Source organism: Desulfatibacillum aliphaticivorans DSM 15576 (assembly GCF_000429905.1).
Lineage (GTDB): Bacteria > Desulfobacterota > Desulfobacteria > Desulfobacterales > Desulfatibacillaceae > Desulfatibacillum > Desulfatibacillum aliphaticivorans.
Genome location: NZ_AUCT01000037.1, coordinates 1 through 57,671 on the forward strand (window position 1 = coordinate 1; position 57,671 = coordinate 57,671).

The 57,671-nt window shown below is 54.4% G+C and carries 49 protein-coding genes (1 of these 49 running past the window's edge); 30 read left to right on the forward strand and 19 right to left on the reverse strand.

All coding sequences use genetic code 11. The annotated features are described in order from the left end of the window. Nucleotides 1–422 (reverse strand): DUF6444 domain-containing protein (locus tag G491_RS36425; RefSeq protein WP_248635502.1); only part of this gene is annotated, 422 nt, incomplete at its 3' end. 448 nt (nt 423–870) lie between these two features. Here G491_RS36425 and G491_RS36780 point away from each other — a divergent pair. The 6 genes from G491_RS36780 (at nt 871) to G491_RS0123915 (ending at nt 4,855) form a co-directional block, all read left to right on the forward strand. Then, nucleotides 871–1,425 carry an AAA family ATPase gene (locus G491_RS36780; RefSeq protein ID WP_248635504.1) on the forward strand — a complete coding sequence of 185 codons (555 nt, stop codon included), beginning with the start codon at nt 871–873 and terminating at the stop codon, nt 1,423–1,425. Further along, the gene (locus tag G491_RS0123890) at nt 1,422–1,952 is read left to right on the forward strand and encodes a hypothetical protein (RefSeq protein WP_028316340.1); all 531 of its coding nucleotides are present in this window, start codon (nt 1,422–1,424) and stop codon (nt 1,950–1,952) included. Before G491_RS36780 ends, G491_RS0123890 begins: the two co-directional genes overlap by 4 nt. Before the next feature lie 96 nt (nt 1,953–2,048). Next, the gene (locus G491_RS0123895; protein ID WP_028316341.1) at nt 2,049–2,537 is read left to right on the forward strand and encodes a GNAT family N-acetyltransferase; all 489 of its coding nucleotides are present in this window, start codon (nt 2,049–2,051) and stop codon (nt 2,535–2,537) included. 93 nt (nt 2,538–2,630) lie between these two features. Continuing rightward, on the forward strand, nt 2,631–3,605 hold the full coding sequence (gene sppA, locus G491_RS0123900) for a signal peptide peptidase SppA (RefSeq protein WP_028316342.1): 975 nt from the start codon (nt 2,631–2,633) through the stop codon (nt 3,603–3,605). Between the two features lie 8 nt (nt 3,606–3,613). After that, on the forward strand, nt 3,614–4,270 hold the full coding sequence (locus tag G491_RS0123905; protein WP_028316343.1) for an HAD family hydrolase: 657 nt from the start codon (nt 3,614–3,616) through the stop codon (nt 4,268–4,270). Between the two features lie 291 nt (nt 4,271–4,561). Continuing rightward, entirely contained in the window at nt 4,562–4,855 is a 294-nt protein-coding gene (locus tag G491_RS0123915; RefSeq protein ID WP_028316344.1) for a hypothetical protein, read from the forward strand. Between the two features lie 236 nt (nt 4,856–5,091). Here the strand turns inward: G491_RS0123915 and G491_RS0123920 are convergent, their stop codons facing one another. From G491_RS0123920 to lon, 10 genes are all read right to left on the reverse strand, one after another. Continuing rightward, nucleotides 5,092–5,991: an MBL fold metallo-hydrolase gene (locus tag G491_RS0123920; RefSeq protein WP_028316345.1), complete on the reverse strand. Its 900-nt coding sequence runs from the start codon at nt 5,989–5,991 to the stop codon at nt 5,092–5,094. A gap of 46 nt (nt 5,992–6,037) precedes the next feature. After that, nucleotides 6,038–6,811 (reverse strand): GTP cyclohydrolase FolE2, encoded by a 774-nt coding sequence (folE2, locus tag G491_RS0123925; RefSeq protein WP_028316346.1) that lies wholly within the window; start codon nt 6,809–6,811, stop codon nt 6,038–6,040. Nucleotides 6,812–6,864: 53 nt separating this feature from the next. Continuing rightward, nucleotides 6,865–7,623: a PP-loop family protein gene (locus G491_RS0123930; RefSeq protein WP_051327498.1), complete on the reverse strand. Its 759-nt coding sequence runs from the start codon at nt 7,621–7,623 to the stop codon at nt 6,865–6,867. After that, a complete protein-coding gene (gene rpoZ, locus G491_RS0123935) occupies nt 7,623–7,829 on the reverse strand; it encodes a DNA-directed RNA polymerase subunit omega (protein ID WP_028316348.1) in 207 nt (68 codons plus the stop codon). The genes G491_RS0123930 and rpoZ overlap by 1 nt, the downstream gene beginning before the upstream one ends. A 156-nt stretch (nt 7,830–7,985) precedes the next feature. Next, a complete protein-coding gene (gene greA / locus G491_RS0123940; protein WP_012610378.1) occupies nt 7,986–8,453 on the reverse strand; it encodes a transcription elongation factor GreA in 468 nt (155 codons plus the stop codon). A 63-nt stretch (nt 8,454–8,516) separates the two neighbouring features. After that, nucleotides 8,517–9,596: a 3-isopropylmalate dehydrogenase gene (locus tag G491_RS0123945; protein ID WP_012610379.1), complete on the reverse strand. Its 1,080-nt coding sequence runs from the start codon at nt 9,594–9,596 to the stop codon at nt 8,517–8,519. A gap of 146 nt (nt 9,597–9,742) precedes the next feature. Further along, nucleotides 9,743–10,543 (reverse strand): CDP-diacylglycerol--serine O-phosphatidyltransferase, encoded by an 801-nt coding sequence (gene pssA, locus G491_RS0123950; RefSeq protein WP_012610380.1) that lies wholly within the window; start codon nt 10,541–10,543, stop codon nt 9,743–9,745. Next, complete coding sequence (locus G491_RS0123955; RefSeq protein ID WP_050783022.1) at nt 10,540–11,208, reverse strand: phosphatidylserine decarboxylase family protein; 669 nt, start codon at nt 11,206–11,208, stop codon at nt 10,540–10,542. Before G491_RS0123955 ends, pssA begins: the two co-directional genes overlap by 4 nt. Before the next feature lie 150 nt (nt 11,209–11,358). Next, a complete protein-coding gene (gene tsaB, locus G491_RS0123960) occupies nt 11,359–12,051 on the reverse strand; it encodes a tRNA (adenosine(37)-N6)-threonylcarbamoyltransferase complex dimerization subunit type 1 TsaB (protein ID WP_028316350.1) in 693 nt (230 codons plus the stop codon). Further along, nucleotides 12,048–14,528: an endopeptidase La gene (gene lon, locus G491_RS0123965; protein WP_028316351.1), complete on the reverse strand. Its 2,481-nt coding sequence runs from the start codon at nt 14,526–14,528 to the stop codon at nt 12,048–12,050. The genes tsaB and lon overlap by 4 nt, the downstream gene beginning before the upstream one ends. A 244-nt stretch (nt 14,529–14,772) precedes the next feature. On the opposite strand from lon, the gene G491_RS0123970 reads away from it, so the two are divergent. The 3 genes from G491_RS0123970 to G491_RS0123980 are packed head-to-tail and all read left to right on the forward strand — an operon-like array spanning nt 14,773 to nt 16,555. Next, nucleotides 14,773–15,573 (forward strand): prepilin peptidase, encoded by an 801-nt coding sequence (locus tag G491_RS0123970; protein ID WP_012610384.1) that lies wholly within the window; start codon nt 14,773–14,775, stop codon nt 15,571–15,573. Next, nucleotides 15,560–16,336, forward strand: a complete 777-nt coding sequence (locus G491_RS0123975; protein WP_028316352.1) for an inositol monophosphatase family protein — start codon at nt 15,560–15,562, stop codon at nt 16,334–16,336. Before G491_RS0123970 ends, G491_RS0123975 begins: the two co-directional genes overlap by 14 nt. 9 nt (nt 16,337–16,345) lie before the next feature. After that, a complete protein-coding gene (locus G491_RS0123980) occupies nt 16,346–16,555 on the forward strand; it encodes a hypothetical protein (RefSeq protein WP_012610386.1) in 210 nt (69 codons plus the stop codon). Nucleotides 16,556–17,739: 1,184 nt separating this feature from the next. On the opposite strand, the gene G491_RS36785 is transcribed toward G491_RS0123980, so the two are convergent. Continuing rightward, entirely contained in the window at nt 17,740–20,073 is a 2,334-nt protein-coding gene (locus G491_RS36785) for an RCC1 domain-containing protein (RefSeq protein WP_051327499.1), read from the reverse strand. Nucleotides 20,074–20,086: 13 nt separating this feature from the next. Then, entirely contained in the window at nt 20,087–22,144 is a 2,058-nt protein-coding gene (locus tag G491_RS32300; RefSeq protein WP_051327500.1) for an RCC1 domain-containing protein, read from the reverse strand. Between the two features lie 456 nt (nt 22,145–22,600). Between G491_RS32300 and G491_RS0124005 the strand changes: the two genes are divergently transcribed. The 9 genes from G491_RS0124005 to G491_RS0124045 all read left to right on the forward strand — a co-directional run bounded on the left by G491_RS0124005 (nt 22,601) and on the right by G491_RS0124045 (nt 35,504). After that, on the forward strand, nt 22,601–23,995 hold the full coding sequence (locus tag G491_RS0124005; RefSeq protein WP_028316353.1) for a sigma-54-dependent transcriptional regulator: 1,395 nt from the start codon (nt 22,601–22,603) through the stop codon (nt 23,993–23,995). Nucleotides 23,996–24,243: 248 nt separating this feature from the next. Continuing rightward, nucleotides 24,244–25,428 carry a hypothetical protein gene (locus G491_RS0124010; protein WP_157468535.1) on the forward strand — a complete coding sequence of 395 codons (1,185 nt, stop codon included), beginning with the start codon at nt 24,244–24,246 and terminating at the stop codon, nt 25,426–25,428. 54 nt (nt 25,429–25,482) lie between these two features. Beyond that, entirely contained in the window at nt 25,483–27,771 is a 2,289-nt protein-coding gene (locus G491_RS0124015; protein ID WP_028316355.1) for a S16 family serine protease, read from the forward strand. Between the two features lie 232 nt (nt 27,772–28,003). Further along, on the forward strand, nt 28,004–29,833 hold the full coding sequence (locus G491_RS0124020) for an ArnT family glycosyltransferase (protein WP_028316356.1): 1,830 nt from the start codon (nt 28,004–28,006) through the stop codon (nt 29,831–29,833). A 176-nt stretch (nt 29,834–30,009) separates the two neighbouring features. Then, on the forward strand, nt 30,010–30,924 hold the full coding sequence (locus G491_RS0124025; RefSeq protein WP_028316357.1) for a DMT family transporter: 915 nt from the start codon (nt 30,010–30,012) through the stop codon (nt 30,922–30,924). Nucleotides 30,925–31,034: 110 nt separating this feature from the next. Then, nucleotides 31,035–31,778: a basic amino acid ABC transporter substrate-binding protein gene (locus G491_RS0124030; RefSeq protein WP_012610394.1), complete on the forward strand. Its 744-nt coding sequence runs from the start codon at nt 31,035–31,037 to the stop codon at nt 31,776–31,778. 94 nt (nt 31,779–31,872) lie between these two features. Beyond that, a complete protein-coding gene (locus G491_RS0124035; RefSeq protein ID WP_012610395.1) occupies nt 31,873–32,676 on the forward strand; it encodes an amino acid ABC transporter permease in 804 nt (267 codons plus the stop codon). Beyond that, entirely contained in the window at nt 32,663–33,403 is a 741-nt protein-coding gene (locus G491_RS0124040; protein ID WP_028316358.1) for an amino acid ABC transporter ATP-binding protein, read from the forward strand. Before G491_RS0124035 ends, G491_RS0124040 begins: the two co-directional genes overlap by 14 nt. Nucleotides 33,404–34,160: 757 nt before the next feature. Beyond that, entirely contained in the window at nt 34,161–35,504 is a 1,344-nt protein-coding gene (locus G491_RS0124045; RefSeq protein ID WP_028316359.1) for a bacteriohemerythrin, read from the forward strand. A gap of 4 nt (nt 35,505–35,508) precedes the next feature. Here the strand turns inward: G491_RS0124045 and G491_RS0124050 are convergent, their stop codons facing one another. The 6 genes from G491_RS0124050 to G491_RS0124075 form a co-directional block, all read right to left on the reverse strand. Then, complete coding sequence (locus G491_RS0124050) at nt 35,509–37,278, reverse strand: phospholipase D-like domain-containing protein (RefSeq protein WP_157468537.1); 1,770 nt, start codon at nt 37,276–37,278, stop codon at nt 35,509–35,511. Nucleotides 37,279–37,392: 114 nt separating this feature from the next. Next, on the reverse strand, nt 37,393–37,608 hold the full coding sequence (locus G491_RS32305; RefSeq protein WP_035220017.1) for a hypothetical protein: 216 nt from the start codon (nt 37,606–37,608) through the stop codon (nt 37,393–37,395). 274 nt (nt 37,609–37,882) lie between these two features. Then, nucleotides 37,883–38,959 (reverse strand): DUF4340 domain-containing protein, encoded by a 1,077-nt coding sequence (locus tag G491_RS0124060; RefSeq protein WP_028316361.1) that lies wholly within the window; start codon nt 38,957–38,959, stop codon nt 37,883–37,885. Further along, a complete protein-coding gene (locus G491_RS0124065) occupies nt 38,956–40,842 on the reverse strand; it encodes a Gldg family protein (protein WP_028316362.1) in 1,887 nt (628 codons plus the stop codon). Before G491_RS0124065 ends, G491_RS0124060 begins: the two co-directional genes overlap by 4 nt. 18 nt (nt 40,843–40,860) lie before the next feature. Then, nucleotides 40,861–41,613, reverse strand: a complete 753-nt coding sequence (locus G491_RS0124070) for an ABC transporter permease (RefSeq protein ID WP_248635506.1) — start codon at nt 41,611–41,613, stop codon at nt 40,861–40,863. A gap of 56 nt (nt 41,614–41,669) precedes the next feature. Beyond that, nucleotides 41,670–42,614, reverse strand: coding sequence for an ABC transporter ATP-binding protein (locus G491_RS0124075; RefSeq protein WP_028316364.1), 945 nt, complete (start codon nt 42,612–42,614; stop codon nt 41,670–41,672). Nucleotides 42,615–42,918: 304 nt separating this feature from the next. On the opposite strand from G491_RS0124075, the gene resB reads away from it, so the two are divergent. From resB to G491_RS0124140, 12 genes are all read left to right on the forward strand, one after another. Beyond that, nucleotides 42,919–44,301, forward strand: a complete 1,383-nt coding sequence (gene resB, locus G491_RS0124080; RefSeq protein WP_028316365.1) for a cytochrome c biogenesis protein ResB — start codon at nt 42,919–42,921, stop codon at nt 44,299–44,301. A gap of 2 nt (nt 44,302–44,303) precedes the next feature. Continuing rightward, entirely contained in the window at nt 44,304–45,341 is a 1,038-nt protein-coding gene (ccsB, locus tag G491_RS0124085) for a c-type cytochrome biogenesis protein CcsB (RefSeq protein WP_248635508.1), read from the forward strand. A gap of 729 nt (nt 45,342–46,070) precedes the next feature. After that, nucleotides 46,071–46,868 (forward strand): cytochrome c3 family protein, encoded by a 798-nt coding sequence (locus G491_RS0124090; RefSeq protein WP_028316367.1) that lies wholly within the window; start codon nt 46,071–46,073, stop codon nt 46,866–46,868. Between the two features lie 78 nt (nt 46,869–46,946). After that, on the forward strand, nt 46,947–49,175 hold the full coding sequence (gene qrcB, locus G491_RS0124095) for a menaquinone reductase molybdopterin-binding-like subunit QrcB (RefSeq protein ID WP_028316368.1): 2,229 nt from the start codon (nt 46,947–46,949) through the stop codon (nt 49,173–49,175). A 19-nt stretch (nt 49,176–49,194) separates the two neighbouring features. Beyond that, entirely contained in the window at nt 49,195–50,055 is an 861-nt protein-coding gene (gene qrcC, locus G491_RS0124100) for a menaquinone reductase iron-sulfur cluster-binding subunit QrcC (protein WP_028316369.1), read from the forward strand. A gap of 88 nt (nt 50,056–50,143) precedes the next feature. Next, entirely contained in the window at nt 50,144–51,424 is a 1,281-nt protein-coding gene (gene qrcD / locus G491_RS0124105; RefSeq protein WP_012610409.1) for a menaquinone reductase integral membrane subunit QrcD, read from the forward strand. Nucleotides 51,425–51,463: 39 nt separating this feature from the next. After that, a complete protein-coding gene (locus tag G491_RS0124110) occupies nt 51,464–51,658 on the forward strand; it encodes a hypothetical protein (protein WP_012610410.1) in 195 nt (64 codons plus the stop codon). 507 nt (nt 51,659–52,165) lie between these two features. After that, on the forward strand, nt 52,166–53,971 hold the full coding sequence (locus G491_RS0124120) for an SLC13 family permease (RefSeq protein ID WP_028316372.1): 1,806 nt from the start codon (nt 52,166–52,168) through the stop codon (nt 53,969–53,971). A gap of 19 nt (nt 53,972–53,990) precedes the next feature. Then, on the forward strand, nt 53,991–54,815 hold the full coding sequence (locus tag G491_RS0124125) for a cytidylate kinase-like family protein (protein ID WP_028316373.1): 825 nt from the start codon (nt 53,991–53,993) through the stop codon (nt 54,813–54,815). Nucleotides 54,816–54,842: 27 nt separating this feature from the next. Next, entirely contained in the window at nt 54,843–55,247 is a 405-nt protein-coding gene (locus G491_RS0124130; RefSeq protein WP_028316374.1) for a response regulator, read from the forward strand. Beyond that, entirely contained in the window at nt 55,207–56,832 is a 1,626-nt protein-coding gene (locus G491_RS0124135; protein ID WP_248635510.1) for a sensor histidine kinase, read from the forward strand. Before G491_RS0124130 ends, G491_RS0124135 begins: the two co-directional genes overlap by 41 nt. Before the next feature lie 101 nt (nt 56,833–56,933). Further along, nucleotides 56,934–57,671, forward strand: the 5' portion of a protein-coding gene (locus G491_RS0124140; RefSeq protein WP_028316376.1) for a YncE family protein. The gene runs 201 nt beyond the window's last position; 738 of the gene's 939 nt are visible here — the first part of the coding sequence; its start codon is at nt 56,934–56,936; the stop codon falls past the right edge of the window.

The window sequence follows — 57,671 nt, forward strand, 5'->3', positions numbered from 1 at the left end:
GTGACATCCATGACGATTTCCGGGAGTTCCACTACCTGATGGATATAAAAAGGGGCGTCTTTGCAAGGCTCCAGATGGCGGCTTCCACAAGAGCATTGGTCCGGTTTGACGTCCATGATCCTGGTGGGGGGCATAAGAGCCTGCCGATGGCCTTTATGCCCTTTTTGTCCGCCCCGCTTCTTGCCGCCTTTCTTGGATTTTTTGGACTTGGCGGGACCCTGGTAAGGAGGATCGGACGAGGGCGGTTTGCTGGAATTACCGGAGTTCTTGTTGAGCTGGGCTTCCAGTTGCTCGACTCTGGCGGCAAGGCGCTTCGTTTGTTGAACGAGAAGCGCAATCGCCTCCGCCTGCTCAGAGATAACTCTGCGAGCGAACTCAGGGGTGGCATTCCAAATCTCTTGCGGCAGGGAGTCGGGTTTCATGAAAAGACACTAGCACATAAAAACGCTAATGTCTAGTGATAATAATTCCTAAGTAGCGTTTTCTTCACCCCCCTGAACGCTTACCTTTTTTGAAGCTCAAAAGGCTTTCAGCAAGAAAAAAGGACGTATTTGGAGGCCCAAAGAACCCATCAACTTCTATGGATTTCCCGATGAACTGATCGCTAATTATCAAAACGCAGATTTTTTACACGACCTGAATCTTCAACAAAAAATCCTATTCAGAAGCATTTGTTATTTGGGCCCACTTAGGACCAAAACGGATCGGTTGTATGCATGGTCAGGCAATGAACCCGGGAGCGTCGGATTTAAGGGGGAAAATGCGGTTGCTGCCATCCTCGCTGCTCGCGACCGAAAAATCAGCCTGGGTTATAGGCTCCGAGCCAAACCTTTTGAGCAAATAGTCGCCTTAAAACTAAAAGAAATGGGGTTGATTGAAGAAATCAAGGTCAACCAATTATCCGAGTCCCGCCAGGAATACGAAGTGAGGGTGCGCACCAAAGGATCCAAAGACTGGGTCGATTTGCCGGACGTGGGTTTCGGCGTTTCACAGGTCTTGCCTGTGCTTGTGCAATGCTTTTACGCCCCTCCGGGCTCCATCATCATTATGGAACAGCCGGAAATCCATCTTCATCCTAAGGCCCAAGCCCTGTTGGCGGATGTCATGATTGATGTCATCAACTCCCGGGAAAACGGGGCGGACAGGAATATTCAACTAATCATCGAAACCCATTCAGAACATTTTCTCAGGAGGCTCCAAAGGCGAATCGCCGAGGACGCTCTGGAGGAAGATAGTGTTTCCGCCTATTTCGCTAACAACGACAGAACTCCGGCAAAACTTGTTCCTCTTGAAATTGACGACTATGGAAACATTCTCAACTGGCCGGATGATTTTTTCGGCGATGAAATGGGAGATATAACCGCCCAGGCCAAAGCGGCCATGAAAAAACGGATGAGGGATAGCGACGAGGAGGCATTGGAATGAGGCTTCCCAATAAGTGCTTGGTGGATATAAATGTTCCCAAAAACGCCAATCTTGCCACGAATCCCGATCCGGATTCTGACGCTCCCAATGCGTGCATCTTGGCCTGTGTTGAGGCTGTTGAACACGTCGTTGAAAAGCGCGGACTGGTTATTGATGATGGAGACGAAATCTTTGATGAATACAGACGCCAACTTGCCATCAAGGGACAGCCTGGAGTTGGCGATCGTTTCATAAAATGGGTCCACGACAATAGGTGGAAATTTCCAAAAACTGATCGAATCCTCATTACCAAAAAAGGCGACTCCTATTACGAATTTCCCGAGCACCCAGGATTAGAGCTTTTTGATGTTTCCGATCGAAAATTTATCGCCGTCGCCAATGCTCATGCCGATAAGCGCCCGGTTCTTCAAGCAACGGACAGTAAATGGTGGAAATGGCGACAAGCCCTGATTGAAGTAGGTATTTCCGTTTTCTTCCTATGCCCCGAGTATGTTAAGCCAAAATCGGAAAAAAAGCTGGGCAAATAAATTTTGATTTCCAACGTTTGTCCCAAATCTCCTCTCCCTCTTCTTGACCATAAACCCGCCCGGTGGTAATTCCTTTCTCCGAAAGGAGTGCGAACCATGAATATTCGTCCATATGAAGATAAAGACTGGCCCAGGATATGGGAGATTGTCGGAGAGGTGTTCAGGCAGGGGGAGACCTACGCCTATTCCCCGGACATCACCGAAGAGGAAGCCCATCACGCCTGGATCGAATATCCGGCCCAAACCTTTACGGTGGAAGACGATCAGGGAGCTATCCTCGGCACCTATTATATCAAGCCGAATCAGCCGGGTCTGGGCGCCCATGTGTGCAATTGCGGCTACATCACAGCGCCGGAAGCCCGGGGCAAGGGCCTGGCGCGGGCCATGTGCGAACACTCCCAGGACCAAGCCCGTAAAATGGGATTCAAGGCCATGCAGTACAATCTGGTGGTCTCCACCAACACCGTGGCCGTGGATTTGTGGAAAAAGTTAGGCTTCGAGGAAATCGGCGTGCTGCCCAAGGCTTTCAATCATAAAAAGCTGGGCTTTGTGGACGCTTTGATATTGTATAAGCTGCTGGACTAATCCCTTTGCCGATGTTTAGGGATTTCATCCCAACCCCAATATTACAACCGGGAAGGCTCTCGCGCTTTCCCAAGGATGCATGGAGCAAGCGCTATGAAAAAATCCTTTATCCTGCTGATTGCACTCATTGTTTTTCTGCTTCCCGGATGCTCTCCCAGCTTCAACCTGTTCAAGGACGCTTCCGATCCGCTGAAGGAGCACGCCGTCTCCGGCGAGGGCAAAGACAAAATCCTCATGATCACCGTGGCCGGCGTTATTTCCGACACGCCTTCCAACGAGCTTTTTTCCTCCAAGCCCAGCGTGGTGCAGGAAGTGGTTTCCCAGCTTCGCATGGCGGAGGAGGACGACGCCGTCAAAGCAGTGGTCATCAAGGTGGACTCCCCCGGGGGGACGGCCACTGCCAGCGATATCCTGTATCATGAGATTAAGGAGTTTAAGGAAAAAACCGGCAAAAAGGTCATGTGCGTGTTCATGAACGTGGCCGCGTCCGGCGGATATTACATGTCCCTGCCCGCGGACCGCATTGTGGCTCACCCCACAAGCATCACGGGCTCCGTGGGCGTCATCATGGTGCAGCCCGCCTTTAAGGACCTGATGGATAAGGTCGGAGTTGGGATGCGTGTGAGCAAGTCCGGCAGAAACAAGGATATGGGCTCCCCCTTCCGCGATCCCACGGACGAGGAAGTCCGGCTGCTTAACGGCGTGATCAATGATCTGGCCGAACAGTTTGTGGGACACGTGAAAGATCACCGCAACCTCACCCCGGAAGCTCTGGAGGAAGTCCGCACGGCCCGGATCTTTGTGGCTTCCAAAGCCCTGGAGCTTGGCCTGATCGACGAGGTGGCCTATCTGCCCCAAGCTATTGATGAGGCCAAGGAAATGGCAGGAATCCCCGAGGACTCCAAAGTGGTGGTTTATCGCCGTTCCAAAATCGCCAACGACACGGTGTACAATGTCGCCGGGTCCCAAAGCAGCGCCAAAGGCGCCCTGGTGAACGTCAACTTCCCCATGGGGTACTCCGACCTGCCCATGGGCTTTTATTATTTATGGGCCCCTGCAGCCCAATAGGAAGCAGCATGCAATACAAAGCAGTTATTTTCGATCTGGATGGAACCCTGTTGAACACTCTGGACGACCTGGCGGACTCGGCCAACCGTGCCCTGGCCGCCAGGGGCTTCCCCACATACACGGTGGACGAGTATAAATACTTCATCGGCGACGGCGCGGAAATGCTGGTGCGCCGCGCCCTGCCCGAGGGCGCTCAGGACGACGACGCGGTCTTCGGGGTGCTGGACGCCTTTAAAGAGGATTACAGCCGCAACTGGAACGTTAAAACCCGCATTTACGAAGGAGTGAACGACCTGCTCACCGCCGTGGACGGCATGGGCGTCAGAAAAGCGATCCTTTCCAACAAGCCCCACGAGTACACCCTTTTATGCGTGGAGGAATACTTCGCCCCCGGAACCTTTGAAATGGTCCTGGGCATGCGGCCTGAAGTTCCCAAAAAGCCGGACCCGGCGGGGGCCTTTGAAATCGTTCAATCCCTGTCCCTCAAGCCCGAGGAATGCGTGTTCCTGGGAGACAGCTCCACGGATATTCATACGGCGAAAAACGCCAACATGCTGGCCGTAGGGGCCTTGTGGGGATTCCGGACGGCCGACGAACTCACCCAGGCCGGCGCCCAGGTGGAAATCCGCACCCCCATGGAATTGATGAACCACCTGAAAAGATAGGATCACATCGGGGCGGCGCTTTCTTGACATTAGCCGCCCCGAATCTTATTTTGTACATATGCACTCCCTCTGCGCTTTAAGAAAATGCGCCTCATTTTCCTTGCTGTTTTTATTTGTTTCTACGCTTGTTTTTTCTCCTTCAAGCTCCCGTTAAAAATCGGACAATTTGCTGCAAACCTGCTTCATGGACCGGGCTCCGGGGTTTTTGAAAAAAGTCAGGAAGGTGGGCTGCCTTCCCGGCTGAAAGCTCCGGAAATTTGGCTGAACACCGCAAAACAAAGGAGGCGCCTTATGAAAGCAGGAATCTTTTTTACGGGATCGGGACCCATCCTTCTCTTGACATCCTATGAGACATTGGATGATCCCCAACTGGTGGAAAAACTGGAGACAAAGGGCATCAAACGGTACATTGCTTTTGAAGTGGACGAGGAAAAGGTCCGGGAGCGGTACGGGATGCACTATAATCTCGTGATGAACGACCTGCGGCAAGCCAGCGACCTGCGCGTCCTGGACTATGACGGGCACCATGTTTTCAACATGTTCCGTTTTGACGAAATGCATCCTCCGGTGAAGCACGATGCATGATTCCTCCCTCCCCAGGGAAGGGCTTCCAAAATCAAACAGGGGGAGGCCTCAGCGGCTTTCCCCTCTCAAACCGTCCTGCTATCCGGCGATGCCGAATTCGATTCTTGGATTCAGGGCGTGCCCCGGCCTGAACGCGCTTGGCGCGTTCCAAAGGCGCCCACAGGGGGGCGCGGCTACACTGCTTCTTAAACCTCAAAGGTTGCATTTGATATGCTGCGGCGGCTTGCCTTGCCTGATTATATTTTCTGATATTTGCCGTTGGAATGAGCCACCCTGCCCTGGCTTTGGAGTTCATCCAAATGGCTGGAAATCATGTTGCCTTCAAAAAAGGCGTAAAGGAGTTCCCCGCCGGGGAAGTATTTTTTGTAAAGGGGCTTTTCGGCCAGGATTTCTTCAAAGGACTTGGGGGAGTCCAGGGCGTCCAGGACGGCTTTTTCGTTGCGGTCCAACAGGCTTTTAAATTCAATGAGCGCCTGCACCGCGTTTTCCGTCACCGGCGGCTTGTGGGAGCTGGCTACGATAGCGGGCTCCAGGGCGATGAGCTTGTCCATGGAATGTCTAAAATCGTTGATGTCCGCCTCGGGATTGCCGTAGAAAGGGCCAAAGCTGGTCATGTCGATGTCAAAGGACAGCAGAATTTTGTTTTCAGGCTCCCAAAAGCAAAAATGGTCCGCCAAATGCCCGGGGCAATGAATCGCCTGAAGCGTTATCCCCCCAAAGTCCAAAAGGTCGCCGTCCGAAAACACGCCGGTGACTTCGTAGTCCTGAATGCCCGTGAATTTTTTGACAAAGCCTTTCCAGAAGTCTGCCACTTCAAGATTGTCCTTGATGAGACGGGCCGCTAAAATGTCCAGGGTTCCGGTTTCCTGGGAAAGCACGTCCGGAACCATCAGGTCGATGCCTTTAAAGATGAAATTGCCCGCGATATGGTCCGGGTGGGCATGAGAATTGTACACCGCATCAATTGCAAACTCATCCCGCAGGGCGCGGCAGAGATCCAGGCCGCAGCCTGTATCGATGAGCGCGGTTTTTTCGCCTTTGATTAAAAAGGAATAGGAAAAAGGAAATCGGCCCTGGTTGGGGGCAGTGACCAAAAAGAGCTTGTCGGACAGGGGAACGAGGTCCAGGTCGGGCATATTCTCCTCAAAATAAAAAATCCCCGGGGAACGGGCCCTCAGGGATTTATTGGTCGCTGGTAATGGAGGCGTAGGCGCTGTGGTTATGGATGGACTCAAAATTCTCGGCGCTTACGGAAAACCACTTGATATTTTTGTCTTGCGAAAGCACACAGGCAATGTCGCGCACCACGTCTTCCACAAATCTGGGGCGGCGGAACGCCCGCTCGGTCACATATTTTTCGTCCACCCTTTTCAGGACCGAGTATACGTCGCACGAGGCCGCCTTTTCCACCAGTTCAATCATGTCCTCAATCCACCTGAACTTTTCGAAACGGGTGGCCAATTTGACCTCGCCGCGCTGATTGTGGGCGCCTTCGTCCGAGATTTCCTTGGAGCAGGGGCAGACCGAGGTGATGGGCACGCTGATTTCCAGGATTAAATCCACCTGGTCCTGGGCGTCGCTGGAGCCCTTAAGGCAGCAGGTATAATCCATGAGCCCCAAAGAGCCGCTCATGGGGGCTTTTTTCTCAATGAAATAGGGAAAGGTCATCTCAATGTGCGCGCTGGCTGCATTGAGGAGTTTTTTCATCTGATCCAAAAGCACGGAAAAGGTTTTGAGGGAGACCTGGGGCTTGGTGTCATGGAGCATTTCCACGAAACGGCTCATGTGGGTGCCCTTATATTCATGAGGCAGGTCCACATACATATTGATCGTGGCGACCGTGGGCTGAAATCGCTTTTCCTTGTCAAGAACCGTAATGGGGTAGCGAAGATTTTTGATTCCCACCTTGTTGATGGGCATATTCCGGTCGTCATACTGGCTTTGTACGTCAATCATATCGTTCAATTTTTTTTCCTGTATCCAGGGGGCAAAGCGATCATTACATATGATCATTTCAACAGGTAATCGGTTTTTACCCGGCTCATGGAGCGAAAAAGGTTTCCCCTGATTTTCGGATTCTGCTTATACAGCCCTTCCAGGAGCTGTTTTATTTCCTCACGTTTGGAGGCGCCGGAAGTCGGACAGGCGTTCTCGATTTCAGGCATGTTCATGGCCCTGGCGAAATAGGCGATGTTTTTTTCGTCCGTATACGCCAGGGGCCGGATCACCGTTATTTCCCCCCCGAAAAATTCCTGATACGGCATCATGGTTGCGATTTCGCCCGTATAGCACATATTCAGGAACAAGGTCTCTATCAAGTCGTCTTTATGGTGGCCAAAAGCGATTTTGGTGCAGCCCATTTCCTGGGCCAGTTCAAATATCCTCTGCCGCCTGAGCCTGGAACATAAAAAACAGGGATTTTCCCTGTTTTCATCGCTGTGCGCGCGAATGCCGAAATCGGTTTTTTCCACCCGGAGGCGGTAGTTCATGCTTTCGCAATATTGCGCGATTTGATCCGCGCTCGAGTCGTCGAATCCAGGGTCTATGTGTATGCCCTCAAGGTGGTACTTCACGGGAATTCGCGACAGGCGCTCCTGCAAAATCCACATGAGGGTGAAACTGTCCTTGCCGCCGGAAATTCCCACGGCCACCCGGTCGCCTTCCTGAATCATGTCATAGGCTTCCTGGGCTTTGCCTACCTGCCTGTTCAGGACTTTAAAGGCGCCGGTGGCGCGTTTTACGCCATGGACCCTGGCAAATCGGCTCATTACAATTCGTCGGGCATATTCTTATCCACGTAGACCTTGTCCGCTGCGATTTCACGCAGAGCCACGACAATGTCTTCGTTCTTGGGAGAACTCACCAGATATTCGGAGCCTTCGCGCATTTGCCTGACGCGTTTGGCCGCCATATGAACCAGCAGAAAACGATTGGGAACGCGCTTCAGGCAATCTTCAATGGTGATGCGGGCCATGCATCCTCCTTGTTTACAGGCGTTTAGAGCCTGATTTAAAGTTATTGCAGCGGGCGGAGATGCGCGTGCAGCGCCTCCTGACCGCCGCCAAAAAGGAATAATGCTGTTTTTTTTCGTGAATTGTCAAGCAAAAAGGCCTTTGCCCCCGGCCTTCAGCTATTGAATCTCCACGACTTCAAAATGCCTTTGGCCCCCGGGAGTCTGCACCTTGACCTCATCCCCGGGCTTCTTCCCCACCAGGGCTTTGCCTAAGGGAGAGGTGACGGAAATCTTGCCAGCCTGAATGTTGGATTCGTCCGGGCCTAAAAGCTGATAGCTCACTTCCTCGCCCGTGTCGATATTCTCAAGGACGACCGTGGCTCCAAATACTGCGGTATCCCCCTTTTGGGTGGAGGGGTCGATGACGTCGGCGCTGGCGACCTTATACTCCAACTCGGCAATGCGGCCCGCAATAAAGCCCTGACGCTCCTTGGCCGCATGATACTCGGCGTTTTCGCTCAGGTCTCCGTGCGCCCTTGCTTCTTCAATGTCCTGGATGTTCCTGGGGCGTTCCACGGTCTTCAGTTGGACCAACTCGTTTTGGAGTCTTTCCAATCCTTCGGGGGTGATGGGTGTGCGTTCCAACGCAATGCTCCTTCAAAAAAGTTGGCGGCGGACGCAATCGTCCGCCGCCTTGATGTTTTCGGACTATTTCGCCGAATTCTTGACAAAGTCTGCAATGAGATCCCCCACCTCGGAGGTGGAGAAGCCCATTTTACCGGCGCCCAGATCCTTGAGATCGTCTCTCAGAACCTTGATGATGCCTTGCTCGATCCAGGATGCAGCCTCGGTTTCGCCCAGGGTGTCCAGCATGATCTGGCCGGCGCCAATGGCTGCGATGGGGTTGATGATCCCCATGCCCGTGTACTTGGGCGCCGAGCCGCCGATGGGCTCGAACATGGACACCCCTTCGGGGTTGATGTTTCCGCCGGCGGCGATCCCCATGCCGCCCTGGATCATGGCGCCCAGGTCCGTGATGATGTCGCCGAACATGTTGTCCGTCACGATCACGTCAAACCATTCGGGATTCTTGACCATCCACATGCAGGTGGCGTCCACGTGGGCGTAATCCGCTTCGATGTCCGGATATTCCTTGGCCACTTCGTAAAAGACCCTTTCCCACAGATCGAATGCAAAGGTGAGAACGTTGGTCTTGCCGCACAGGGTGACTTTTTTGCCCTTTTTGTTGTTGCGCTTTTGGCAGTATTCAAAGGCGTACCGGATGCAGCGCTCCGCGCCTTTCCGCGTGTTGATGGATTCCTGAACCGCCACTTCGTCCAGGGTGCCTTTTTTCAGCACGCCGCCTGCGCCTGCGTACAAGCCCTCGGTGTTTTCACGGACGACCACAAAATCAATGTCCTCCGGCCCTTTGTCCTTCAAAGGAGTGTCCACCCCTTCGTAAAGTTTGACGGGACGAAGGTTAATATACTGATCCAAGGAAAAGCGAAGGTCCAAAAGAATGCCTTTTTCAAGGATTCCGGGTTTAACGTCCGGGTGGCCGATGGCGCCAAGATAAATGGCGTCCATGGTTTTAAGGCTATCCAGGGTTTCCTGGGTAAGAAGGTCGCCGGTTTTCATGTAGTTTTCGCCGCCAAGGGGAAATTCCACAAATTCATAGGAGATATTTCCTCTTTCTCCAGCGGCTTTTAAAACCTTGACGCCTTCTGCAACAACCTCCGGGCCAGTGCCATCTCCCCCCACTATGGCGATTTTGTGTGTTTTGGACATGAGTTAACTGCCTTTCCTCTTCCGCCCCGTCGCTGGGCAGAGTGTTGGGCCTGCATGATGCAGGCATACAAAAAATGCCGGGGCCTCCGGGAAGATTCTCCTCCCCGGCGCCTCCGGCTGGTTAATGGGATCTATTTTTACAATGCCTAATTCAAATTTTCAAGCTCTGATTTTGAATCGTCGTTTTTTGGCGGCCTCCTCCTATTAACCAAGAGCATAATGGGGCCGGAACTCACGTAAGTCAGAGCAATGAGAAACAACACCAGTTTGGGCGCCATGGCAATGAGCGCCACGAATAAAATCAGGCAAATCAACACGTAAAAATTCTTATTCCGGAACATTTCCGGCTTTTTAAAGCTATTGTACTTGACTGTGGAAACCATTAAAAAACCCAGGGCGAAAAGCAGGACCAGCATCAAAACCCGGTGGCCGGACAAAACCTGGCCGTTTGCCTGCACCCAACCCAGCTTGTCGTAAAACAAAATGGTGGTCACGGCCATGCCGGCGCCAGCGGGGATGGGCAAGCCCACAAAGTAATCGCTGCTGACCACGGCCGTTTGGGTGTTGAACCGGGCCAAACGCAAAGCCCCGCAGGCCACGAACAAGAATGCGGCCAGCCAGCCGATCCGCCCAAGAGGTTGAAGCGCCCACAAGAACATGGTCAGGCCGGGCGCCAGGCCGAAAGAAACCAGGTCGGCCAGGGAATCGTACTCCACGCCGAACTGGCTGGTGGTGTTGGTGGCCCGGGCCACCTTGCCGTCCAGATTATCGAAAACCCCTGCAATAAGAACGCAAAAAGCAGCCTTTACATAATCCCCCTGCGTAGCTGAAATCACGGCGAAAAAACCGAAAAACAAATTGAGGGAGGTTACAAAATTTGGCAGGACATACACTCCCTTGTGCATGTCAAAACGCCTTTTTCGGCCGTCTTTGTTCTTATTCTTCATGGCATATTCCCTATCACGGTTGATCCGGCGAAAACCTTGTCCCCTGGCAGTACGCAGGGGTCAAAGCCTACCGGCAAGTACACATCCAGGCGGGAGCCAAAACGAATCATGCCGAACCGCTCTCCCTTAACAACCTCGTCGCCCGGTTTAATTCCACATAAAATCCGTCTGGCCACCAGCCCGGCGATCTGCACGTAACAGATTTCCCGGCCGTTGCAGTCCAGAACAACGGCGTTGTGTTCGTTCTCCTGGGAGGCCTTGTCCAGGTTGGCCCTGAAAAACTTGCCCGGATTATATATAATCCGTTTGACCGTCCCGTTCATGGGATTCCGGTTAACGTGGACGTTGAACACGGACATGAAAATGCTGATCTTAAGCGCCCGGCCTTCAATGAAGGGATTGGAATCCACCACATTGACGAAAAGCACCTTGCCGTCCGCGGGAGAAACCACGGCGTTTTCCTCTTCAGGGGCAAGCCGGTCCGGGTCCCTGAAGAAGTAGCATGAAAACATCGTAAACACATATAGCAGCAAAGCAAGAACTTTATAATCCAGAATCGCCATTAGCAGCGTAGTAAAACCTGCTGCAAGAATAATCGGCCATCCGGCGTTGGCGATGGGCAGGGCTCTGTCGCTTGGGGGATCCGGATATGTATATTTTTCCATAATCAATCTTTCAATCTTAAGGGCGGCGCCAAAAATAATCAAGGCGAATTCCTGCCGTCGGGTTCGCCTTGCATGGGATGGCGAACAATACATCACCGGCAGGTAAGTGTCAATCTCAGTTCGTTTTTCAGAGGGCGATGCGGCCCGAATTTACACGGCCTGAGGAATTTTCGGCAGTTTGGCGTCGGACTTTCTAATGTAGGTCGCCTTGAGATCCGCAGCGCTGCATGCCTTGCCCTCTTTTATGGCCTTTGCGGCAATGTCTGCAACCACGGTGATGTCGATTCTGTTCAAGTCCTCCGGGGCGAAGCGCGCCTTACCGCCCAATTCAGCTTCAATGAACTCCCGGTACAGGGCGGCGCCGTCTCCAATAAACAGGCTTTGTTCACTGACTTCGCAAATCCATTGCTCCGGCGATTTGGCGGCTTCCGGGCTCGTTTGCACCAGCCCGTTATCGCTCGGCCGGAATTCGGCTGCATACACCTGCCCTTTCCGGGCGTCCATGGCGGCCTGAACGGGCAGGTTGCAGGGCTGGGCGGCTTTCGCCAAAGCGTATAGTGTGGACACTCCGTACACCGGGATGTTCAAGGCCGAAGCCAGCCCTTTGGCGGAAGCAATGCCGATGCGCAGGCCCGTAAAGCTGCCCGGGCCGCAGGTCACGGCCAAGCCATCCACCTGAGCCGGCTTAAGCCCCGCCTCGTTCAACACGTTTTGGACCGCATCCATAAGGCTCCTGGCATGGGAGCGGGACCGCTCCCCCTGCTCCCGGGCCAGCACCCGGCCGTCTTCAACCACAACCACGCCAAACCCCAGGGCGGCCGTATCCATGGCCAGAACGATCATTTATCTGCGGCCTCTGTCGTTTTCGCCTTGGGCTGGGTCTTTTTGGCCTTGGGCTTCGCCGCTTTTTTAGCCGGCTTTTTTTTCGGCGGCGCCTTTTTCTTTTCCGCGGGCAAGAGAGCCTTTTCCAAAACCTCATTCACGTGGCTCACCGTGATGTATTTCAGCTTTCTGCGCACCTGCTGCGGAACCTCGGACAACTCCTTTTTATTTTTCTCAGGAATAATAATTGTCTTGATCCCGGCTCTTAAGGCGCCCAGAGATTTTTCACGCAAGCCGCCTATGGGCAGCACCCTGCCCCGAATGGTCACCTCGCCGGTCATGGCGATGTCATTGGCCACCGGCCGCTCGGTCAGGGCCGAAACCAGGGCCGTGGTCATGGCGATGCCTGCGGACGGGCCGTCCTTGGGAATGGCGCCGGCCGGCACATGAATATGGATGTCGAAATTATCGAACAGATCCGGGTCTATCTCCAACTCGTCTTCGTTGGTCCGGGCGTAAGACAAAGCCGCCCTGGCCGACTCCTGCATGACTTCGCCCAACTGGCCCGTCAGCACCAGTTCCCCCTTGCCGCGCATGAGGGTGGTCTCGATGTACAGGGCTTCGCCGCCCCAATGGGTCCAGGCCAGTCCCGTGGCAAGGCCGATCTGGGGCTCTTCCTGGTCCATCTCGGGCAGAAATTTTTCCAGGCCAAGATATTTGACCAGGGAGGACGCGGTAATCTGATACGGCCCCTTTTTGCCTTCCGCGATTTTCCGGCTGACTTTCCGGCAAAGGGTTCCGATTTCACGCTCCAGATTGCGCAAGCCGGACTCGCTGGTGTATTCCGTGGCCATTTTAAGCAATGCATTGCCCGAGATGGTAATGTCCTCCGGCTTGAGGCCGTTTTCCTTGACCTGCCGGGGAACCAGGTATTGCTGGGCGATAAGCACCTTTTCGTTTTCCGTGTACCCGGCCAGATTGATGACCTCCATCCTGTCAAGCAACGCCGAGGGGATGGTGTCTGTCATGTTGGCGGTGGTAATGAACATGACGGAAGACAGGTCGAACGGCACGTTCAAGTAATGATCCGAAAAGGCGAAGTTCTGCTCCGGGTCCAAAGCCTCCAGCAAGGCGGAGGAGGGATCTCCCCGAAAATCCGCGCCGATTTTATCGATCTCGTCCATCATGAATACGGGATTGTTGGACTTGCAATGCTTCAACCCCTGGATGATGCGGCCGGGCAAGGCGCCGATGTAAGTCCGCCGATGGCCCCTTATTTCCGCCTCGTCCCGGATGCCGCCCAAAGAAAGGCGGTAAAACTTCCGGCCCATGGCCCGGGCGATGGACTTGCCCAGGGAGGTTTTTCCCACGCCCGGGGGGCCCACAAAGCACAGGATGGGGCCTTTCATTTTCGGGTTGAGCTTGCGTACGGCCAGGTATTCCAAAATGCGGTCCTTGACCTTTTCCAGGCCGTAATGGTCCTCTTCCAGAATTTCCTTGGCTTTTTTGATGTCCAGGGTGTCCTTGGTGGCCTTTTTCCAGGGAACCTCCACCAGCCAGTCCAGATAGGTGCGGACCGTGGGGGCTTCTCCCGCTTCCGGGTGCATCTGCTCCAGGCGCTTGAGTTGGCGGTCGGCCTCCTCCTTGGCTTCCTTGGGCATCTTGGCCTTACGGATTTTGTCCTGATATTCCTTGATTTCCTGGGTCTTTTCGTCCACCTCGCCCAATTCGCGATTGATGGCGCGCATTTGCTCCCGCAGGAAGTAATCCTTCTGGCTTTTGGATATCTCGTCGCGCACGCTGGACTGGATGCGGGCCTGCATGGCCGAAAGCTCCACTTCCCGGGAGACGAATCCGTTGACCGCCAGGAGGCGCTGGACCGGATCGATGGCCTCGAAAATGCTCTGGGCTTCTTCGATTTTCAGATTCAGGTTGGAAGCGACCAGGTCGGCCAGCCGTCCGGGATGGTCGATGCCGTCCAGGACCATGGTGACGTCCGGGGTGAGTTCTCCCCGAAGCCCCAAAATCTTTTCGCAGCTTTCCTTCACGTTGCGCATGAGGGCTTCGGTTTCCATATCCAAATCGCCCAGGTCCTCTTCATGAAGCAGTTCGATGCGCACCCGGAACATATCGGATTTTTTGGTGTAGCGGACGATTTTAGCCTTGGCCAGGCCCTGAACCAGCACCTTAACCCGGCCGTCCGGCAGCTTGAGTACGCGCAGAATCCGGGCCGCAGTGCCGTGCTTGAAAATTTGGTCCGATTCCGGGTTTTCCACGGCGCCGTCCATCTGGGTGGCCAAAAACAAAAAGCGGTCTTTGGCCATGGCTGCATCCACGGCGCGCACGGATTTGTCCCTGCCCACAAACAGGGGGATAATCATGTGGGTGAACACCACCACATCCCTAACCGGAAGCATGGGAAGGGTGGCGGGTATATCAAGATTCTGGTCGTCAGCATCTAGCAGTCCGACAAGATCGTCCGTATCAGTATGGGCCATTGGCTCTCTCTCAAATCTTTTGGGTTATTGGGACGTTGGCCTGCTTTGGCCGACGATAGCCCATCCGGCGGCGATTCGCCTGCCTTCAGGCTTCCCGAATGAAAAACTAATACAAAACATGCCACACTATGACAACAACAATCTTGACATTTAGAGCCCGGGAAGGCAAGGTTACAAATACGGAAAAGCTCGCAACCGGTTAGGCGAGCCGCTCCGAATTCGGCGTCCAAACAATGGAGAATGCATGTCTACAGCTCTGGTCCCGGTGCTACCCTATATATTCGTCCTCGCGTTCGGCCTGATCGTAGGCAGTTTTCTCAATGTTTGCATCTTCCGCATCCCGGAGGGGGGCATTCCGTTCAGCGAACCCCGCTCCCACTGCCCCCAGTGCAACGCCCAAATAGCCTGGTACGATAACATCCCCGTGGCGTCTTATATTGTGTTGACGGGCAAATGCCGGGCCTGCAAGGCCTCCATCTCCATAAGATATCCTTTGGTGGAGCTGGCTTCCGGAATGTTCGCCCTGGCCTGCGCCGTCAATTTCGGCTTCACCTGGGCGGCCCTGGTTTACTACCTGCTCATTGCAACCCTCCTGGTCATCACCTTTATCGACCTTGATCACATGATCATACCCAATATAATCACTCTGCCGGGAATTCCCATAGGCATTGCGGCATCTTTTTTGCTCCCGGAACTCAGCCTGGCCCAATCCCTGATTGGAGTAGCTGTGGGCGGCGGGGGCCTGTTCGCCGTATCCGAATTGTTTTACCTGCTCAGAAAAAAAGAAGGCATGGGCATGGGCGACGTCAAGCTCCTGGGCATGCTGGGGGCATTCTTCGGCGTTAAGGGGGTTTTGTTCACCATCATGGCCGGGGCCTTTGTGGGAACCTTCGTGGGGTTGATCCTCATCCCCCTGAACCGCTCCAAGGGATTGGATTTGAGAATCCCATTCGGCCCATTCCTTGCCTCAGGCGCTATCGTGTATATCTTTTGGGGAGAATTTTTGATTTACAAGTATTTGGAGTACGCTCGTGGCGGATTTTGAAAAAATTGAACACACAGCTCTTGCCGCAGCCCACGGGGCCGCCAAAGTGCTGTTGAAATATTACGGACGCGCCCGGGTGGTGAAGAAAAAGGGGGAAATCGACCTTTTAACCCAGGCGGATAAAGCCTCCGAGGAAATTATTGTGGAGGCCATTGCCAGGGCCTTTCCGGACCACGCCATCCTGGCCGAGGAAGGAAGCGGCAAGGAAGCCGATAGCGAATACACCTGGATTGTGGACCCCCTGGACGGAACCACCAATTACGCCCACGGCCTGCCCTTGTTTTCCATTTCAATCGGCCTGGCCCGGGCGGAAAAAACCATCTTCGGGCTGGTCCTGAATCCGGTGACCCAGGAGTTGTTCGTCGCCAAAGAGGGACAAGGGGCGACCCTGAACTCCAGGCCCATCTCGGTTTCCGACCAGACGGACCTTCAGGACAGCCTGGTGGTGACCGGATTTCCATACGGGCTGAAGACCATGATGCCGGAGTTGATGGACCGGTTTTCTGCCGTGCTGCCCAAGGTGCAGGGCGTTCGCAGGCTGGGCTCAGCCGCCCTGGACCTGTGTTACGTGGCCTGCGGAAGATTTGACGGATTCTGGGAGCAAAACCTTGCTCCATGGGATACCGCCGCCGGAGAATGCATCGTCCGGGAGGCGGGAGGCAAAGTCACGGACTTCGCCGAAAATGAGTTTTCCCCCGGCGGGAGCCAGATCCTCGCCACGAACGGGAAAATTCATGATGCGTTTTTACCTTTGATATGTTAAGGAAGGTGCATGGGTATTTTTTTGAAGGATGGATCGTTAGGACAGGTAATATCGTCGGACCCGACGGATTGTTTCGGAAACTTTAACCGGGGCGACAAAGTTTGCATGAAATGGTGCGCCATGCGCTTGGCATGCTGCATCGAATATGATCGTCAGATGGAGGACGAATACATCATGGAGGATGACTTGCAGCCCATGGGCTCCATGATCATGAATTAAACCGCGCCCTGACATTCTGATTTGGATGAGTCTAAAACGCCCGGACCGCTGTTTGCCAGCGGCCCGGGCTTTTTTTTTGATAAGAAGGGCCGCCCCCTGGAGCATCATCGCCAATGGAGGATCAGAGATTTTTTTACAGGGGCTTTTAAAAGTTTTAATTTCAAATAGTTAGATATACATTCCCACGCGTAGCATGGTAACTAAAAGTCGGATGGACAATGGTTGCAACTGCAGCGCAGCTGCGCCCCCCTGTATACGCCTTTGTGTGGGTGGAACAGGCAGCGCCGTTTGCTGCCTGTGTTGCGAAGCAACAAAAGGTGCGGCCTGGGAAGAATGCCGGAGCTGAGGACGGTCGGCGGGCGAATGGCGCCGGCTGAATCCCAGCTTTTGTTTGGTTTTGGATGAATCACTCGTCCGCGCAATATTTTGGATTTTAATTGTCAAATCGGTCGCACCTGCTGCGCTTGCGCGCCTAGGCAAGGAACTGCTGTGCCTGGGCCGCCCTGCAAGTTTAAAATCAAGTGCGAGGCCTGTTCATAGAGATCAAATTCAACCTGCCTGGCTTCAAGGAGCATTGTAGATTCAAGGCTTGCCCTGCTGCCTTGCAAAGGCTTCTCTTTGTGGGGGCTGTTGGGCGGGCGACGTTGGTTAAAGGCCCTTTGCTGGGTTTCGTATGGATTTTTCCTGGCTTCGATCGTCCGATAGAACGGATTCACCCAATCGGCCTTTTTTAACGCCGAACAAACTCTACCCAACCTACTATCTTTATAGGAAAAATCGTAGGTTGGGTAGAGCGTGGAAAAGGCATTTTAAAAGCCCATTTTCTGCGCCTTGATGAACTTCATTTAACTGGCTTTAATGTTCCCGCGAAACCCAACAAAAACCGCCTGATCCGCTTCGAAAAATCCGGCCTGCCGGGTCTCTAACGTCAAACGTAAATCCGACCCCATGTTTTCTGAAACCATTGTCGGGTTTGAAGTCCACCAGCGTTCTCGCCGGTGTGAGGCGTAGAGCTGGACTTCGTAACCCGACCTACAAAATCAGCCTATATTTTAACTTGTTACGTAGGTCGGGGCACGCGGAGCCATCTGGAGCATAGTAAAATCCAAAGGCCCCCGGCCCGCTGGGAATGATATGGATTCCCGAGATCCCCATGCGGAGCGACCCGACAAAATCCTTTTTAGCTACCTCACCCCCGCCAGGCTTTGGAGGATGAACAGGGCCTCTTGCGTGTCAAAAACGCCGTCGTAACCCAGGGCGTTATCCTGTTTCAGGACCCCTTCATACTGATTTACAATGATCTGCAGGCAGATGATGGCGTCTTCCAGATTTACCTCGCCGTTATTATCGACGTCGCTGGAGTTCCTGCCTAAGCAGTCGTCGCCTATGCCGTCGTTGTCGTAATCAGCCTGGTCGACGTTGGAAGTGAACGGGCAGTTGTCGCAGGGGTTTCCTACGTTATCGCGGTCATCATCGGCTTGGTCCGGATTAACGTCTCCCGGGCAATTGTCGCAAGGGTCGCCCACGCCGTCTCCGTCCGCGTCTTCCTGTAAGTCGTTGAAGTTGGAAGGGCAGTTATCGCAAGCGTCGCCCAGGCCGTCTCCGTCCTCATCCCCCTGTTGGGCGTTGGCCGTGGAAGGGCAGTTATCGCATTCGTCGCCCACGCCGTCTCCGTCCGCGTCTTCCTGGCCGGGATTGAAAATTCCGAAGCAGTTGTCAAATAAGTCGTCATCCAGGCCATCGCCGTCCGTATCGTCAAACAGGTGAAAATCAGCGCCGGAATAAATCGCATGAACCGGTGAGCTATAACAACAAACGGACGTGCCCGTCCCCGCCTGGCCATATTCATTATACCCCCAGGCCCACACCGCGCCGTCTTGGGTTACGGCCAGGGTATGCAAACCTCCGCCGGCCATGGCGACAAGGCCTGCGATGCCGGTCACCTGCTGGGGCGTCGTTTTTATCTCACTGTAATCCATCAGCCCCAACTGGCCGTAGTCATTGCGCCCCCAACTCCATACCGAGCCGTCCCGAGCCAAAGCCAGGGAGTGATTATCTCCAGCGACTATTGCGGCCGCATTGGAAAGGGCTTCCACTTTCTGCGGCGTACTTTCATCAGCCCCTAAGCCGCTGGTCCCAAGCCCTAGCTGGCCGTAATAATTATCCCCCCAGGCCCACACCGAGCCGTCCCGGGCCAAAGCCAGGGTATGATAACTTCCAGCAACTATTGCGACCACGTTGGAAAGGGCTTCCACTTTTTGCGGCGTGGCTTTATCTGTATTCGATCCACTGGTTCCCAGCCCCAACTGGCCCCATAAATTATTCCCCCAGGACCACACCGAGCCGTCCCGGGCCAAAGCCAGGGAGTGAAATTCTCCGGCGGCTAATGCAGTTACGTTGGAAAGGGCATTTACTTTCTGCGGCGTTCTTTCATCAGCCCCATCGCCGCTGGTCCCAAGCCCTAGCTGGCCGGCGCCATTGGAACCCCAGGCAAACACTTCACCGCCGGAAGTCAGCGCCAGAGAGTGGCGATAGCCCGCCGCAACAATGGGGACGGCATTGCCGCAGCCGGAGACGCCGGGCTCCGACTTGAACGGATCGTAAGGGCAGCCGTCGCAGGCGTCGCCCTTCCAATCTCCGTCTGCATCTTCCTGGCTGTAATTGGGCGTTTCCGGGCAATTGTCCATATCATCATACACCCCATCCGAATCCCCATCATCGCAAGCGTCTCCAATGCCGTCGCTATCCCAATCATATTGGTCGGGATTTACCGTTGCCACACAATTATCGCAGGCGTCGCCCAAACCATCCCCGTCGCCGTCAGCCTGGTCGTCATTGGCAACCAAGGCGCAGTTGTCGCAGGCGTCGCCCACGCCGTCGCCGTCCGTATCCCATTGATCTTCATTGGCCATAAAAGGGCAGTTATCCGTTTCATCAGGGATTGTGTCGCTGTCGTTGTTATTATCGCAGGCGTCGCCCACGCCGTCGGAATCCATATCCTCCTGGCCCGGGTTGAAGCCGTCAGGGCAATTGTCGCAGGCGTCGCCGAGACCGTCTCCGTCCGGGTCCTTCTGGTCCGGGTTGGAGACGCCTGGACAATTGTCGGAAACATCGTCGTCCGAACCGTCGGCGTCGTTGTCGTTAAACAATTGCAAGTTACCGCCGGAGTATTCCACATGGACGGGAGTGCTTGAATATACATAATCCCAGTTTCCCAACTGGCCGTATTGGTTGTCGCCGAAAATCAGCACGGTTCCCTCCGCCGTCAATACCGCTGTATTACTATACCCTGTTGCAATGGCGACAGCCGGGGGAATGCCTTCCAGGCGAACCGGGCTTTCCGGCCCATCAATCTCTCCAAGCCCCAACTCGCCTTCCTGGTTGCTTCCCCAGACCCACACCGAGCCGTCCGCAGTCAAGACGCAGGAGTGGTGTCCTCCAGCGCTTATAGCAATAACATTTGCAATGGCTTCCACTTGCGTGGGATTGGCGGCGTTATCGTCGTGGCCCAGCCCCAATTGGCCGTTGTTATTATATCCCCATGCCCAAAACCTGGCCGAACCGATCCAGGGCCAGGGAATGGTAAGCGCCTGCCGAAACAGCCGTAATATCTGATAAGCCGCCTATTTGCACAGGCTGGTCAAGCGTCACCTGAGCGTCCGGGCCTGCTTGATGATAATTGTTCAATCCCCAACCCCATGCGTAACCGTCCCTGGTGACGGCCAGGGTGTGGAGCAATCCACCGTCCACGGCGGCGACAGCGCCGAAATCGGGAAGCCGTTCCGGCTCATGGCGATCATCAAGGTCGCCCAGGCCAAGCTGGCCATGACTATTATCGCCCCAGGCCCACAGCCTGCCGTCCCGGGTCACTGCCAATGAGAATACATATCCGGCTGACATATCCGCTACGTTGGAAATCACGGGGACCTGCACGGGCAGGGTTCGAGAAATTGCATCGCCCATCCCCAACTGGCCGTCGCTGTTATTGCCCCAGGAGTATAAAGAGCCGTCCCTGGTCAAGGCCAGGGAATGATCCCAGCCTGCGCGGAGAAACGCAATATTTGAAATTGACGAGGCCGCCTGCACGGGCTGGGTCCGGGTTAGCACGTCGCCAAGGCCCAACTGGCCGAATTCGTTCCATCCCCAGGACCACAAGGCGCCTTCCGCATCCAGCGCCAGAACGTGAGGCCCTTGCGTGTCCAACATGGGCTCGCTGCGGCCGCAGCCGGAGAGACCGGGCGCCGTCTTGAACGGATCGTCAGGGCAGCCGTCGCAGATGTCGCCTGTTCCGTCCTCGTCCGTATCGTCAAACAGGAAAAAATCCTCCCCGGAATAGAGGGCGTGGACCGGTGCAAGCACGGATGCAGGAGTCAGGCTTTCCAAGCCCAACTGGCCGCTGGCGTTCGATCCCCAGGACCAGACCGAACCGTCGGCGGCAAGGGCCAGGGAGTGCTTCTCCCCTCCTGCCAAAGAGACGACATAGGCTTTAGAAGACACTTGGACGGGCAGGTTTTGATCGCCGGTTGCGCCGATCCCAAGACGGCCTTCGTCATTCCCTCCCCAGGCCCACAAGGCTCCGCCCTGGGTGACCGCCATAGCATGATACCACCCGGCCCCAATGGCCGTTACGTAGGACAAGGTCGCGACGCGCCCCGGCGCCTGGGGGCTTTGAAAATTCCCCAAGCCGAGTTGGCCGGACCCGTTGGCGCCCCAGGCCCATAAAGAGCCGTCTTCAGCCAGGGCCAGGCCGAATTGCTTGCCCGCTGCAATGGCTGTGATATTGGAAAGAACGCCAATGGCGGTCGGGGTTGCAATGCTATCCCCGGAGACTCCGGTTCCCAACTGGGCGTTTCCATTGCTCCCCCAGGCCCAGACCGTGCCGTCATTTTTCAAAGCCAGGGAAAATAACTCCCCCGCTGCGACCGCCGAAACATCATCAAGATCGGAAATCCGAACCGGCGCGTCGGCATCGTCGCCGACAAACCCCAACTGGCCGCTGTTATTGCGGCCCCAGGCCCAGACCTCTCCGGTCTGCGTCGCCGCCAGGGCATGGTAATCGCCCCCTGCCATAGCCGCGACATTGGAAAGAACCAGGGTCTGTGAAGGCGTCAGGCAATCTTCATTGCCCCCCAGGCCCAGTTGCCCGAAATTATTCCCGCCCCAGGCCCAGACAGCCCCGTCCGAGGCCAAAGCCAGGGAAAAATATTTGCCCGCAGCCAGGGAAACGATGCCGGAAACCACCATCGCCTGCTCCGGCCCGCTTCGGTCCAGATTGTCGCCCAGGCCAAGCTGGCCGGCGCCATTGGCGCCCCAGGCCCATACCGTCCCGTCCTCTTTTAAAGCCAGGGAGTGCTCCAACCCGGCTGCAAGCATGGATCCGGTGAAGTTGCAGCCGGAATCCGCTGCGAACACGGGGTATGGAGCGGCAAGAAAAAAGACCGGAAAAAGGACAACCAGTAACAGGATGATAAAGGTAAATCGGATGGGAGCGGCGACAATCCTGGCGGCAAAGAATGTTTTAGAGTGTTGAAAATGGCAAAAAACCACAGAGTCTTGGTAAAAACTGCGGCAAGGCCAATTTTTTTCCAAGAGAAATTTCAGGCTGCAAAATTTGAATAGTATTAATTGTGAAATATTTCAATCATTATTTTACCATCGATTTGCCTGTAACGAACAAAATAAGCATAGTCGATGGATAATACGAGGGAGCTCACAGGAAAACCTTCAAAAGAGAAAAAGAACGCTATGGCCTCTGATGAGATACGGCCCTGCAGCGGCCACCCAAAACATAGCGCCGAATTTCAGTTTCGTTGGTTAATGACGCTATGCAGGCGCACAGCTTGCGGTGCTCAGGGGGCGCATTGGGAACTCACAAAGCCCGTTTAAAGACCTCTCACTTTTTAGACAGGCGTGGAATTCTCATCATTTGCGCCCTTTTTTGACAGGATAAAGATTTAAACTCCTTGTGCCGATATCCCCTTCGATGCTATAAGCCACTCACATCAAGTTTTTTAATGACGTCCGAAGAAACGGAACTGTAGGACCATGAGTCGTGATTTGACAATATTGGTTGCGGACGACGATAGAACGACGACCGCAATCCTAAAAAATACATTAGAAAAGCAATCTCTCACTCCGGTAGTGGCCAACGACGGCATCCAGGCCCTTAAAATCCTGGAAGAGACCCCGGTGGATCTGGTGATCGCCGACTACCAAATGCCCGGATTGGATGGCTTTGAATTGCTGCAGGCCATGAAAGACCGGGGTATGGATATTCCTTTCGTCATGGTGACCGCTCACGGCAGCGTGGACATGACCATGAACGCCATGCGTCTGGGAGCCATTGAGTATCTCGTCAAACCAGTGGATCCATTGGATATCGTTGTGTTGGTGGAGAAGACCCTTAACATCAACAGGATGAAATCCCGCCTGTCCCGGCTGCAAAAGGAAGTGGAGAAGAAATACCACTTCACCAATATTGTCGGCCAAAGCCCCCAGATGCAGATCCTGTTCGAGAGCATCCACAAGGCCTCCAAAAGCACAGCCAACGTCCTCATCACCGGAGAAAGCGGGACCGGCAAGGAGCTTGCCGCCAAAGCCGTCCATTATAACGGCCCCTTGAAGGAAGGTCCTTTTGTGGCGGTCAACTGCTCGGCCTTTTCCTCCGGCACCCTGGAAAGCGAGCTGTTCGGGCATGTTAAAGGCGCTTTCACCGACGCCCACCGGGACCATATGGGCCGCTTTGAGCTGGCGAACAAGGGCACCCTGTTCCTGGACGAAGTGGGCGACATCCCGGCCGACATCCAGGTGAAGCTGCTTAGGGTGCTCCAGGATAAGACCTTTGAACGGGTCGGCGCCCAGGAACCCATCCACTCGGACTTCCGCCTGGTGGCCGCCACAAACCGCGACCTCAAAGACCTGGTCCGCAAGGGAAAATTCCGGGAAGACCTCTTTTACAGGTTGAACGTGATCGGCATGACCACCCCGGCTTTGCGGGAGCACCCGGAAGACATCCCTCTTTTGATCTCCCACTTCCTTAAAAGGTACGGGCAGGTGGGCGGCAGAAGCATTAAGACTCTTTCCATGCACGCCATGAAAATCATGCAGGAATACCGGTGGCCCGGAAACGTCCGGCAGCTTGAAAACGCCATTGAAAGCGCCGCCGCCATGTGCGATGGCAGCATGATCCGCACCGCGGACCTTCCCCTTGAGATCACCGCGCCCCAGAGCGAAGACCCTCTGAGGGTAGATGCTTATCGGGGAACCTTGCCTGAAGTGGTGGAGCGCATTGAAAAACATATGATTTTAAAGGCCTTGGAACAAAATCAATGGGTGAAAGCCCATGCAGCCCGCACCTTGGGCGTGAGCGAACGCGTCGTCTCCTACAAAATGGCCAATTACGGCCTGACCAAAGACAAAGCCAAGCCGACAAAATCGTAGGCCACCTACAATTTTGTCGGCTTCAACCTCACTTTTCAGGAAACATCCCCTTCTTTCACAACAACAATATTCTCATTAAATTTAGCCTATTAAAAAATTAATGGCTATCAATTTTTTCTTGGCGCCGATCTTGCCACTTGTACAAGCCACACTGCTAAGGGACCCAGTGGTTCCGCTGTACGGGAACCGGCTCCAGGCAGGGTTTCACTGATTCTACTGGGTCCAATATTTACGTGAGGTTTGTCCTGATGAAGGCATTTGCTTGTGAAAAAGTTGTATGCCCCGATGGGATCTGGATTATTTCCGAAGGGAGATATCGCGACCTGGACCTTCGGTTGATCCTGGAAGGGGCGGAAGTGGTCACGGTTAAGGAATACAGAATTTCCGACCTGGCCTATTATATGTTGGGGCCCAAACCCATAGAGGTGAAGAAAAGGCTTGTCGGCTGCGAAGTTCATGCAATTGAACCCTTTTCCAACCGGTTCAAGGCGAAGATCAAAAAAGTTCTGCCCCGGTTCATGCACGGCATGTTCAAGGAAACGCCCATGGAGCCGCAGATTCTTATGAGCCCCAGGGAAAACACATGCTCCGCCTTGGACAGCAAGGAATTGGAAAAACACCTGGTACGGATTGAAAGCCAGTTGCGGCCCTACAATTCGGTTATCAAGCAGGTGAACGGACTGGATCTCACGCGGGTGAAGGACATTGTGGGCATTTGCGAGGATTTCGGCAAGAATCGCTCCCAATTGCTTATCAAGGGCTGTCTGGAAGACAAAGTGGCCTACATTGCCGAGGGCATCACCCTGGACGTGGGAGTGACCCTGGACAGGGCTTATGTGGCCAACGGCCTGTTTGAAATGGGCGCCTACGACTTTGACGGCTACGACAATCAAAAGTCCTTCCGGCTGGTGACCTTCATGCACAGGGGCGAAACCAAGGCCTTTGTCCTGGACGACGACAACCGGATGAAATTTGAAGTCCAGGAACTGGACACCATACAGTACATCCAACTTTTGGAAAATTGCCTGCGCATCAACCCGAAAATGAAAGAGGCCATGGATCAATGCATGGAAGGCAAAGCCATGGCCGCGAAAATTCTGTTCAACCATCACATGGAGATTGGGTACTCCACGTCCCGGATTCCCGAGATTTACAGGCAGGCTTTTGAAACCTACGACATTGGGCTCAGCGAAATGGACGCAGTCATGCATTCGTTGAACACCAAGCAGTTTGGCATAGCGTTTTCGTACATTCCCAAGACAGGGGATGAGCAGGACAAGGTATTCACCACCATATCGGTGATGCATGATTTTCAAGCCCTGGACAGCATCAAGGCGGAACTGCCCGAGTTATACTCGGAAATCAGCAAGATGACTTCCGTGTCCGATGCTGGGACTTACTACCTGTTGGACGCCATCCGGGGCGTACAGTAACAAGAGGCCGAGGGAACGGCGAGTTGGGGATCGTTTTAGGAGACTATTATAAGAATGGATAGCGCCTACAAACCCGAAGATTACGTCCGCATTGAGCAACTGCTTCACTATCCTGAAAAGCTGCAGGAGCGGCTTTCGGGCATAGAGGACACTTCGGAGATTTCCATACCCAAGGACCCGATTGAAAAGGTCATCTTCCAGAACCGGGCCAAGTCCTCGATCCGGAAAATCGCCCAGAACCGGGGTCACATCCTTATGGTGGGCCGGCCGGGCACGGGCAAATCCCTTTTGGCCAACATGTTCCAGGAAGTCCTGGACCGTTCCATGGGCGAGTACTTAAGGCCCAAATGCGCCATTGCCGCTTATCCGGGCAAGGACAAAAATCACGTACGCTTTGCCTACGAAAATCCGGAAAAGCTGGAGCAGCGCATTACGAGCGTCCACCACGCCATTGAAGACGCCGGCAACAGCATGGACGAGTTCTCCCTGGCCGAAGAAATCAAGTCCGTCAAAAAAATTCGCAACGGCCTGCTTTTGGCCACCCTGGCCACGGCCATAGGCGGAGTTTTTTATCCTGCGGCTTTTATCGCCACCGGCATCACGGGCATAGGCGCCATCTTCATGATCATGCAGGAGAACAACCACAAGGCCCAGGAAAAGATCCAGCGGGAAAACAGCGACTCCCGCCGCGTGGCGGTCAAGCATCTCCAGGATCAGGTGCCTGAAGTGTTGTACGATCCCAGGAAGGACAAGGATCTCATGGCCCGCATTTCCGAGCCCAACGCCCGGAACATGAAAGGCGGGTTCCGGCACGATCCGTATCAATCCAGCAATCTCCAGACGCCCGCGCACAAAAGGGCCTACCTGGGCGCCCACGCCAAAGCTCCCATCATTTATATTGACGAGCTGAAAACCATGGTCAAAGTGGGCTACATGTCCGACCTCCTGGAGATCATGCAGAATAAGGAATACGTCCTGGAAGGCGGACGCGACACGGGAAGCGGCGCCGCAGACCGCTCCGAGACCTCCCTCCATGCGGACAACATTATCATCGCCTGCTGCAACCACGACACCCTGCAATATCTGCAGGACGAAGGAGACGGCGCGTTTTTGAGCCGCGTGGAGGATAAGGGCGAAATTGTCCAGATGGAAAGCGCGGTGCCCGAAAGCCTGGAAACCACCCTGGAAGTGGCCCAATACATAAAACAGGAAGTGGAAAACCTGGGCAAAGCCTTTATGGGCGCGTGGAAAGACGTCATAGACAGCGAAGGCTACGACGGCGTGCGCAAAAGAAGCGGCGTGATTTTCGGCCGGGCCCTGCCAAGCGATTATACGCTGAAGGAAAGGGATTTCTCCCGCAACGCCATCATGGAGATCGTCAAGGAGCTCCGCTGCTGCGCCTCCGAAGGCAAGCTGACCGCTCTGCTAAGGCCTTTCAACGGCATCATCAAAACCGCCGAGCTGGAAGCCATCCTGGAAAACTCGCCCCTGGTGGAAGCCAGGCACGTGCGTTACGCCATGGACGAGCACCTGAGCCTGGAAGGCGCCATCGCCAAGGAAGTGATGGAGCATAAAAAGGCCCTGAAAAAATACATCAGCGCCATCACCGACTCCATCGGCTACGTGGTGGGCCTCGCCGTCATCTCCTCCCGCTCCAGCGGCAGGATGTTCGGCCATCCCCTGCCCATTCACTGCCAGGTTAACGCAGGCGGTGCGGATGTTGTGACTGCGCCGGGCAAACTGGGCGACATCGCCAAAGCCGCGGCCCAGAACGTGCGCGCATCCATCAAAAAGGTTTTAAAAACCATCGGCGCCCCTTACGTGGGCTACGAAATGCATGTGGAATACATACAGATCCACGGCGGCGTGGAGGGCGACAGCGCTTCCGTAGCCATGGACATTGCTCTTATATCTGATTTTATCAAACAACCGGTGACCCAGAAATACGGAGTCACCGGATCGCTCACCGGCGACATCATTCTCGCCGTGGGCGGGGTCACGGAAAAGGTCCGTTCCATCATGGACATCGATCTCGGGATGGAAGGCGCCTGCGTGCCCTGGCAGAATATGCAGGATATCGAACCCCTTTTGGTGAACGCCCATTGCCGGTACATCCAAAAGGACGACATTCCCGGCGTGCGCATTTACCGCACCGAAGGGGAGAACGATCCCTTTGACGTATATTTCTGCAAAACCAAATACAATGCCTACAAGATCCTCATGGGCCTGGATAAGGCCGAAGTTGAGGATCGTATAACCCAAAGAAGCCGCAAAGACCTCCTTTTCATCCAACGGATGAAAAATCCCTCTCTTGACGACTCGCAAAAAGCCAAAGCCGCATAACTTTGGGGTGCTGGTACGGCTTAGGGGGGCCCCGCAAGGGGCTCCCTCACATCCCCTTTTATCGAAGCACGCAAAGCAATCATCTGGAAAGTGTTGACTTTTTTCCTCATTTTTGCATGATATTATCATCTATGTAATTGTAACAAGGGTGGGGGCCCTTATGCAGCCCGCGTTTTAGGCCAACGGCTGATACGCGGCGCCAACCACTGTTCCTGGCAAAACAATCAGGCTCATGAAGGCGACGCTGAACAAGAACGCTTGCTCAAGCGATGCGCCCTTTGTCAGCGATCCTGCAAAGCCAAGCGTCCGTATTCCGGCCTTGATATACTGGACGGCTCTGGCTTTGACGATCGGCGCGCTGCTGTATTTGTCGTTTAACGTCCTGATGAACGGGACCTGGGATAATTACCGATACCTGAACCTGGGCCGCGCCGTTTATCAACAGGGAGAGCTCGTCCAGTTGGACGTTCCGGGACATCCGCCTGAGTCTTTCGTCCCGCCGGGATACCCGGTCATCATCGGAGCGATTATGAAAGCCGCCGGGCATTCCCGGCCGATCCTGTTCATAAAAGGCTTCAACGCTCTGTGCTACTGGGCGTCCCTCCTTATAGCAGCTTGGATTTTCAGGAGATTTTTTCAACTTGGACGCACACCGACATTTTTGTCGGTCCTCTATCTCAGCGTCAACGTGTCCACAATCGCCTTTGCTTCGGTTATATTCACCCACTCCCCGTACATTCTTTTTTCAACCCTCACGCTCCTGATGCTCTTTTATTATCAGGAATCCCCAAAAGTAGGCTGGATCGCTGCCGCCGGCCTGTGCACCGCCTCGGCCCTGTATGTGCGTTTTCCGGGTTTGCCCCTGGCGGCGGCCGCCTTTTTGTGGATGCTGTTGAATAAACGATTCAAGCACGCGTGCCTGTATGCGGGCCTGACAGCGGCGTTGCTGGGATTTTGGGCTGTCCCTCTGCTGGTTTCCGGAGACTTGGAGTATTTGAAGCAGTTGACCGCCAAGGGCTGCGATTTTCCGGCGCCGCAATTCGACTCTCTCTTAAGCCGGTACAGCCACCACCTTTACGGATATTGTTTTGATCATATTCCCCAAAGGGCGCTGCCCGGATTGTTTTCCCTGCCTCATTCGGAAGCGAACGGCGTCCCGGCGGCCTTGTCATCTTTGCTTTCAGCAGGCGCCGTCCAGGCCATGTTCAAATTCGGCGTTCCGGGCTTGTTCCTTTTTGAAGCCTTGGCCAGGATTCGAGCAAAGGATTGGAGCCTGGCGCTCCTGTTTCCCGTTGTCTATTTACTCATGATATCCTTAGCCGCTTCGTACTGGGGGCGTTACGTCAATTACATCCTGCCCTGGTTCGTCCTGATTTGCGTGCTGGGCTTTATGCGATTCGTCAAAGCCCTGGAGCTTTCGCCCAAAGCGGAAATGGCCGCGGCCCTTGCAGCGATTGTACTGGTCTTTGGGAGCGTTTCCCCCCAATACGTCCAAAGGGTGCAGGAAGCGTCTTTGCACAGAGGACAACTGGCGTCCCTGGCGAAAGAATCGAAACCCTGCCTCGAATACGGATGGACGGACGCAATTCCCTTCAGCGCCCTGCCTGCACATACATATCTTGTCTCCCACACGCAGCACGGCGCCCGATCCTGTCCGGTGATCGGCGCTTTTGTATGGAGCCGCGAAAACCTGCCTGAAAACGCCCTGCTTATGGGATGCCAGACCGCTTTGGGATGCTTTCACGCGGAGCGGCCCGTGGTCCTTCTGCCCTATTGGTGGTGCAAGCTGCCCTATGACGACCCCAGAGCCGTGCTGCCTGAATCCAATGAATGGACTGCAAGGGAGATCCTAAGGCAGGGCGCCGATTTTCTGGTCATGAATCTGAACGACCCGGATGAGCCGTGCAATCAGTACATGGTGCAGGTGGTAAACGCCTTTCCCCAGAGCTTTGTTCCCGTATACATTTTCGGAACTCCTCCGGCGGCGGCCGTGGTGCTGCGCGTGCGAAAGGCGTTGCTGCAAGAAGCCCTTCTACAAAGGGGCGTCGAGAACCTTCCCTGAGCATGACTTTCATTCATCGCCGATGCTTACCGGGCGCCCGGCCGTTATTTGTTTTTCATGCTTTCCTTCCCGGGTATGAAGTGGTATGAGGCCTTGTCTTTCAGGCGTTTAGCCGCGCCCTCTTTCTTAAGATTTTATGCGCTGTGCGCTAAACTTGCGTAAGGTTTTATCCAGGAATGAATTTAAAAGTTTTAAAAGCCAATCTTATCTTGCTGACTGCGGCCCTGGTCTGGGGCTCCACCTTTGTGTTTCAACGTTCGGCCATGCAGGACATGGACCCGGTTTCCTTTTCAGGACTGCGGTTCGCCTTGGGCGCCCTGTGCCTGGCGCCCATCGCATACGCCAGGTCGAAACGCCCTTCCCTGCCCTTGCCCGGGGTTCCCAAATGGCTGCCCCTGGCCGGCATGATAATCGCCGGAACGGTCATGTGCTTTGGAATCAACTTTCAGCAAGTCGGCCTTGTGGAAACCACGGCGGGCAAGGCGGGCTTCATCACCGGCCTTTATGTGATTATGGTTCCCATTTTGGGGTTGGCTTTCAAGCAAAAGCCGGACCTGGGCTTGTGGCTGGCCCTTCCCCTGGCCGTGACGGGCATGTATCTTCTGAGCGTTACGGATGCGTTCTATCTGGCGCCCGGCGACGGCCTGGTGTTGATATGCGCGTTCATGTGGGCGGTTCACGTTCTGGTTGTGGGCTATTTTTCGCCCCGGATGGATTCCTTTGTGCTGGGGTTCGGCCAGGCTTTTGTCTGCGCCATTCTCAGCCTGATATACGCCCTATGCCGCGAGACGATCACCTGGGAGGGCGTGTGGGCTTCGCGCTATGCGTTATTATATGGAGGAATCGGATCCGTAGCCATCGGCTTTACGCTGCAGATCATCGGCCAGAAGGATTCGCCCGCCGCTCATGCTGCTATAATATTGCAGTTGGAGGCTGTAACTGCGGCTGTATCAGGCTGGCTGTTTTTAGGGGAGAGTATGACCACGCGTTCCTTTATCGGCGCGGGCTTAATGCTGGCTGGAATGCTGGTGGCTCAATTATGGGTGTTTGTTCCGAAGAGAAAACCCCAAGGCAATAACGGAACTCCCTGAATTTTTTGTTTACATACCAATCTTTGTTGAGTTAACATGCGTCAAAATCGTAACGAAAACCTAACAAGGTTCGACCCCCAATCCCAAACACCATCGAAGGAGGAATTACCATGTTGAAGAAACTGATGCTGATTGCCCTGGCAGTCTCCTTGTTTGCCTGCCCCGCGCTTGCAAGCGAAAAAACCATTGTATTCGCCACCGACTCCACCTGGCCGCCCATGGAATTTGTAGACGCCAACAAGGACATCGTAGGATACGCCATTGACTACATGAACGCAGCCGCCAAAGAAGCCGGTTTCAAAGCCGAATTCAAGGCTGTGGCCTGGGACGGCATTTTCGCCGGTCTGGACGCCGGCAAATACGACGCTATCTGCTCCTCGGTTTCCATTACGGAAGACCGGAAAGCAAGCATGGATTTCAGCACCCCTTACTTCCGGGTCAAGCAAGCTGTGATCGTGCCTAAAGACTCCACCGTCACCAGCCTGAAAGACCTGGTGGGCCAGAAAGTCGGCTCGCAGATCAGCACCACCGGCACCTTCGCCGTTAAGGCCGAAGAAGGCGTCATCTCCAAGACTTACGACGAAGTGGGTCTGGCTGTGGAAGACCTTTTTAACGGCCGCATCGCCGCCGTGGTCTGCGACGACCCCGTCGCCGCCAACTACGCCCTGCAGAATGATCGCTACAAGGGCGCCCTGAAAATCGCCGTGGTCATCGAAGCCGGCGACGTGGAATACTACGGCATCGCCGTGAAAAAGGGCAACAAGGAAGTCCTGGACCTGGTGAACAAAGGCATCGCCGCCGTCAAGGAAAAGGGCATCGAAAAAGAACTCAAGGCCAAATGGATTGGCCAATAAGGTCTGATTCCAACGCAGGGGCCAAAAGCCCCTGCGTTTTTTTTTTGCTTTTTTTCAATAACAGGAGAAATCACGGAAAGCGTCAGGGCAGGTTATGGCTGATCAAAAAAAGCAGGTTAAAATCGACGTAGGGGATGGGGCGGCGATCCCATCAAAGAGCGACAAGGGATTATTTTCCGCGTGGCTGATTTCATTTTTTCTGGCGATCGCCGTGCTGTTGGGGCTGCTTTTTTATCCCGACCCCGCTATGGCCGAAAAGTACCGGAATATTCTCGTCTTCCTGAAGGACGGCATCTACGTCACCTTCCAGGTGACCTTCTCATCCATTTTGCTCGCCATTATCATTGGCTTTTTTACGGGACTGGGCCGCTTGTCCAAAATCTGGATCGTGAACATCCTGGCCAGCACCTACGTGGAAATCGTCCGCGGCATTCCTTTGCTGGTGCAGCTTTTTTACCTTTATTACGCTCTGGGTAAATTCATTCAGGTGCCGGATAAACTGGCGGCTATCATCGCCATGAGCATTTGCTACGGCGCTTATATGGGGGAGGTTTTCCGCGCCGGCATCGACTCCATCGATAAAGGCCAGACAGAAGCCGCCCGCTCCTTGGGATTTAACGGCGCCCAAACCATGATGTACGTTATCCTGCCCCAGGCCTGGCGCACCATTCTGCCGCCTGTGGGCAACGAATTCATCGCCTTGTTAAAGGATACGTCCCTGGTCTCCATCCTGGGCGTGGCCGACCTTTTAAGGCGGGGCAGGGAGTACGCCTCCACGTCCTTCGACTATTTTGAAACCTACACCATGGTCGCCGTGGTTTATTTAATCATCACCCTGATTTTATCCAAGCTGGTTAGCATCATGGAGGAAAGGCTGGGCCAACATGATCAACGATAAACCCATCATACGAATAGCCAATGCATGCAAGTATTTCGGGACGCTCAAGGCTCTGGACAACGTCTCCCTGGAGATCAGTCAAGGAGAAAAGGTCGTGATCATCGGTCCGTCCGGGTCAGGAAAAAGCACCCTGCTCCGGGCCGTCAACCAGTTGGAAACCATCGACTCCGGCGAACTTGTGGTGGATGGGGATAACATCTGCGACCCGGACGTGAACATCAACGCGGTCCGCATGGAACTGGGCATGGTCTTTCAGAGCTTCAACCTGTTTCCCCACAAAAGCGTGCTGGACAACCTGACCCTGGCGCCCCGGAAGCTCCGCAAAACCCCCAAGGAGGAGGCCGAGGCCTACGCCATGAAATTGCTGGCCAAGGTGGGCATCGAAGACAAAGCCGGGCAATATCCGGCCCAGCTTTCCGGCGGACAGCAGCAGCGCGTGGCCATTGCAAGGGCCCTTGCCATGAATCCCAAAATCATGCTTTTTGACGAGCCCACCAGCGCCCTGGACCCGGAAATGATCGGCGAAGTCCTGGACGTCATGGTGAAGCTGGCCAAGGAAGGCATGACCATGGTGGTGGTGACCCATGAAATGGGTTTCGCCAAGGAAGTGGCGGACCGGGTGGTTTTTATGGACCACGGCCAGATTTTGGAAGTGGGAACGCCCCAGCATTTCTTTGAAAACCCGGAACACCCCAGGCTTCAGAAGTTCATGGATCAAATTCTCTAAAAACAGGATTTTGTCCTGTTTTACACCACTCGTTTAAAAACCAAAAAGGCCGGCCTGATTCGCAATATCAGGCCGGCCTTTAATTTTTTCCGGGCATAAAAATGCGGAAAGGGCGGCCCAAGAGGGGGGAAGGCCGCCCTTTCACATCAACCCTTAACCTATTAACCCAAACCACTAAAAAGAAGGAGTAGTCTGCCAGTTGGCCTGGCGTTGTCCTATTAGAAAGCAAGGTGCATGCCAAAGCGATCGAATCGCGCAAAATAACTATTAACCATTTAAAAATATTATAAAATTAATAAAAGGCCTCAAAGGCGAACGGGATTAGCCCCCTGCCGCCTAACGGATCGGCGTCAAAACTTTGACCCAAACGTCAAAATCCTTAATACTGGACGCGGGACTGAAATCCCATCCCGCGCCTCTTGGATCACCGCCGGCTTTTTTCCCGGTCCCGCCTCTTTTTCCCCGCCTTCCAACCCGAGATAAAAATCGTCAAAACAGACGCGGACATGAACCATTCCGGTGATATTTCAGGAGTATTTGCAAGGAAATTGCATAGACTAAGGGGGACAAGCGTTTATGCGAACAAACATTATGCAAATCCTGCATGTATGAAAATGAAAAAATCACGGAGACGCAAAGGGCGTTCAGGACATAGTGCAATCCTCTTGAAAAAAAAAACGAAGCGCAATTATATTGGAATTGTAAACCCCTGAACATTATGTAAAACAGTTGGCGGGGCATTTTGAAGGAGGCGGGCATGGAAGTTAACAAGAACGGCGCAAAGGAATCACCGGAGCATCTTGATCCGCCGGCCCTGGACCTGAAAAAAATCACTCTGGCCTACTCCCGTTTTGTGCCGCCCCAATTGGTGGAGATTCTGGAAAAGCAGAGCATCCTGGATCTGGAGCCCGGCACGCAAGTGGAGCGGGAAATCACCATTCTTTTCTCCGATGTGCGGGGCTTCACCACCATTTCCGAAGAATTAACGCCGCAAAGGACCTTCGAGCTGATCAACGCCTATTTTCGGCGCATGGAGCCGATCATATTCCGGAATAACGGATTCATTGACAAGTATATCGGCGACGCCATCATGGCCATCTTTCCCAAAAGCGCCAGCGACGCCTTGCACGCCTCCATTGACATGCTGACGGAGTTGAGAGGCTTTAACAAGGATATTGAGGAAAAGGGGTTTAAGCCTCTTCAAATAGGAATCGGTTTGAACACGGGGATCTCCATGATCGGCACGGTGGGCGGCAGGCAAAAAATGGAAGGAACCGTTATCAGCGACGCGGTGAATCTGGCTTCCAGATTGGAAAGCCTGACCAAAGCATACGGCGTTCCCCTCCTTATCAGCGAACACACCTTATACAGCCTGGACGACGCCCAGGACCACTGCATCCGGTTTATCGACCGGGTGCGGGTCAAGGGCAAGTCGCGGCCCCAATGCATTTTCGAGATTTACGACGCCGACATCGAGAAAGTGCGGACGGGAAAAACGGAAACGCTCAAAGTATTTGAGGAGGCCGTGGCCTACTACCACTATCGCGACATTGACAGGGCCGAAGCCTTGTTTCAAAGCTGCCTGCATTTAAACCCAAACGACTTTGCCGCCAAGCTATACTTAAGCCGCTGTGACAACTACAGAAACACCGGGGTGCATGAAAGCACGGGGGAGCTTGATAAAGTAACGTTTTGGAAAGATGAGTACAATATCGGCATTCCCCATATTGACGCCCAGCACATGGAGCTGCTTGAGCAGATAAACCGTTTATCGGAGACCATCGGCAGCGGAGCAGGAGAGGAGGAAATAGCCAACGCCCTGAACTTTGTGGATAAATACGTCAACGTTCACTTTAAGACGGAAGAGCGGCTCATGGAGGAAAAAGGCTACCCGTTCCTCAAGGAGCACCAAAATCAGCATCGCATTTTTTATCAATGCTTTTTAAATCTCAAATCCGAAATGGACGACTCCAGCCAGGACAAGGTGTTTTTGTTGTTCAGGACCCAGATTTTCCTGGTGGACTGGCTGATCAACCACACCACAAAAACCGACAAGCATCTTGGAAAATTTCTCAGGGAGCAAGAGGCTTCCCATGGATAATTCTTTAAAACAACAATTCCAAATGCCTGGACATTTCAATGCGCGTTTTGCTCTGCTCCCTCAAGCGTTTAAAGCGTTTCGGCGTGATTTCCCGGGCCTGACTTTCCAGCATATAAAAAAAAGCCCGGGTCCTATCCTCGGCGAATTCCTTGTCGCACACGAAAAGAAGGTTTTCCGACTCGATGTGGCTGCTGCGCATGGACAGGTTGAATGAGCCCACGGCGGCCAGACGCTGATCGAAAATAAACTCCTTGCTGTGCAAATAGGGCTGGGGCGCTTTTTCATCGTCGTGGCCCAAGGCCTCGTAAATGCGCACGCCCGCCTCTATCAACTCGTCCAGGTAATTCAGGGTGACGTAATAGGCGGTGGAAAAGCCCACCTCCTTGCAGGTGCGGTCCGAATTGGTCAAAATCCTGACGTCCACGCCCCGGCCCGCGGCCTCCAGAATGGCGTCCCGAAGCATGGAGCCGGGCAGCACCAGATATTGAGACACCGCATAAAAGGACGATTGGCAGGCCTGCAGGGCGTTGCACATGGCCAGGAGCACGTTATTCAAGCCCGTCCAGGGGGTGCTTTGCACGAACTGGGCTACGGCCCCGGCCTCCTGGGGCTTGCTATTGTAAATCTCCGTGGGGCGGATATGGGTTTCCGGGTCGGCGATTTCGTCAAAATTTTTCAAAAAACCGGCCTGAATCTGCTCCACCACCGGCCCTTCCACATACAAATCCAAATCCTGCCAATGCTCGAAATAAGCGCTTTCCAGGTTTCGGCCGCCGACAATGGCTTTCTCGCCGTCCACGACCATAATCTTCTCGTGAATGGCGTAATCCAGTAAAGGCAGGGCGGGCAAGCCCCCGGGACCGGAATAGATGGACAGACGATCCTCTTGGGGGGCGTCCGGCTTGGTCTTTTTTTCATCCATCATGCGGGAGAGCCAATGGTCCACCACATGCGCCTTGGACGCCGGATTGGCCGGAACTCCCACGGAGCGCCCGGAAAAAAGCGCCAGGTTAAGCCCGCCGGACTTTTTCCTGGGCAAAAGCCGGTCCCAAAAGGATTCGGATTCTTTTTTCTCCTCCGGCTCCGCCACGCCCGTGCGGGTCCACTCATAAAACCATTGGTTGGCTTTCAGGCGGATGAGCGACAACGGAGACAAGGGAAACTGACTGTCCACGTTCAGGATGACATTCACCTCCAGGCCCTGGTCCACCTTTTTCAACAAGGCGTCCATTAATACGCCCCCCACGCCCCCACCTTCAAGGGTGTAGGTTTGAATGTTTATCTGTCGCTCGGCTTCTTCAATGATTTTCAGGCGTTTTTCCAAGGCCGCCTGGCCGGCATCCAAAACTTCCACCCGATTGTTTTCCGTATAGGGTTTATCCCCATATACCTCTTGGATTTCCACAAACTCAGGCGTTCCGATTTGGGGGGAGGCTCCCGGGTTCCAGTCAAGCTGGAACCGGGACATGCCGACGCCGGTCCCGTCCTTGGAATCCGAGGCCATGATCGGCATGCGATACATCCCGGAGTCCATGAACCGGGGGGCCTCCAGGCAGCCTGTGTAAATTCCCTCAGCCGAGGGCGTCAAAAGGTTGTTCGGGTCCGGCCTCAAGGGAAACACGTCGTTCAGCATGGTATGGCGCAGGTCCAGCCCCACCTCGGTGATAAAGCAGTTTTCGTTTTGCGAAAATACGGTGCACCGCACCTCGACGGCTTCCTGGCCGGAGTTGGTAATCTGCTCAGGAGTTATGGAGATATCTTTAATAGTGATCATGGCAATCCGAATTGCGGGTTCAAGGCAAACCACAGGGGAATCGGGAGAATATCGATTTTTTCCTTATTAGCAATTTTTTCCGGGAATGGCAAAGGCCATGCGGCAAAGATGCATTTATTCGCCGCCCTGGCCCAGACAAGCGGAGCACCGGGCGTCGGCGCAAAAGGCGCATACCGCGCAATCCGGGCAGGAGTGCTTGCGGTTGTTGGGGTTGTATTCCGGGTAAAAAACCAAGCCGGCCTGGGTGCGCAAAAAGCGCATGCCGTCCCGCCGCACGTATTCCTTTTCCTTACAGGAGCATCCCTTATTACTTGCTGATTGACCGGCCATAACGCCCTCCCTTGCTGGGTTGCGGGTTATCTTTAAGATAAGCCCCAGGCCGGATTGTTCAAGGAGAAAAATTTAATCCATAGCCGCCTGATGCAGCGGGAGCTTCTATTCCTTGGGTTGCTTGGGCGTAACGGGAGAATAGCTTTTACCGGGAATAAGCAAATAGAAGTAACAATCTGCTAGTACGAATGATTTTCACCAAATTTATTACAACAAAAAAGCCGCGCCAATGCCTTCGAAAGGGGAGAAATCGGCGCGGCTTTCTATTAATCTGCTACTGTTCTTCTTTTTCCTGTTCTATGAGGCTGTCCTCGCTGGTCGCCAGGGTGCCGCAGCGCCAGTCCGAGAGTTTGAAAGCCCAGGGAGCCAGTTTCTTATTCAGGTCTTCCACTTCCTTGGCCTTGGCGTCGTCCTCGTCCTTGCCGTCGGCGGTGACGGGCGCCATGTGGCTGATTTCAATGCGCACTTCGCAGCCTTCTCCCACGGGCGCCTTGTAAACGCGATACTTTGTTCCGTCAAACAGCCAAAAATCCAGGAACGGGCCTTGATGCGCTTCGTTGTCGCCTACGGGCCGCACGTCCTCCAGAGTCAGGGAGGATAAGGCGTCGGCCAGCTTGTCGGCATCGGCTTTTTTCACAGGCGCCTGGCTGGACAGGGAAAAGTCCTGGCCGGGATTTTTCCGGGACAACTCATAAATCACCTTTTGCCTGCCCTCGTTGACTTCCATGCACGTCACCGAAGCCACCTGATCGGAAGGAACCTTGAGGATGGCCTTTTTCAGCCAGTCGGAGGGCTTCTGGTCCACGGCCTCAAAGTATCGGTCCACCAGATACACGTCTTTCATGTCTCCCATGCGCACGAACTGGCCTGCGGGCATGGGGTATCCTTCGGGCGTCTCCTTGGTCCGGTCTTTGCCGACCAGGATCTTGGCGACCTCGTTGTCGTTTTTGTCCGTCAGGGTGAACAACGCGCCCTTTTCCTCTGCGGGAGAGCCCAAGGTGCTGGGCAGCTTAAGGGACAGCCTGGCCAGGACGTCGGCGTCGTACCGAAAGGCGCGGCCCACGGTCAGAGCAGTCAGTTTTCTGCCGAACCGGGCCACCTTGTCGAAGTCAGCCGGATAGTTGCCCCGTTCCGCCAGGCCCCAGCCGTCCTCGTTTTTCACCAAAGTAAAGGTCTGCTCCGGGGTTTCCACTTTAATGGAAGTCACGGCGTTGATATCCAAATCCTGGAACAGGGGTTGGCCCATGGCCGTCTCTTCCCCTCCGGGCGCATTGAAATACATGGTGACAGCGGTTATGACGGCCAATCCCGCCAGGGTTGCAATGAGCTTGATAATGGTCTTCTTATTCATGCTTTTTTCATCCTTTTATGCCTGTATATGGCAAAACCGATTCCCAATAATGCAACCAGAATGGGCATGAGCAGCACGTTGATGAACTTGAGGAGCCAACCCAGGGAAACGATGTCCGAGCGCAGGTTCTTGCGGACCTCCTTCAACTCCTGCTCCACTTCCCGCTTTTCTTCCTTGAACTTGTCGATTTCGTCGCGCTGTTCAGGGCTCATGATGAAACGCTGATCCGCATCCTTTTGATTTTCCAGGTCAGTCAGCTTTTTCTGGGTGGCGTCGACGCGGTCCATGAGCTCTTTTTCCTTGGCCAGCCACTTGCTTTGAGCCTGGCTCTTCAGGTCCAGCACCTTGGTGAAGGGCCTTTCCGTCTTGCCCCTGGACCGGATGCTGATCAGGGCGTTGCTGCCGGTCAGCATTTCCGCAGCGTTTATGAACATGTTCATGTTGTCATTGCGGGGCATGGACATGGCGAAGCCGAAAGGCGTACGCATGGCCACCATGCAGATGTCGTCGTACAAAAAGTCAACGTCTGCAATGATCAAAACCGTGGACTCCTTGTTCAAAGGATTGTTTTTCGCAGCAATGTCCTGCTCCCCGATCAGTTTTTTAGCCGCTTCAGGCGGACCGTCCGGGAAGGCCGTGGGAAAAACGCCGTGAATTCTTGCGGCCAGGGCCAGGGACTTGTCTCCGGATTCAAAATCCTGCTTGATGGTCCGGGCGCCCAGGGTGGCGTCAAAGGAATTGATCAGGCCGGAGTCCGGCGAGGTGGAAACCAGGGGCGTAAACTCCATGTTGAACCCGTCCAGGGTGCGGACCACGCCGGCCATGGGAAAGAGCATTTCCTCCAGATTGGAGGTGGCCGGATCTTTCCGGTCAAGATATTCCTCACGCACCGTGATCCAGGAGGGGTCCGCCTCCACCACGTTAAAGCGGTTGCGCACCTGGGTGGCCTGGCCGATATCTACAGCCACCTTCTGGGGATCCATGGCTATTCCCCAGGCCTTGAACAAAGGATCCAGGCTGGAAAAATTGATCCCCCTGCCCCGGGAGGCCGTCTGGTCCACGGTGCAAATGGGATCGACCATGATGATGGCGTTATGACCCGAGGAGATGTACTGGTCGATGGCGTATTGGGTTTCGGGCCTGAGCATTTTGGGATGCTGAACGATCAAAAGATCGATGTCATCGTCAATGTTGGAGGCCAGAGGCGTTACTTCCACCACGTTGTAATTTTTCTTAAGCTCCTGGACAAAATACCAGGCCTTGTCCTGAGCCCCCGGCATCTGGGGCATGCCCGGAACCTGGGTCTGGCCCATGACCGGCAGGGTGGAAAGGATGCCGATGGTTTTCTTTTTTTCGTTGGTAAGCTGTGCAATGGTCCGGGTCAGGTCGTATTCCAAAACCTGATCGCGGGAGTAATCCAGAAAAGGAATGATTTCCTCCCTGTCGCGGCAATAGGCGACAAGGCCGAAATACACCTTCTCGCCGGTCTGAAGCTGCTTGGCTTCCATGCCGTAAATGTCGGCCCATTCCTCTTCCACCGAATCCGGCAGGGGGTCGCACATCTCAAACGCGACCATGCCCTTGGATTTCAGTTCGTATTCCTGCAGCAGTTCCTGAACCCGTTTGGCGTAAGCCTTCAAGTAGACGGGCAGCTTGGTCTGGCTGGACGAATAAAAAAGCTGCACGGTCACGCGATGCTTTAGGGCTGAAATCACCTCAATGGTTCCGTCCGACAAGGAGTAGGCGTTTTCCTCGGTGGCGTCCCAACGCCAGCTTGCCGAGGCGAACAGGACGTTCACCAGGATGACGATGACGGCCAGGATGATAAGGCCGGCGCCCGAAAACAGATTTTTGCCTAAATTCCGTTCTTTTGCCTGAGTCATGAGTTCTCCCCTCCTCCCTTATGAAGACCTGCGGGCCTGAAGGATGACCCCGTTGGCAAAAAGCATGAAAAACATCAGCGAGCCGTAATACAGCAAATCCCTGAAGTCGATGACCCCTTTTTGCATGGACTGATAATGGGTCATGACCGAAAAGCCCGCGACAATATCCACAATCCACTTGGGAACCCAGTCCGCCAGGGGATCGGTCACCGGCGGATAGCCCGCCAGAACCAGAAACAGGCAGATCATGGCTGCGGCCACAAAGCTGATCACCTGATTCCGGGTGATGGCCGAGGTCATGCTGCCTACGGAGAGGTAGGCCCCGCCCAAAAGGATGCTGCCCACGTAGCCGCAAAAAATGGCGCCCAGGTCAGGGTCTCCCAAATAGGCTGTAGTGAGCACCAGGGGAAAGGTCAAAATCATGGAAACGGCGATGAAAAACCAGGCCGCCAAAAACTTGCCCATGATGGCCTCGCCCAGAGTGACAGGCAGGGTGAGGATCAATTCCATGGTGCCCTGGCGCCGCTCCTCGGCCCATAATCGCATGGCCACCGCAGGCACAAGCACTAAAAACAGCCATGGATGCCACCGGAAAAAAGCGTCCCGCAGGTCCGCCTGCTCCATTTCGTAAAATCCGCTGATGAAAAAAGTAAAAAAACCGTTCAGGAGCAGAAAGATCACAATCAGGACATAAGCCAGGGGGGATCCGAAATAGCCTCGCAGCTCCCTGGCCATGATTGTTCTGGTATTTGCAAATAGACGATTGTTCATGCTTTCACCCTAACTATCCAAGTCTAAAGGGCCTGTCGGCCCCGGACACGTTTGATTTAGCTCTCCTGCTTTATGGTGATGGCCCGGAATACCTCGTCCAGACGCCCGGTCTCCTCGGTCAGGGACTCCAGGGCCAGGCCCTGTTCAGCTGCGTAGCCCGCTATCCTGGCCGCCAGCCCGTCGCCTTTTTTAACCGGATAGATCCGAACCAGCATCTTGAGGCCGTCCTGCTCCATGACCTCGGTCTTCACCACGCCATCCACGGCTTCCAGGCCGGGGATGGGGTCCGCGCCTTCCGGAACCGTAAAACGCGCCACCAGGGAACCGTCCTTTTCCGAACGCGCCCTCAAGCCCTTGGGCGTGTCGTCGGCCTGAATCACTCCGTTGGCGATGATAATGGCCCGGGTGCAGACGGCGTCCACTTCCTCCAGGATGTGCGTGGACAGGATGATGGCCTTGTCCCGGCCCATTTCCCGAATCATGGAGCGCACCTCATGCTTCTGATTGGGGTCCAGGCCGTCCGTGGGTTCGTCCAGAATGAGGTATTCGGGATCGTGCAAAATGCTCTGGGCGAAGCAAACCCTTTGGTTGAACCCCTTGCTCAGGGTTCCCACCATTTGATGCCTCACGCCTTCCAAAAAGCACTTGCCGATGGTTCGCTCCACCGCGTCGTCCGCTTCCCTGCCTGACAAGCCGCGTATTCGGGCTATGAACTGCAAGAAGCCGGTGACCGTCATGTCTTCATAGACCGGCGCGTTTTCCGGCAGGTAGCCCATTTTCCTGCGCGCGTTCAGCGAATCCGCAACAATGTCGCAACCGCCGATGGCCGCCGCGCCCGCACTGGGAGGCAGGTAGCCCGTAAGCATTCGCATGGTGGTGGACTTTCCTGCAGCGTTGGGGCCTAGAAACCCTAGGATCTCCCCCTTTTCCACAGTAAAGCTCACCTCATCCACAGCCTTGTGATCTCCAAAGAACTTGGTGAGTTGCTTGGCTTCAATCATTGATTTTTACCCCGTGGAACTTCCAAAAAGAAACTGCCAAAAAGAAACTGCGTGATAAGGCCTTATAAGGTGTATGAAACGGACTCATCACAAAACAAAAAAAAAACCATTTGTCAAGTGCCGTAAAACTGTTTGCATTTAGATTCCTTCCAGTTATATGCTTCTTTAAGGAATTGTCGTAAAAAGAAGCTAAAGCCTTGACACCCTTAAAATAATGCATAGATTACAGTGCTCTGGCTCAAAACCTCAAGGCTTGCGCCGCGGAGAGGTTTGTGCTATTCCAGCGCAAGAGGTAATAATTATTATGAACAATAAGCAGCCCCCGCCCCTAACCGCCGTTCTGGATTTTTTCGCCTCGGTCAAGCTCTCCATATTTCTGCTTCTGACTGTGGCCGCCGCCTCGGTGATCGGCACGCTGATCCCCCAGGAGGGAATGGCGGAGATACACCACCCCATGTACAGCTCGTTCCTGGACGCTGTTTTCATCAAACTGGGTTTCTTCAATGTATACAAGGCCTGGTGGTTCCAGCTTCTGTTGGGGCTGTTGGCCCTGAACCTTGTCGTGTGCACGCTCAAACGCCTTCCCAAAACGTGGAAGCTGGTGACCGGGGTGACTCCGGGCTTCAGCCGGGGCAAGTTCAAAAGCATAAAGGATAAGCATGAGATAAAGTTAAACATGCCGGTCGAAAAGGCCCGGGAGGTCGTCCTGGACATCGTCTCCAGCCGCTTTAAAACGGTCCAGGAGGCCAAGGACGGGGACGGGTGCACCGTATACGCCGAAAAGGGCCGTTGGACGCGCATGGGCTTTTATGTAATCCACCTCTCCTTTCTGCTTATTCTGACGGGCGCTTTGCTGGGCTCCATGTTTGGGTACTCGGGCTCCTTAAATCTTGTGGAGGGCCAGGAAGCCCAGGCCGTGGAAGCAGGCGTAGACAGGCAGAGGCGCGATCTTCCATTCGCCGTCAAATGCGAAAGTTTTAAAGTGCAGTATTATGAAGGCAGGGACTCGGTCAGCGAATTTACTTCGGACGTCACCATTACCGAGCCGGGCAAGGAGCCCTGGCGGACTTTTATCCGGGTGAACCATCCCCTCAGGCTTCATGGAATCAGCCTGTATCAGGCCAGCTACGGCGTGTCCCACTACTCGGGCTCAGTCAGCGTGAGCTTCAAGAACCTGGAGACCGGGGAGAAGCAGATCGTCCCGGTTCCCATTGCCGCCCAACCCACCGTCCTGCCCTGGGATAAAGGCATGATCATGATCCCCAGCTTTATGGCCCATCTCCATTCCCGGGACGGCCACGACATGGGGCCGGCTGTCCGCCTCCATATTTTTCCACAGGACGGAAAGCCCAACATGATGCTCATGCCCGTTGGCAGGCCGGAATTCGCCCGGGAGGTCATGGGGCTGGAAATGGCCGTTTTGGAGGGCGAGGAAATCGTTCCCGTCTATTATACCGGTTTAAAAGTGACCAAAGACCCCGGAGTGTGGGTGGTCTATTCCGGCTTTATCCTCATCCTGCTGGGCTGCATGGTCACCTTTTTCATGGCTCATCAGCAATTATACATTAAAATTGTCCCGTCGGGGTCCGGCGCATCCGTGGAACTTGGAGGCGCAGCCAATAAAAACGCCCAGGGGTTTGAAGAACGCGTCAGGCGCATTGCCGGCCGCTTGGAGAATAAGGAGTAACAATGGCGCTTCTTGAAATTGTGGAAAGTACTCAAATTGTCTCTTTTATCACCTTTGTATACGGCGCCGCCGCAGTGCTTTATTGGGCCGACTGGGTGTTTGAAAAGCCGGTGCTCAGCAGGTCGGCGACCTGGCTGATGCTCATTGGTTTTCTGGGCAACACGGCGGGCATCGTCCTGCGCTGGATCGAATCCCATCAAATGGGCATAGGCCGGGCGCCGTTCACCAATTTGTACGAATCCCTGGTTTTTTTCGCCTGGACCATCGCCATTTTATATCTGGTCATCGAAAAGCAATATAAGGTTCGGTCCCTGGGGGCCTTTGCCGCGCCGCTGGCTTTTCTGGCCCTGGCGTATGCAGCCTTGCAAAACAAGGCCATTATGCCCCTCATGCCGGCCCTGAAAAGCAACTGGCTCATCGCCCACGTCATCACCTGCTTTTTGGGATACGCGGCCTTTGCCGTGGCCTTTGGGCTGGCGGTGATCTACCTGATTAAATCCAGAGACGCAGGACTTTCCTGGCTGGCAGGGGCCTTGGCTGGAATCGCCGCGACCATCCTGACAGTCATCTTTACGGGCTATCAAACGGATTCCTTTTGGACTTTGGCCGGGGCGGGCTTTTTCATAGGCGCCGGGGTGGCGCTGGGCGCCGGCTTTGCAACTTCCGCCGTCGTCAATCTGGTCAAAAAAAGCGATCCTGAAGGCAAAGGCCGGGTGAACAAAATGCTGCCCGACCTGGGAGTCCTGGACGAGCTTACCTATCAGACCATCCTGTTCGGATTCATGTTCCTCACCGCCGGCATCATCACGGGCTCGGTCTGGGCCAACTCGGCCTGGGGAAGGTACTGGTCCTGGGACCCCAAGGAAACCTGGTCCCTGATCACATGGCTGATTTATGGCGCCATGATCCACTCCCGCCTGGTGCGGGGATGGCGGGGCAGGCGCACGGTCTATCTTTCCCTTTTCGGGTTCGGCGCCGTGCTGTTTACTTATTTTGGGGTTAACACCCTGCTCAAGGGCCTGCACAGCTACGCCACTTAACTATTTGGTTAATATTGTTTTACCATATAAACCCAAACCTACGCATCATCCATAAAATTTGCAGGTTGGGTGACTTTTCGCCGCACTCAAACGGCCAAAAATCTCAAGCGATTGCCTATCCGGACAGCATCCAACGCCACACAATCAACGGCGCAGGTTCACCCAACATTCCAACCGACTGTTGCGGTTTTAGTCCCGTCGGATGAACCTGCGCTCGTCACTTTTGGCGCATGTGAAAATCATTCTAAAAAACGTTACCCCATCCAACGATCTCCCCCTGTGCAGAACCATCCGACCGACCTGCCCTGTTGCCATTGACATCAAATATAGTGCGTTAAAACTTTAAAACAGTCTGTTGCACGGGGGGGCGTTCGGACGTCTTCACTTCAACTTTTGGCGTCCTGGCCAAAGAGGGCTTTTGGCCTCAATTTTTCTTTGCTTGTTCCATATTTCGCAAGCGCCCAATTATCGGGCCTTTTCAAGGCCTGGCAAGGCGTTGGCGTCCTTCTTGAATTGCAATTTACCTTGACAAGTTTGCTTCCTACGAGTACTAAACCTTTCCTTGAAAGTATTGGATGCAAGGGGCGTCCTTCCTGCTTTCCCGCAAGGCATTGATTTTAATAATAAAGCGTTATTGTCAGGCATCCGGCGGATACCCGTTGCCGTCAACGTGCGACCGGATGTTGTGAAATTTTGAACAACCCTTAGCAGGCGACAGTTGGAGTGAACATGAGCGGACCGGAAAAAACCCAACAAGACGGGGCGGCTCACAAAAAGGATGACAGCGCGGGCGTGTTTGCAATGTCCCTTTTCGCAGCTGGCATCAGTGTGTATGTGAGTCTCTTTGTGGGATGGCTTGTGCTTCCCGAGCTGCTATATTCCAGGCAGCATCAGCCCATTGATTTTAACCATGCCATCCATATGGAAATTGTGGATGGCTGCACGTCCTGCCACGTGTTTCGCGAGGACGGCACATTTGCGGGAACCCCCACCCTGGATCAATGCATTGACTGCCACGAGGAGGTTCAGAGCATCGAGCCGGAGCCGGGCGACGAGGATTATGAAGCCCGCATGGCGCAATACCTCGATGAAGTCAAATTTGTGGAGGAATACGTCCAGCAGGATAAGGAAGTGCCTTGGCTGATTTACTCCAAGCAGCCTGACTGCGTCTTCTTCTCCCATGCCGCACATATGACCAGCCACAAATTCAAGGTGTTGGAAGACGGCAAGATCGGCGCCCCCCCCGTGGAATTCGAGCCCGGCGAGGAACCCGAGGACGCCCGCTGCAACATGTGCCACATGGCTTTCATTGACGGCGAGGCCGTGCCCTTCGGCGAAGCCGAGACCCTGCCCTTGTACCGGAGAAACTGGATCACCACGTATCCGATCGACATTTGGGGCAGGAACATCTCCGGCTTCAACGACCATTATTATGACAGCGCGAAAATGGACGACTGCGCCCAGTGCCACTATGATCAACGCAATGATCATCAGGGCAAGGATGCTTGCTTTGTCTGCCATAAATAAGGTGCAAGGCGAAAGCGGCATGGTATGATTGCCGAATTGAAACCAAATTCTTCTGGCAAGAAGTGAGGGATAAAACATATGAAACTCAACAGAAGAAACTTCCTGTTGGTCAGTACCGCGGGGGCGGCTGGCGGCGCTGTAGGATCCATGTTCAGCCCGTTGTCCTGGAAACTCATGGACGACTCCTCCATCTGGACCCAAAACTGGCCCTGGACCCCGGTTCCTGCGGACGGTGAAGTTAACTTTGAAGAGACCACCTGCACATTGTGCCCCGGCGGCTGCCGGGTCAAAGTCCGCAAGGTGGACGAGCGGCCCATTAAACTGGAAGGCGTGGAAGGCGGCCCCGTCAATGACGGCGGCATCTGCATCCTGGGCCTGACCGCACTCCAGCTGCTTTTCGGCCCCGCCAGAGTGCATACCCCTATGAAGAGGGCGGGCAAACGGGGCGAAGGCAAGTGGGTGGAAATCACCTGGGAGGAAGCCATCAGCGAAGTCAGCGGCAAGCTGGCCGAAATCCGGGAAACCGGACGGGCGCAGGACCTGGGCTGCATCGCAGGCGGCGGAAAAGGCGTCATCAACGCCCTCTTTTCCCGGTTCATGGAAGCCTATGGGTCGCCTAACTTCTACTGGCAGGCCACAGCCTGGGACTGTTACGAGGAAAACATCCTCCGCACCCTGGGGCTGAACGGAACCGCCGGATTCGACCTGGAAAACGCGGACAACATCCTTTCCTTCGGTGCAGGCCTTTTGGACGGATGGGGATCTCCGGTGCATGTATTCCAGGCCCACAGCAAGTGGCGCGAAAACCATGACGGCCACGCCACCCTGGTGCAGATCGACGCCCAGCTTTCCAACACGGCGGCCAAGGCGGACAAATGGCTGCCTATCGTTCCCGGAACCGAAGGCGCCGTGGCCATGGCCATGGCCCACGTCATCATCTCCAAGAATCTTTACAACCGGGGATACGTCAATTGGAACACCACGGGCTTCAGGGATTTCTACCGCACGGTGGAAAGCGAATACGCGCCCGCCAAGGTGGTTAAGATCGCCTGCCCGGTGGATAATAAGGAATACCAGAAAAAATGGCTGGAAGAGTTGGAATCCAGGGCCATCGCCTTTGCCAAGGCTGACAAGCCCCTGGCCGTCGCCGGCAAGGGCAACGGCGACCGTCCGGTCTCCCAGGCCGAATTGAACGCCGTCCAGGCCTTGAACGCACTGGTCGGCGCCATCAACCGCAAGGAAGGCGGCATGGTGGTGCTGCCCGACGAACCCAAGTATCCCTGGAAGCCGGTTGTCATGGACGCCGAAGCCAGGAGCTACAAGCCTTCCCTGGTATCCGTCAGGGGACGCTCCAAATACGGCCACTCCAACCTGGTGAGCGTTCTGCCTCAGGCCCTGAACTCTTCCCACGAAGGCCTCAAGGTTCTGTTGCTGGCAGGCTCCAATCCTTTGTACACCCTGGCAGACACGGAAAAGACGGCGGAAGCCCTGCAAAAGGTCGAGTACATCGTCAGCTTTTCTTCTCAGTTCAACGATACCACGGCTTACGCGGACATCATTCTTCCGGATCACATCTTCCTGGAAAGCACGGTGGACGCGCCCACGCCTCCGGGTTTTGCAAAACCCGTGTACGGCCTGGCCGAGCCGGTCATTAAGCCGGTGTACAAAACCAAGGCCATGGGCGACTCCATCATTGAAATCGCCAAGGCCATGGGCGGAACCATCGCCCAGTCCTTCCCGTGGGCCGACAGCGCCGAGGCCATAGAGCAGGCCCTTGGCGGCAAATGGCCTCTTCTGAAAAGGGGCGGCGTCTATGTAAATGAAGATTTTACCCCTGAGACGGAAGGCGTACGGTTCCGTTTCTTCGCCCGCTCCGGCATGGAAAGCAGGATCTCCATCCAGGGCAAGGCCGAACAATACCCCCTGATTGCGACCCCCGTGGACTGCATCAGGCTGGCCACGGGCGCCCTCGCGGATACGCCCTTCATGGTCAAAACCGTCTCGGATAAAAAACTGAAGCACAAAGAGCTTGTGGTGCAGGTTAACGCCATGACCGCCCAGCAGTACGGCTTTAAGGAAGGCTCGGAAGCCGTCCTGGAAACCCCGGTGGCGAAGGCCAAGGTAAGAGTCCATTGCTCCGAAGAAATCGCCCCCGGCTTGGTGGGCGTTCCCCGGGGACTGGGCCATATAGCTCATGATGAATTTGTGGGTGGCAAGGGAACCAATTACAACACCCTCATCAGCCCCGTTCAAGATCCTGCCACTGGCTTTGACGTGGCTTGGGGAATCAGGGCGAAACTGACTTAATCCATAAGGTGAGGTTCTAATGGGAGAAACACAAGGACACGGACACCAGGAAGGACACGGCCACGCCCAAGGCTCCAAATACGGGATGGTCATCGACCTGGACAAGTGCACCGGTTGCGGCGCCTGCATGGTGGCCTGCATGGCGGAGAATAACGTCCCCACCAAACCGGACGAGACAAACAAACTGGACACCATCACCTGGATGCGGGTTTTTAAACTGAGCAACGGCAAGGCCTTTCCCGAGGCCGAAACCTGTTACCTGCCCAGGCCCTGCATGCATTGCGGGGGCAAGCACGACGCGGGACACAGCCCCTGCGTTTCCGTGTGTCCGGCTACTGCAACGGATTACAGCTATAAGACGGGCATCGTCAGCCAGATTTACACCCGCTGCTTCGGATGCCGTTACTGCATGGGCGCCTGCCCGTACAAAGCCCGTTACTTTAACTGGTGGGATCCCAAATTCCCCGCAGACATGAAGGAATACCTGAGCCCGGACGTCTCCGTGCGCATGCGCGGCATTGTGGAAAAATGCAGCTTCTGCTTCCACAGATATCAACGGGCCATGGACAGGGCTTTTTACGAAGGCCGCGAACTGGAAGAACACGAATACCAGACCGCGTGCACCCAGGCCTGTCCGGCCGGCGCCATCACCTTCGGCGACCTGAACAACGAGCGCCACATGGTGCACAAGGTCGTAAACGACAAACACGAAGGCCACGCCGTACTGCAGGGCCGCAAGCCCTTCCGCCTGCTGGAGGAACTGGACACCAATCCCAAGGTTTACTACCTTTCCGCCAGAGATTGGGTGGTGAAGGCCGGCAACGCATCCCTGAGGGAGACCAAACCGGCGACCAAAAAGCCTTCGGGCGGTCATCACTAAGGCCAAAAGGCGGCAATTCAAACAAGCCGCTTAAGCTGGAAACTTGAATGAACAGCTTGAATAAATTGATTGGCAAGGAGCAGCACTAATGGAAGCAGCCTATCAAAAAATAGTTCGACTGGAGTCGCAACTGCACCCCGAGGGGGTTCAAAGAGCCCCGTTGTGGCAGTTTGTCCTGTGGCTGGGCTTTTTCGGAGCCGTCCTCCTGTGGGGCGTATACGCCATGTTCCTGTGTTGGTTCAAGGGCCTCAACCAGACCAACATGAACGACTACTATGGGTTCGCACTCTGGATCTGGGCCGACTTGGGCGTTATCGCCGTGGGCGGCGGCGCCTTTTTCACCGGCCTTCTCCGGTACGTCATCGGTAAAGACCCCCTGAAGTACATTATCAACTACGCCGTGCTCATTGGGTTCATCTGCTACAGTTCCGCCCTTTTGATCCTGGCGATCGACATTGGGCAGCCTCTCCGCGGGTGGTTCATCTTCTGGCATGCGAACGTGCACTCCATGCTGACGGAGGTGGCCTTCTGCCTGAGCTGCTACTTTGGGGTCCTGTGCATTGAATACATTCCCCTGGTTCTGGAAAACCGCAAACTGGATGAAATTCCCTTCTTCCATCACACCGCCCATAACTTCCACGAAGTCATGGCGATCTTTGCGGCCACAGGCGCGTTCCTGTCCTTCTTCCACCAGGGCTCCCTGGGCGGCGTGGCCGGCGTTTTGTTCGGCAGGCCTTTCGCCTACCGCCCCGAGTTTTACATCTGGCCCACCACCTTCTTCCTGTTCACCTGGTCTGCGGCGGCCTGCGGCCCCTGCTTCACCATCCTGGTGACCAAAATCACGGAAGCCATCACCCGCAAAAAGCTGGTGAAGGACAATGTGGTGGAGCTCCTGGCCAAGATTGCAGGATGGATGCTTCTGACCTATTCCATCGCCAAAATCGCCGACACCCTGTACTGGGGATTCGTCATGCTGCCCAAGCACGGCCTGCAGATCACGGATTTCTACACCAACGCCTCCCTGATCTATACCAAGCTGGGAGGGGTTCCCTGGATCCTGCTGATTGAAATCCTGTGCTCCGTGATCCCGGCCCTGATCCTGGTGAGCAAAAAGGGCAGGCAGAGCAAGCCCGCCTTGGTTGTGGCGGTTCTCCTGGGATCCATGTGCGCCCTGATCAACCGCTGGGTCATGGTCCTCCAGGTCATGGCGGCGCCCATCATGACCTTCGACCAGTTCGCCCTGTACTTCCCGAGCTGGCAGGAACTGGCCACCACGATCCTGCCCGTGGCTTACGGCGTGATTCTCATCAGCCTCAGCCACAGGTATTTGCCGGTGTTCCCCCAGGAACGCGAACTCAACCCGGTCTAAGGGCCAAGCTCCCGGTAAGGCGGGAAAAGGAGAAAGCAAATGTTTCCGTTTTCATTTGAATGGCACTGGGACATGTCGCACATCGTCTTCATGGGCGGGCTCTGGTACGCCATCTGCATCATGGCTCTCGGCGTGAACTACGTGCTCGGCAAGTCTTTTATGCAGACCATCAAAGGCGACTCCGGCCACGGCCATGACGATCATGGACACGACGGCCACGGCGAGCATCATTAAGCGCCTAAGCCGCTAATATGCAATTCCCAAAGGGGGAGCTTCTTTAACAGGAGGCTCCCCCTTTTTCGTCCAATGCACATTTGGAACAACCTAACGCCTAAAGCCTTTAACGACGGGAAAAATCTTCGTCTATTCCGTTTTTTCGATCTTCCAGGATTGTTATTCAGGCTGCAAATCTCCCCCCGCAAACCAAGTCTTATTAACACTCACTTAAATAACATTCCAAATTTGTTAACAAAAACCGAAAATTTCTTCCTTGACCTCAAGAATTAAGCCTGCTATGAAATTCTAAATTACCGCCTTGACCGGAACTATTCAGATCAAAAAGGCGTGCCAAGCACATTCGTTGTACTTTCCATTTTCCTTCTTGTTCTTGTTCCGGCCGCATAACGTTTGGGGAAGATTTTTTGGGACCCCAGACCTCGTTTTTGTTGTAAATCAAAAAGAACTGCTTTTTTAAAATTCGTAACCAATTTGAAACCGTCGATAGGCGAAGAGGGTGCTGTCATGGCTGGTCTGAGTCTGGAAATTATCATGGTTATGGCCATGATCTGTTTGGCTGTTTTTCTTTTTATTGTTGAATGGGTGCGCGTGGATGTTGTGGCCATTCTCATGATGGTGACTCTGCCGATATTAGGGCTGGTCACCCCCAAGGAGGCGTTTGTAGGATTTTCATCAAATGCAGTCATTTCCATCATAGCTGTCATCATTATCGGGGCCGGCTTGGACCGGACGGGGCTCATCAACCGGCTGGTCAAGCCCGTGCTGGCTTTGGCGGGGAGCAGCACTAACCGCATCATTATTTTCATCTCGGCAACCGTGGCGTTCATCTCCAGCTTTATGCAAAATATCGGGGCGGCCGCCCTGTTTTTGCCGGCCATTCAGCGAATCAGCAAAGACCGGAGCATCCCCACCAGCAAGCTTTTAATGCCCATCGGCTTTTCCGCCATCCTGGGCGGAACGGTCACCCTGGTGGGATCCAGCCCTTTGATCCTTTTGAATGAATTGCTGGAGCCCTTCGGCCTGAAGCCTTTCGGATTATTTGACGTGACCCCGGTGGGCGTGGCCCTGGTGGCGGCCGGCATCCTCACCTTTGTGGTCGCAGGCCGCTTTATTTTGCCCCAGCCCAAAGAAGACGCCGGGCTGCAGGAAGCCGGGGCCATGGAGCGTAAAGCATCCAACGGAGACGGCCACTTTGAATTGCACATTCCCTCCGATTTCACCCATTACCGGGATCCGATAAGCGTCAGAAACCTGCGTCAGCGCTATCTTTTGAATATTGTTGCGGCCAAGGAGCCGCCGGACCACATTCTTGCGCCGCCTCCGGCGGATCTGGAGTTGCGCGGCAAGATGGATATTGCGGTGTTTGGGTCCGAGGAAAACGCCAAAAGAATGGCCGTGGAATTGGGCATGGAAATGAAACCCGCTTTGGACGTCTTTAAAAACCAACTGGCCGACGATCTTTCCGGCAGCGTGGAAGCCGTCGTAGCGCCCCGCTCCCATGTGGAAGGCAAGACTCTGCGGGAGATCAACCTCCGGGACCGCTACCAGGTAACGCCCATCGCCATGTACAGCCAGGGCGAGGTGTATCGCGCCGACCTGGGCGATATTACCCTGACGGCGGGCGATTCCGTGCTTTTGTTCGGCGACTGGAAAAGGCTCCAACTCCTGGCGGAAGAACGCAACTTCCTGTTTATCACGCCTATCGAAAAAGAACCTATGCGGCCGCAAAAGGCCATTTTCGCCGGATTTTGGCTGGCCGTTGCCCTGGTGATGGTCATCATTTTCCATCTGCAATTATCCATGTGCCTCATGACCGGCGCACTGGGCATGATATTGACCCGGGTCATCACTATTGACGAGGCCTATGAGGCCGTGGACTGGCGAACCATTTTCCTGCTGGCCGGGCTTATCCCGCTTGGCATCGCCACGGAAAAAACGGGCACGGCCGCATGGATCGCCAACGCGGTGCTCAGCGCCATCGGAGACGTAAGTCCTATTGTCCTGCTAACCGTTATTGGAATCCTGTCCACAGTGTTCACCCTGGTCATATCCAACGTGGGCGCCACGGTGCTCCTGGTGCCTTTGGTGGTGAACATGGCTATCGCCGCCAATGCCGATCCCAGGATGGCGGCTCTGGTTGTGGGCCTGGCCACCAGCAACTCATTCATCCTGCCCACGCATCAGGTCAATGCCCTGTACATGGGGCCTGGGCATTACCGCAGCAAGGATTATATGAAAGCGGGATCCGTGGTATCCGTGGTTTTCATTGTTGTGATGATTGCTATGATTTACTTTTTTTACGGCGTTTAATTCAAATTAGGAGACAGCCATGGCAAGTATTATCATTTCTTCGGACTCTTCTTTAACGGCTGCCCGCATTGCGGAAAAGATTGTGGAGAAGAACGGTTTTTCGGTTGTAAACAGGGATATTCTTCCGGAAGCGGCGCAAAAGTATAATGTGGACGAAGCGCAGCTTAAAAAGGCCCTGGACAGACCCGCCGGCATATTCGGCATGCCGGCCAAGCTCAAAAAACAATGCATGACTTACATTCAGGCCGTCGCTTTAGAAAAACTCCTGCCGGACAACATCGTCTGCTATGGTCTTGGCGCCCATCTTTACGCCAAGGGAGTCTCCCACTTTTTCAAGGTGCGCGTTCTCACACGGCCCGAGCAATTGATCAAGGAGCTGCACCCGGCAGGAACCGCGCCGGAAAACAAGGCTGAAAAAATTATCGCCAAGCATGAAAAGGCGAGAAACCGCTGGTCCAGGGACGTCTTCAAGCAGGACGAATCCAATGCCGGCCTGTACGACCTGGTCATCAGCCTGAACCAGATCGAAGAGGACGAAGCCGTAAAAATGATTCTGGAAACGGCCTCCTTAAGGCAATTCGAGCCCATGACTTATTCCATCAACTGCGTCAAGGAATTCCTCATGGCCGCCCAGGTCAAGGCCAAATTGGTGGAGCGCTTCCCCGACTGCCGCGTGAGGGTGGACGGAGAAAACACGGTCATCCACATCCAGGCCTTAAAAAGGAACGCAAAAAAATACTCGGCCGTGGCCAAGGAAGCGGCCCGCACCGTCCCGGGCGTCAAGCATGTGGAAGTGCACATCCTCACGGATTTCATCGGGCAAGCTGTAGAAAGCAACCGTTAGATTATATTATACGAATAGGAGTATGCCATGTCTAATTTGGATGTTTTATTGCTGGACGACGAGCCCATAGTGGGTAAAAGGCTCAAGCCCGCTTTGGCTAAAGTCGGCTGCGAAGTGGAAGTGTTTCAAAATCCTGTGGAAGCCCTGAAGCGCATTGATGAAAAGGATTTTGACATTGTGGTGACGGACATCAGCATGGCGGAAGTGGACGGCATGCAGGTCCTGGAACACGTGGTGGCCAAGAATAACGCCACCAAGGTCATTATGATCACGGGCTTCGCCATGATGTCCCTGGCCAGGGAAGCCATGGAAAAGGGAGCTTTTGACTTTATCGCCAAACCCTTCAAGCCCGACGACCTGAGAGCCATCATCGCCAGGGCTGCAGAAGCCCTTGGCAAGCCCATTGCATTTGAAGCCGGCGAAAGCGCCTAACGCCATGATTGAGGCCGCCCAGGAAAAAACAGAAGGAACCGCAGGCCAGGGAGCCATCAACACGCGGCACGAGCGGGCCCGGGACTTTGAAGAAGCCCGAAAGGCCCTGCTCGCCCGGCCTGGTTTCTCCGTACGCGCCCAGATATACCTTGGCTTCGCCTTGGTGTTCCTTTTCACCCTCATCACGGTGATAGGCCTCTTGATGTCCATTTACGAGGTGGACCATAAAGTGCGCTTTCTGGAGACAGTCAATCAATATTTGATCGAAATCGAGCAGGCCAGGCGCTTTGAAAAAAACTATTTCCTGTACGGAACCAATCTCAAGGACGGCCTGGACAATGTCTCCTCCGCCAACCGCATCCTGGATTCAAACAAGGATCAAATTCTCTCCATTACCGGCCAGAACGTCTACGACCAGATGCTTTCCAACCTCAAGGAGTATGAGGTCCTAATCAACAGGCTGCTGGCTTTGGGAGACACTTGGGACGGGTCCGAAGCGAACGCCAAGGAAGCTCTGACGGATGAAGTCAGGGAGCAGGGGCAAAACATGATTTCCCTGGCCGCCAAACTGGCGCTCAAGGAAAGGCAGGCCCTGACCAAGACCATCAGCCGGGCCAGGCGCATGCATATTTACTTCCTCCTGGCGCTCCTGGCCATCATGACCGTGAATTCCTTTATCCTGGCCCGCAGGGTGCTTGATCGGATCGAACAGTACAAAACCTTCGCCCAACGCATCGCCTCGGGGGATTACACCCTGATCACGCCCAAACGATCCTACCGGGACGAATTCACGGAACTGGCCCTGGCCGTCAATCAGATGGTCCTGGACGTGGAAGCGCGGGAGGCGCTGCTCATCCAATCCCACAAGCTGCGCGCCGTGGGCACGCTCACCGCAGGGGTGGCCCACGAATTGAACAATCCCATCAACAACATCATGATCACCGGCCATATGTTTTTGGAGGATTACGAATCCACGGACGACGAAGAACGCATAGACATGATGAACGACGTGGTCAACGAAGCCAACCGGGCCAAGGCTATCATCGCCAACCTCCTGGATTTCGCCCGGGAAAGCGGCTCCCAACTGGCCCCCCTGGACATGGCTGAAATGCTCAAGGACACCATCGCCCTGGCTTCCAACCGGCTCAAGCGATCCAAGATCAACATTGATTTTTCTTCCACGGATAAGCTGCCCCGGGTGCACGGGGACAGCCAGCAATTGCGGCAGGTGTTCCTGAACTTGATTTTAAACGCCATTGACGCTTCCCAGTCGGGGGGGAACATCACGGTCACCGTCCTGCCCGCGGACGAGCCCCATTACATCGCCGTCAAGGTCATTGATTACGGAACCGGCATTCCCAAGCATATCCTGAGCTCCATCTTCGATCCTTTCTTCACCACCAAGCCCCAGGGCAAGGGTACGGGCCTGGGCCTTTCCATGTCCCAGGGCATCATCACCAAGCACGGCGGGCAAATCCGCGTGTTCAGCCAGGAGGGGCATGGCACCACCTTCACGGTCACCCTGCCGGTCACCACCTTTCCCGCCAAAATCACCGACGAAACCCACGTCTCGCCTTTGTATTAACAATCGCCTCAAGCCGGCTTGTTGACGGTCGATTCCTATGCTATTGTCCAACTCGCCGCTAAGCATTAGTGAAACTTCACCATGCAAAAATAGAACAGTATATGAAAATCCTAAAACAATTGCTGATTATATCCGTGTTGGGACTCGTTGGATGCTTTGGATCATCGGAACAAAGCATAATTGATATCAGTAGTGATGGATGCCATGCAAAAATAGAGTTGATAGTCGAAGCCAAATACGGCGTTTTCATCCCCTCCCCAGAACCTCCCACAATCAAAAGCAAAACCGTTCGTCTGAACATCCACTCTATCGGCAATAAGGACTTTTCCGTAAATCTTGGCAATGTTTACAAGCATGCGCCGCCGAGATTCAGTATTGACGCCAAGATATCCAATGATTGTAAATATATTGCTGCAAAAACAGCAGGAAGCGTTTTCGCCTATGATGATAAAGGCGGTGAAATACTGAAATACGAAGTTCCGGGAGACGAACTCATTTCATCAATTGCCTGGAGCGACGATAATGAGTTGCTTGTTGTTATCAAAAAAACTCTTTCTAATTGGCATGGTGAACACAGGAAATTTGGATACACCGAGAAAACAAAAAGCCTGAGGCTGCTAAAATTCAATTTGGCAACAAATAAATACAAAACATCACTGAAAGCTGAAACCCAGCCGGTTACTTTTGTTTTTAATGGCGCCCGATTTCATTGCCAGGAAATATCTCCTAATTCCAAATTCTTTACTTACTTTAACGGCAAAACCATTGAAGTTTTCAACATAAACAAGGGAGCCGTTGAACACTCCATCGATGTCGGTTCAGGCCCAAGAAAAGACTCA

Bases quoted from the DNA above. Each gene is read 5' to 3' on its own strand.
- G491_RS0124130 (WP_028316374.1), top strand. From the start codon at position 54,843: ATGTCTAATTTGGATGTTTTATTGCTGGACGACGAGCCCATAGTGGGT.
- G491_RS0124065 (WP_028316362.1), bottom strand. From the start codon at position 40,842: ATGACTCAGGCAAAAGAACGGAATTTAGGCAAAAATCTGTTTTCGGGC.
- G491_RS0124035 (WP_012610395.1), top strand. From the start codon at position 31,873: ATGGCTGATCAAAAAAAGCAGGTTAAAATCGACGTAGGGGATGGGGCG.
- G491_RS0123920 (WP_028316345.1), bottom strand. From the start codon at position 5,991: ATGCCCGACCTGGACCTCGTTCCCCTGTCCGACAAGCTCTTTTTGGTC.
- G491_RS0124030 (WP_012610394.1), top strand. From the start codon at position 31,035: ATGTTGAAGAAACTGATGCTGATTGCCCTGGCAGTCTCCTTGTTTGCC.
- pssA (WP_012610380.1), bottom strand. From the start codon at position 10,543: ATGAAGAATAAGAACAAAGACGGCCGAAAAAGGCGTTTTGACATGCAC.
- qrcD (WP_012610409.1), top strand. From the start codon at position 50,144: ATGGAAGCAGCCTATCAAAAAATAGTTCGACTGGAGTCGCAACTGCAC.
- G491_RS0123945 (WP_012610379.1), bottom strand. From the start codon at position 9,596: ATGTCCAAAACACACAAAATCGCCATAGTGGGGGGAGATGGCACTGGC.
- rpoZ (WP_028316348.1), bottom strand. From the start codon at position 7,829: ATGGCCCGCATCACCATTGAAGATTGCCTGAAGCGCGTTCCCAATCGT.
- G491_RS0124020 (WP_028316356.1), top strand. From the start codon at position 28,004: ATGAAGGCGACGCTGAACAAGAACGCTTGCTCAAGCGATGCGCCCTTT.
- G491_RS0124050 (WP_157468537.1), bottom strand. From the start codon at position 37,278: ATGATCACTATTAAAGATATCTCCATAACTCCTGAGCAGATTACCAAC.
- qrcB (WP_028316368.1), top strand. From the start codon at position 46,947: ATGAAACTCAACAGAAGAAACTTCCTGTTGGTCAGTACCGCGGGGGCG.
- G491_RS0124070 (WP_248635506.1), bottom strand. From the start codon at position 41,613: ATGAACAATCGTCTATTTGCAAATACCAGAACAATCATGGCCAGGGAG.
- G491_RS0124125 (WP_028316373.1), top strand. From the start codon at position 53,991: ATGGCAAGTATTATCATTTCTTCGGACTCTTCTTTAACGGCTGCCCGC.
- G491_RS0123905 (WP_028316343.1), top strand. From the start codon at position 3,614: ATGCAATACAAAGCAGTTATTTTCGATCTGGATGGAACCCTGTTGAAC.
- G491_RS0124045 (WP_028316359.1), top strand. From the start codon at position 34,161: ATGGAAGTTAACAAGAACGGCGCAAAGGAATCACCGGAGCATCTTGAT.
- sppA (WP_028316342.1), top strand. From the start codon at position 2,631: ATGAAAAAATCCTTTATCCTGCTGATTGCACTCATTGTTTTTCTGCTT.
- resB (WP_028316365.1), top strand. From the start codon at position 42,919: ATGAACAATAAGCAGCCCCCGCCCCTAACCGCCGTTCTGGATTTTTTC.
- G491_RS0123890 (WP_028316340.1), top strand. From the start codon at position 1,422: ATGAGGCTTCCCAATAAGTGCTTGGTGGATATAAATGTTCCCAAAAAC.
- G491_RS0124025 (WP_028316357.1), top strand. From the start codon at position 30,010: ATGAATTTAAAAGTTTTAAAAGCCAATCTTATCTTGCTGACTGCGGCC.
- G491_RS0123980 (WP_012610386.1), top strand. From the start codon at position 16,346: ATGGGTATTTTTTTGAAGGATGGATCGTTAGGACAGGTAATATCGTCG.
- G491_RS0124090 (WP_028316367.1), top strand. From the start codon at position 46,071: ATGAGCGGACCGGAAAAAACCCAACAAGACGGGGCGGCTCACAAAAAG.
- G491_RS0124015 (WP_028316355.1), top strand. From the start codon at position 25,483: ATGGATAGCGCCTACAAACCCGAAGATTACGTCCGCATTGAGCAACTG.
- G491_RS0124040 (WP_028316358.1), top strand. From the start codon at position 32,663: ATGATCAACGATAAACCCATCATACGAATAGCCAATGCATGCAAGTAT.
- tsaB (WP_028316350.1), bottom strand. From the start codon at position 12,051: ATGATCGTTCTGGCCATGGATACGGCCGCCCTGGGGTTTGGCGTGGTT.
- G491_RS0124005 (WP_028316353.1), top strand. From the start codon at position 22,601: ATGAGTCGTGATTTGACAATATTGGTTGCGGACGACGATAGAACGACG.
- G491_RS0124110 (WP_012610410.1), top strand. From the start codon at position 51,464: ATGTTTCCGTTTTCATTTGAATGGCACTGGGACATGTCGCACATCGTC.
- G491_RS0123915 (WP_028316344.1), top strand. From the start codon at position 4,562: ATGAAAGCAGGAATCTTTTTTACGGGATCGGGACCCATCCTTCTCTTG.
- G491_RS0124010 (WP_157468535.1), top strand. From the start codon at position 24,244: ATGAAGGCATTTGCTTGTGAAAAAGTTGTATGCCCCGATGGGATCTGG.
- G491_RS0123895 (WP_028316341.1), top strand. From the start codon at position 2,049: ATGAATATTCGTCCATATGAAGATAAAGACTGGCCCAGGATATGGGAG.
- ccsB (WP_248635508.1), top strand. From the start codon at position 44,304: ATGGCGCTTCTTGAAATTGTGGAAAGTACTCAAATTGTCTCTTTTATC.
- G491_RS0123930 (WP_051327498.1), bottom strand. From the start codon at position 7,623: ATGAGCCGATTTGCCAGGGTCCATGGCGTAAAACGCGCCACCGGCGCC.
- G491_RS0123955 (WP_050783022.1), bottom strand. From the start codon at position 11,208: ATGGAAAAATATACATATCCGGATCCCCCAAGCGACAGAGCCCTGCCC.
- G491_RS32305 (WP_035220017.1), bottom strand. From the start codon at position 37,608: ATGGCCGGTCAATCAGCAAGTAATAAGGGATGCTCCTGTAAGGAAAAG.
- G491_RS0124075 (WP_028316364.1), bottom strand. From the start codon at position 42,614: ATGATTGAAGCCAAGCAACTCACCAAGTTCTTTGGAGATCACAAGGCT.
- G491_RS0123970 (WP_012610384.1), top strand. From the start codon at position 14,773: ATGTCTACAGCTCTGGTCCCGGTGCTACCCTATATATTCGTCCTCGCG.
- folE2 (WP_028316346.1), bottom strand. From the start codon at position 6,811: ATGATTGACGTACAAAGCCAGTATGACGACCGGAATATGCCCATCAAC.
- G491_RS0124120 (WP_028316372.1), top strand. From the start codon at position 52,166: ATGGCTGGTCTGAGTCTGGAAATTATCATGGTTATGGCCATGATCTGT.
- qrcC (WP_028316369.1), top strand. From the start codon at position 49,195: ATGGGAGAAACACAAGGACACGGACACCAGGAAGGACACGGCCACGCC.
- G491_RS0124060 (WP_028316361.1), bottom strand. From the start codon at position 38,959: ATGAATAAGAAGACCATTATCAAGCTCATTGCAACCCTGGCGGGATTG.
- lon (WP_028316351.1), bottom strand. From the start codon at position 14,528: ATGGCCCATACTGATACGGACGATCTTGTCGGACTGCTAGATGCTGAC.